The organism is Rhodococcus sp. WS3 (genome assembly GCF_003797085.1).
Lineage (GTDB): Bacteria > Actinomycetota > Actinomycetes > Mycobacteriales > Mycobacteriaceae > Rhodococcus_F > Rhodococcus_F globerula.
In genome coordinates this window covers 335,612-392,173 of sequence record NZ_RKMA01000004.1, presented here as the reverse complement: position 1 = coordinate 392,173, position 56,562 = coordinate 335,612, and the positions used below count along the sequence as shown (strand labels likewise).

Annotated in this window: 50 protein-coding genes and 1 pseudogene (1 of these 51 running past the window's edge); 30 read left to right on the top strand and 21 right to left on the bottom strand. The window is 60.0% G+C overall.

Annotated features, from left to right (window positions below):
* Positions 1-204 (bottom strand): hypothetical protein (locus tag EEB13_RS31830; protein ID WP_222839825.1); only part of this gene is annotated, 204 nt, incomplete at its 3' end.
* A gap of 188 nt (positions 205-392) precedes the next feature.
* On the opposite strand from EEB13_RS31830, the gene EEB13_RS32160 reads away from it, so the two are divergent.
* From EEB13_RS32160 to EEB13_RS29590, 3 genes are read left to right on the top strand one after another with little or no spacing between them, the layout of a single operon-like run.
* Complete coding sequence (locus tag EEB13_RS32160) at positions 393-779, top strand: Ppx/GppA phosphatase family protein (RefSeq protein WP_261984676.1); 387 nt, start codon at positions 393-395, stop codon at positions 777-779.
* The gene (locus EEB13_RS32155) at positions 742-1,239 is read left to right on the top strand and encodes a hypothetical protein (protein ID WP_315985041.1); all 498 of its coding nucleotides are present in this window, start codon (positions 742-744) and stop codon (positions 1,237-1,239) included. Before EEB13_RS32160 ends, EEB13_RS32155 begins: the two co-directional genes overlap by 38 nt.
* 38 nt (positions 1,240-1,277) lie before the next feature.
* Positions 1,278-1,712 carry a hypothetical protein gene (locus tag EEB13_RS29590; RefSeq protein WP_141486895.1) on the top strand — a complete coding sequence of 145 codons (435 nt, stop codon included), beginning with the start codon at positions 1,278-1,280 and terminating at the stop codon, positions 1,710-1,712.
* Positions 1,713-1,734: 22 nt separating this feature from the next.
* Here the strand turns inward: EEB13_RS29590 and EEB13_RS29585 are convergent, their stop codons facing one another.
* From EEB13_RS29585 to EEB13_RS29575, 3 genes are read right to left on the bottom strand one after another with little or no spacing between them, the layout of a single operon-like run.
* Positions 1,735-2,457, bottom strand: a complete 723-nt coding sequence (locus EEB13_RS29585; protein WP_222839824.1) for a metallophosphoesterase — start codon at positions 2,455-2,457, stop codon at positions 1,735-1,737.
* Positions 2,454-2,717 (bottom strand): BON domain-containing protein, encoded by a 264-nt coding sequence (locus tag EEB13_RS32150; RefSeq protein ID WP_141486894.1) that lies wholly within the window; start codon positions 2,715-2,717, stop codon positions 2,454-2,456. Before EEB13_RS32150 ends, EEB13_RS29585 begins: the two co-directional genes overlap by 4 nt.
* 23 nt (positions 2,718-2,740) lie before the next feature.
* Positions 2,741-3,283, bottom strand: coding sequence for a nucleotidyltransferase (locus tag EEB13_RS29575; RefSeq protein ID WP_033233761.1), 543 nt, complete (start codon positions 3,281-3,283; stop codon positions 2,741-2,743).
* Between the two features lie 331 nt (positions 3,284-3,614).
* Between EEB13_RS29575 and EEB13_RS29570 the strand changes: the two genes are divergently transcribed.
* Positions 3,615-3,854 carry a hypothetical protein gene (locus EEB13_RS29570; protein WP_084702548.1) on the top strand — a complete coding sequence of 80 codons (240 nt, stop codon included), beginning with the start codon at positions 3,615-3,617 and terminating at the stop codon, positions 3,852-3,854.
* Positions 3,855-3,884: 30 nt separating this feature from the next.
* On the opposite strand, the gene EEB13_RS29565 is transcribed toward EEB13_RS29570, so the two are convergent.
* Positions 3,885-4,766, bottom strand: a complete 882-nt coding sequence (locus tag EEB13_RS29565; protein WP_141486892.1) for an aldo/keto reductase — start codon at positions 4,764-4,766, stop codon at positions 3,885-3,887.
* Positions 4,767-4,941: 175 nt separating this feature from the next.
* Here EEB13_RS29565 and EEB13_RS29560 point away from each other — a divergent pair, with 175 nt between their 5' ends.
* The gene (locus EEB13_RS29560; protein WP_141486891.1) at positions 4,942-5,853 is read left to right on the top strand and encodes an alpha/beta hydrolase; all 912 of its coding nucleotides are present in this window, start codon (positions 4,942-4,944) and stop codon (positions 5,851-5,853) included.
* A gap of 20 nt (positions 5,854-5,873) precedes the next feature.
* Here EEB13_RS29560 and EEB13_RS29555 read toward each other — a convergent pair whose 3' ends face one another.
* A complete protein-coding gene (locus EEB13_RS29555) occupies positions 5,874-9,170 on the bottom strand; it encodes a protein kinase domain-containing protein (protein WP_141486890.1) in 3,297 nt (1,098 codons plus the stop codon).
* Between the two features lie 139 nt (positions 9,171-9,309).
* The gene (locus EEB13_RS29550) at positions 9,310-9,933 is read right to left on the bottom strand and encodes a LysE family translocator (RefSeq protein WP_033233756.1); all 624 of its coding nucleotides are present in this window, start codon (positions 9,931-9,933) and stop codon (positions 9,310-9,312) included.
* A gap of 102 nt (positions 9,934-10,035) precedes the next feature.
* Here EEB13_RS29550 and EEB13_RS29545 point away from each other — a divergent pair, with 102 nt between their 5' ends.
* Positions 10,036-10,977, top strand: a complete 942-nt coding sequence (locus tag EEB13_RS29545; protein ID WP_141486889.1) for a LysR family transcriptional regulator — start codon at positions 10,036-10,038, stop codon at positions 10,975-10,977.
* A gap of 89 nt (positions 10,978-11,066) precedes the next feature.
* The gene (locus EEB13_RS29540) at positions 11,067-12,605 is read left to right on the top strand and encodes a PucR family transcriptional regulator (protein ID WP_141486888.1); all 1,539 of its coding nucleotides are present in this window, start codon (positions 11,067-11,069) and stop codon (positions 12,603-12,605) included.
* Here the strand turns inward: EEB13_RS29540 and EEB13_RS29535 are convergent.
* Positions 12,546-13,649, bottom strand: a complete 1,104-nt coding sequence (locus EEB13_RS29535; RefSeq protein WP_257013260.1) for a transporter substrate-binding protein — start codon at positions 13,647-13,649, stop codon at positions 12,546-12,548. The genes EEB13_RS29540 and EEB13_RS29535 overlap by 60 nt on opposite strands.
* Before the next feature lie 340 nt (positions 13,650-13,989).
* Here EEB13_RS29535 and EEB13_RS29530 point away from each other — a divergent pair, with 340 nt between their 5' ends.
* The 5 genes from EEB13_RS29530 (at position 13,990) to EEB13_RS29510 (ending at position 21,457) form a co-directional block, all read left to right on the top strand.
* The gene (locus EEB13_RS29530) at positions 13,990-16,041 is read left to right on the top strand and encodes a hydantoinase/oxoprolinase family protein (protein WP_141486887.1); all 2,052 of its coding nucleotides are present in this window, start codon (positions 13,990-13,992) and stop codon (positions 16,039-16,041) included.
* A 43-nt stretch (positions 16,042-16,084) separates the two neighbouring features.
* Positions 16,085-18,097, top strand: a complete 2,013-nt coding sequence (locus tag EEB13_RS29525; protein WP_141486886.1) for a hydantoinase B/oxoprolinase family protein — start codon at positions 16,085-16,087, stop codon at positions 18,095-18,097.
* Between the two features lie 121 nt (positions 18,098-18,218).
* Positions 18,219-19,832 carry a purine-cytosine permease family protein gene (locus tag EEB13_RS29520; protein ID WP_141486885.1) on the top strand — a complete coding sequence of 538 codons (1,614 nt, stop codon included), beginning with the start codon at positions 18,219-18,221 and terminating at the stop codon, positions 19,830-19,832.
* Between the two features lie 141 nt (positions 19,833-19,973).
* Complete coding sequence (locus tag EEB13_RS29515; RefSeq protein WP_045065664.1) at positions 19,974-20,243, top strand: Rho termination factor N-terminal domain-containing protein; 270 nt, start codon at positions 19,974-19,976, stop codon at positions 20,241-20,243.
* A gap of 56 nt (positions 20,244-20,299) precedes the next feature.
* The gene (locus EEB13_RS29510; RefSeq protein WP_141486884.1) at positions 20,300-21,457 is read left to right on the top strand and encodes a glutamate--cysteine ligase; all 1,158 of its coding nucleotides are present in this window, start codon (positions 20,300-20,302) and stop codon (positions 21,455-21,457) included.
* Between the two features lie 2 nt (positions 21,458-21,459).
* On the opposite strand, the gene EEB13_RS29505 is transcribed toward EEB13_RS29510, so the two are convergent.
* Positions 21,460-22,062: a DUF4304 domain-containing protein gene (locus EEB13_RS29505; protein ID WP_141486883.1), complete on the bottom strand. Its 603-nt coding sequence runs from the start codon at positions 22,060-22,062 to the stop codon at positions 21,460-21,462.
* Positions 22,063-22,580: 518 nt separating this feature from the next.
* Between EEB13_RS29505 and EEB13_RS29500 the strand changes: the two genes are divergently transcribed.
* Together EEB13_RS29500 and EEB13_RS29495 are read left to right on the top strand one after the other, a co-directional pair.
* Positions 22,581-26,423, top strand: coding sequence for a GTPase (locus EEB13_RS29500; protein ID WP_141486882.1), 3,843 nt, complete (start codon positions 22,581-22,583; stop codon positions 26,421-26,423).
* A complete protein-coding gene (locus EEB13_RS29495) occupies positions 26,420-28,021 on the top strand; it encodes a GTPase domain-containing protein (RefSeq protein ID WP_141486881.1) in 1,602 nt (533 codons plus the stop codon). The genes EEB13_RS29500 and EEB13_RS29495 overlap by 4 nt, the downstream gene beginning before the upstream one ends.
* A gap of 38 nt (positions 28,022-28,059) precedes the next feature.
* Here the strand turns inward: EEB13_RS29495 and EEB13_RS29490 are convergent, their stop codons facing one another.
* Positions 28,060-29,289: an oxygenase MpaB family protein gene (locus EEB13_RS29490; RefSeq protein WP_141486880.1), complete on the bottom strand. Its 1,230-nt coding sequence runs from the start codon at positions 29,287-29,289 to the stop codon at positions 28,060-28,062.
* A 199-nt stretch (positions 29,290-29,488) separates the two neighbouring features.
* On the opposite strand from EEB13_RS29490, the gene EEB13_RS29485 reads away from it, so the two are divergent.
* A complete protein-coding gene (locus EEB13_RS29485; RefSeq protein WP_033233896.1) occupies positions 29,489-30,103 on the top strand; it encodes a TetR/AcrR family transcriptional regulator in 615 nt (204 codons plus the stop codon).
* Positions 30,104-30,106: 3 nt separating this feature from the next.
* On the opposite strand, the gene EEB13_RS29480 is transcribed toward EEB13_RS29485, so the two are convergent.
* On the bottom strand, positions 30,107-31,171 hold the full coding sequence (locus EEB13_RS29480) for a helix-turn-helix domain-containing protein (RefSeq protein WP_261984675.1): 1,065 nt from the start codon (positions 31,169-31,171) through the stop codon (positions 30,107-30,109).
* Positions 31,172-31,180: 9 nt separating this feature from the next.
* Positions 31,181-32,152, bottom strand: a complete 972-nt coding sequence (locus tag EEB13_RS29475; RefSeq protein ID WP_033233752.1) for an alpha/beta hydrolase — start codon at positions 32,150-32,152, stop codon at positions 31,181-31,183.
* 92 nt (positions 32,153-32,244) lie between these two features.
* Between EEB13_RS29475 and EEB13_RS29470 the strand changes: the two genes are divergently transcribed.
* From EEB13_RS29470 to EEB13_RS29460, 3 genes are all read left to right on the top strand, one after another.
* A complete protein-coding gene (locus EEB13_RS29470) occupies positions 32,245-32,838 on the top strand; it encodes a hypothetical protein (RefSeq protein ID WP_116102464.1) in 594 nt (197 codons plus the stop codon).
* A gap of 159 nt (positions 32,839-32,997) precedes the next feature.
* Complete coding sequence (locus tag EEB13_RS29465; RefSeq protein WP_033233750.1) at positions 32,998-33,426, top strand: YciI family protein; 429 nt, start codon at positions 32,998-33,000, stop codon at positions 33,424-33,426.
* Between the two features lie 3 nt (positions 33,427-33,429).
* Positions 33,430-34,695, top strand: a complete 1,266-nt coding sequence (locus tag EEB13_RS29460; protein ID WP_045065656.1) for an RNA polymerase sigma factor — start codon at positions 33,430-33,432, stop codon at positions 34,693-34,695.
* A 14-nt stretch (positions 34,696-34,709) separates the two neighbouring features.
* Here the strand turns inward: EEB13_RS29460 and EEB13_RS29455 are convergent, their stop codons facing one another.
* Both EEB13_RS29455 and EEB13_RS29450 read right to left on the bottom strand, forming a co-directional pair.
* Positions 34,710-36,023, bottom strand: a complete 1,314-nt coding sequence (locus tag EEB13_RS29455; protein WP_141486907.1) for a YhgE/Pip domain-containing protein — start codon at positions 36,021-36,023, stop codon at positions 34,710-34,712.
* 85 nt (positions 36,024-36,108) lie between these two features.
* Positions 36,109-37,095: an alpha/beta fold hydrolase gene (locus tag EEB13_RS29450; RefSeq protein WP_141486879.1), complete on the bottom strand. Its 987-nt coding sequence runs from the start codon at positions 37,093-37,095 to the stop codon at positions 36,109-36,111.
* 160 nt (positions 37,096-37,255) lie between these two features.
* Between EEB13_RS29450 and EEB13_RS29445 the strand changes: the two genes are divergently transcribed.
* The 6 genes from EEB13_RS29445 (at position 37,256) to EEB13_RS29420 (ending at position 44,102) form a co-directional block, all read left to right on the top strand.
* On the top strand, positions 37,256-38,104 hold the full coding sequence (locus tag EEB13_RS29445) for a fumarylacetoacetate hydrolase family protein (protein ID WP_141486878.1): 849 nt from the start codon (positions 37,256-37,258) through the stop codon (positions 38,102-38,104).
* Between the two features lie 271 nt (positions 38,105-38,375).
* Complete coding sequence (locus EEB13_RS29440; protein WP_141486877.1) at positions 38,376-40,100, top strand: bifunctional 3-(3-hydroxy-phenyl)propionate/3-hydroxycinnamic acid hydroxylase; 1,725 nt, start codon at positions 38,376-38,378, stop codon at positions 40,098-40,100.
* Positions 40,101-40,136: 36 nt separating this feature from the next.
* Positions 40,137-41,003 (top strand): alpha/beta fold hydrolase, encoded by an 867-nt coding sequence (locus tag EEB13_RS29435; RefSeq protein ID WP_116102474.1) that lies wholly within the window; start codon positions 40,137-40,139, stop codon positions 41,001-41,003.
* Positions 41,000-41,944, top strand: a complete 945-nt coding sequence (locus EEB13_RS29430; protein ID WP_141486876.1) for a 3-carboxyethylcatechol 2,3-dioxygenase — start codon at positions 41,000-41,002, stop codon at positions 41,942-41,944. Before EEB13_RS29435 ends, EEB13_RS29430 begins: the two co-directional genes overlap by 4 nt.
* A gap of 50 nt (positions 41,945-41,994) precedes the next feature.
* Positions 41,995-43,356 (top strand): MFS transporter, encoded by a 1,362-nt coding sequence (locus tag EEB13_RS29425; protein ID WP_141486875.1) that lies wholly within the window; start codon positions 41,995-41,997, stop codon positions 43,354-43,356.
* A gap of 47 nt (positions 43,357-43,403) precedes the next feature.
* Complete coding sequence (locus EEB13_RS29420) at positions 43,404-44,102, top strand: IclR family transcriptional regulator (RefSeq protein WP_033233745.1); 699 nt, start codon at positions 43,404-43,406, stop codon at positions 44,100-44,102.
* Here EEB13_RS29420 and EEB13_RS32145 read toward each other — a convergent pair whose 3' ends face one another.
* Positions 44,103-44,450, bottom strand: a complete 348-nt coding sequence (locus EEB13_RS32145) for a hypothetical protein (RefSeq protein WP_261984674.1) — start codon at positions 44,448-44,450, stop codon at positions 44,103-44,105.
* A 61-nt stretch (positions 44,451-44,511) separates the two neighbouring features.
* The gene (locus tag EEB13_RS29410; RefSeq protein WP_141486874.1) at positions 44,512-45,138 is read right to left on the bottom strand and encodes a DUF5701 family protein; all 627 of its coding nucleotides are present in this window, start codon (positions 45,136-45,138) and stop codon (positions 44,512-44,514) included.
* 170 nt (positions 45,139-45,308) lie between these two features.
* On the opposite strand from EEB13_RS29410, the gene EEB13_RS29405 reads away from it, so the two are divergent.
* From EEB13_RS29405 to EEB13_RS29395, 3 genes are read left to right on the top strand one after another with little or no spacing between them, the layout of a single operon-like run.
* Positions 45,309-46,562: a M23 family metallopeptidase gene (locus tag EEB13_RS29405; protein ID WP_141486873.1), complete on the top strand. Its 1,254-nt coding sequence runs from the start codon at positions 45,309-45,311 to the stop codon at positions 46,560-46,562.
* A 1-nt stretch (position 46,563) separates the two neighbouring features.
* Entirely contained in the window at positions 46,564-47,868 is a 1,305-nt protein-coding gene (locus tag EEB13_RS29400; protein WP_141486872.1) for a diacylglycerol/lipid kinase family protein, read from the top strand.
* Between the two features lie 52 nt (positions 47,869-47,920).
* Positions 47,921-48,595, top strand: coding sequence for a YoaK family protein (locus EEB13_RS29395; protein WP_141486871.1), 675 nt, complete (start codon positions 47,921-47,923; stop codon positions 48,593-48,595).
* 340 nt (positions 48,596-48,935) lie between these two features.
* Here the strand turns inward: EEB13_RS29395 and EEB13_RS32140 are convergent, their stop codons facing one another.
* A complete protein-coding gene (locus EEB13_RS32140; protein WP_261984677.1) occupies positions 48,936-49,445 on the bottom strand; it encodes an O-acetyl-ADP-ribose deacetylase in 510 nt (169 codons plus the stop codon).
* Between the two features lie 141 nt (positions 49,446-49,586).
* Positions 49,587-50,414: pseudogene (locus tag EEB13_RS32135) on the bottom strand (ADP-ribosylglycohydrolase family protein); the annotation flags it as partial.
* A gap of 27 nt (positions 50,415-50,441) precedes the next feature.
* On the opposite strand from EEB13_RS32135, the gene EEB13_RS29385 reads away from it, so the two are divergent.
* From EEB13_RS29385 to EEB13_RS29375, 3 genes are read left to right on the top strand one after another with little or no spacing between them, the layout of a single operon-like run.
* Positions 50,442-51,113 (top strand): NUDIX hydrolase, encoded by a 672-nt coding sequence (locus EEB13_RS29385; RefSeq protein WP_141486869.1) that lies wholly within the window; start codon positions 50,442-50,444, stop codon positions 51,111-51,113.
* Between the two features lie 51 nt (positions 51,114-51,164).
* Positions 51,165-52,298, top strand: a complete 1,134-nt coding sequence (locus EEB13_RS29380; RefSeq protein WP_116102483.1) for a dihydrodipicolinate reductase — start codon at positions 51,165-51,167, stop codon at positions 52,296-52,298.
* The gene (locus EEB13_RS29375) at positions 52,279-52,758 is read left to right on the top strand and encodes a carboxymuconolactone decarboxylase family protein (RefSeq protein ID WP_045065637.1); all 480 of its coding nucleotides are present in this window, start codon (positions 52,279-52,281) and stop codon (positions 52,756-52,758) included. Before EEB13_RS29380 ends, EEB13_RS29375 begins: the two co-directional genes overlap by 20 nt.
* A 1-nt stretch (position 52,759) precedes the next feature.
* Here the strand turns inward: EEB13_RS29375 and EEB13_RS29370 are convergent, their stop codons facing one another.
* The 3 genes in view from EEB13_RS29370 to EEB13_RS29360 are tightly spaced (at most 1 nt apart) and all read right to left on the bottom strand, a layout consistent with a single transcriptional unit that may run on beyond the window.
* Positions 52,760-53,536, bottom strand: coding sequence for an SDR family NAD(P)-dependent oxidoreductase (locus EEB13_RS29370; protein ID WP_045065635.1), 777 nt, complete (start codon positions 53,534-53,536; stop codon positions 52,760-52,762).
* 1 nt (position 53,537) lies between these two features.
* Positions 53,538-55,283, bottom strand: a complete 1,746-nt coding sequence (locus EEB13_RS29365; RefSeq protein ID WP_092804749.1) for an N-acyl-D-amino-acid deacylase family protein — start codon at positions 55,281-55,283, stop codon at positions 53,538-53,540.
* Positions 55,280-56,562: the 3' portion of a class I adenylate-forming enzyme family protein gene (locus EEB13_RS29360; RefSeq protein ID WP_141486868.1), read on the bottom strand. It continues 379 nt past the right edge of the window; 1,283 of the gene's 1,662 nt are visible here — the last part of the coding sequence; its start codon lies off the right edge, out of view; its stop codon occupies positions 55,280-55,282. Before EEB13_RS29360 ends, EEB13_RS29365 begins: the two co-directional genes overlap by 4 nt.

Genomic DNA, 56,562 nt, shown 5'->3' with positions numbered 1-56,562 from the left:
GCCCGCAATATCATCGCGGAGCGAGTACTCGGGATGCCGCGTGAGTACTCGGCCGACCGGGATCTCCCGTACAAGGACGTCCGTCGCGGTCGATAACCTGAGCAACAGAGCCTTTCGGGAGTTCGGTTCGGAGCAAGCGGCGACGGCCACCGCGCTGACGTCCGCCGGGCAGATGATGTCGGCAAGGCATTGATAGACCGCCATTCACCGATTGTCCTAGGCCCGACCACGGCATTTTCACCGATGTTCAGGCATCGCTAGGTGTTTCACGGTGTTGGCCGAAGTATTGGTATTTTGCAGGGACCGTGCAGCAGGTACTACTCCTGGATTGCTGAGTCGAAACGGGCTCGGATGTTTGGTTTGGCTCTCGTGTTCGGGGTACTCGTTAACGCATGCGGCTCGGTGTTCTCGATGTCGGATCGAATTATGCGCAGCTTCAGATCGTGGAAGCTACTGCTGGGGCGCCGCCACTGCCGCTGCATGCACTGAAAGCCGCGACAGGTTTGGCTGAGTCGATCGATGCAAGCCAGTGTCTGGACGGCAACGGAATAGAGCGGGTGTGCGACGCGGTGACGCAGTCGCTGGAGGCTGCGCCGCATTACGAGGTTGATCAGATCTATCTCTTTGTCACTGCTGCCATCCGGGATGCGGCGAACCGGGAGGAAGTTCTGGATCGTGTGGCAGCTGAGTGTGGATTACGCCCACAACTCCTGACCGGCTTGCAGGAGGCGCGTTTGACCTATAGAACTGTGTCGGTACGTACGTTCCTCCCTGCGTGAGACAGCGGATCATCCTCTGTGGGAAGGGAAACCGCAGCGGGTTGTCGGTACGTCCAAGACCTTCAAACAATTGGCGCGATTGGCCGGAGCGCCGCCGCAGCGAAAAGGACCGTTTGTGCGACGAACATTGTCGCGCAGGGACCTTCACGGTTTGGTCGCACGGATGGCGACAATGACGACCGATCGTCGCGCCAAACTGCAAGGCGTGGCGCGATCGCGCGCTCACCAGATTCTTGCAGGTGCGATCGTGGCCGATGAGACGCTCTACGCCCTCGATGTCGATTCGATCGATGTGAGCCCATGGGCACTACGCGAAGGTGTCATCCTTCAGCATCTCTCCGCGGTACCCGATCCTCAGAACGATCTTCCACTCCAAGTGCTGTCTCCGGAGGTGCACGTGGACAAGGCGGTAGTCACGTCATTGCCGATCACCGAATCGTCACACGACCGCACTCGTTGACCAGGCGATCACGAATCGCGAATCGAGGAGAAGAAGACATGAACAAGACCATTGCATCCGTCGCGATCGTCGGCGCTGTTGTCTCTGCCGTCGCGTGCGGTAGTGACGATACCGACCAATCCACCGGTGACGGTAATGATTACGCTACGCAGCAAACCACCAGATCGCCGGCGCAGAGAACAGATGAGAGTGAGCCGACGGCGTCACCGACTGATCTGGGAATGATCGATCAAGCAAAACTTGCGTCGTTTGTTGTCGCCTTTCGAGCCGGCTACTCGGAACTGACGCAAGATCGCGACGACAGCAGCATCGAGCTCATCGTTCTCCAGTCCTGCGACGACATTGGGAACGGAGTGGACGAGCAGCAGGTCACGGATGAAATCCGAACGCTCGCTGCACACAACGGCAATGAACCCACTCAGGATCAAGCAGAACGGATCTACGACATGGTCACCCCCGCCTGCCCGGGATGACCTGACTCCCCTCGGTTCGGGGTCAGGAGTCCGCCGTCCCGAGACCGTATACGGCATAGGCTGCTCGGATAACTGGTTGTGCAACATTGCGCACCCTCACCCCGCCAGGGGTTGTGCCACGCTCGGTTCCGGCGTGAGCGTGCCCGTGGAGTGCCAGATCGAGTTGAAACTCGTCGATAGGTTCGCCGAGGAGATACGACCCGAGGAAGGGGTAGATCTCGGGCGGTTCACCGTGCAGGGTGTCGCTGATCGGCGAGTAGTGCAGTAGTGCGACGCGTATATCTGCCTGGAGCGAAGACACCGCTGATCGGAAGCGTTCGGCGACGTCGACGGTATGGCCGGCGAACTCCTTCATTTGTGGTTCTCCGAACACGCTGGCGCATTTACCGGCGAATCCACCACCAAATCCTTTGGTGCCTGCGATCCCCAATGTTTGTCCGGCAATGTCGATGGTGACAGATTCGCCTTCCAGTACAGAAATCCCTTGCGCGGTAAGCGTATCCGTAATGTCTGAGACAGCATTGCTGTGGTAGTCGTGATTTCCGAGCACGGCGATTACCGGGATTCCCAGGTCTGCGAACTCGTCGGCAACAACCTTCGCCTCATCCCGGCCTCCATGTCGGGTGAGATCGCCGGCCAGCAACAAGACGTCCGCGTGGGTGGATACCATGTCGAGTGCAGGCCGCAACTCGCCGTGTGAATCTGCGCCGAGATGCACATCGCCGACCGCGGCGACCCGGATCACTGTAAGTCCTCGTAATCAGATTGTGGTTCAGCGGAACTCACGACATGGATGTCGTTGCAGACGGTAATGTCGGGGGCCAACTCCGTGACTACCGATTCTAGTTCCCGCTTTCGGGCGAGACTGTTCACTTCACCGCTGAGGTAGATCTTCGATCCTCGAATCGTCACCCGCACACCGAGTTCCGATGTTCGTGGATCTTCGGCGAAAGCTCGTCTGATGTGTGCCGCCAGGTATTGCGGAAGTTGCTCTTCTGCCTTCATCCTCCCTGCCTCCATTCGCTTGCCTATTTTGTCGCAGCAATCTCGAGATCGTCGAGGAGCCCAAGAAAGGCCCGCGCATACGGCGAGGCTCGTGTCTGGTCGACAACTTCCGGCCAGTCGACTTGCTCTCGTAAATCGCGCGCGATCTGGAGCATGGGAACGAAGTCGCAACGATGAGCATCGAGGACGTTCAGTTTGTCGATCATCAAGTCCGTCGCGCCGACGACGGGTGCGACAGCGGAGCCGACCCGCATAGACGTTGCCCGGTCCAGGAACTCGTCAGTGATGTCGCGCCCTGAGGCAGAGAAAATAAGGTCGACGAGTACGTCGCTGTCGTACACCTTTGCCAGCCAATCCTCGGGCGGGTTAACCGGTTTCATTCCGGTCTCGCGTAGTGCGTGCAATGCCGGAGTCACGTCCTGCTTGCGCAGGAAGATATCGACATCGTGCCCCGATGGTGGTCCGCCGCGTGCATACACGGCACAACCGCCCGCAACAGCAAATCGAATTTCAGCTCTTGCCAGTGTGTTCACCGCTCGCGTCATAGTCTGCAACAGATCGTCCATGCTGGACCTGTCGTGGGTGGAGACGGGGGGAGGTGGATGCCGGGGTGGTCGTGTCGTCATTTTCAGGAGGTACCCGATCTCCTTCCGGCGAACCGTGTGGGCTCGAGTTCGCCGACGAAATCGACCGACCGGATCGAATGCGTTCTCGGAGTTCTCACCGCGCGGACAGTGGGTCGAAATCGCTCGGTTCCTCGACCGTTGGTGTGAAAGCGATTTGGTCCCAGTGTTACTGGGGGTGAAGCTTCCATAGAGGATACGTCGGACCGAGTCTGGGTACCACGATCAGACATGCCGTCGAGAGCACTGACGGCTTCTGACGAAGGAGACGCTCATGGCTACCTGCGAAACGTGCGGTAACGAGTACGACAAGACGTTTACAGTCACGCGTGGCGAACGCACTGCCACCTTCGACAGCTTCGAATGCGCCGCCCAGGCAATGGCACCACAGTGCGCGCACTGTGGATGCCGCATTCTCGGACATGGAATCGAAGCGGAAGACACGATGTACTGCTGCGCTCATTGTGCTCGTCAAGAAGGTCACAACAAGGCAGCAGACCGCGTAGGTGCCTGAATCGGCACACGCCACTAGGCTAGCGCTAGATCAGGCCTCGGGGATCTCCCGGCCGTAGTTCTCGAGTGTGATGCTGTCGGGATCGGGTCCACCGCGTACGCCGGTGTCGAGGGCATCGATCGCAGCAAGCTGGTCGCTGGTGAGGTCGAAGTCGAAGACGTCGAAGTTCTCGGCGATGCGGGTTGGCTTTGTCGACTTCGGGATAGCGGAGCGACCTTGCTGCAGATGCCACCGCAGCATCACCTGGGCTGCGGACTTACCATGCTGCACAGCAATATCAAGCAAAGTCGGATCGTCGAAGGTGCTCTTCTCGCCGCCACCGTAGGAGGTGATGCCGCCGATCGGCGACCAGGCCTGCGTCACGATGCCGTGCTCGGCGTGGAGGCGCTGCAGTTCCTTCTGCTGGAAGTACGGGTGAAGTTCGATCTGATTCACGGCTGGTACGACGGTTGTCTCGGCCAAGAGTCGGTCGAGGTGTGCGGGCATGAAATTGCTGACTCCGATGGCCCGGACCTTGCCGTCGGCGAGTAGCTTCTCCAGCGCCCGGTAGGCGTCGAGGGTCAGGTCGAAACGGTTGGACAGCGGCTGGTGCAAGATAAGAAGGTCGAGTTGGTCGACGCCGAGCTTGCCCGTCGCCTTGTCGAACGCGTGGAGGGTGGTGTCGAAACCGTAGTCGCTGATCCAGACCTTGGTCTCGATGAACACCTCGTCGGAGTTGACGTCGGAACGCTTGATACCTTCTCCGACCTCACGTTCGTTGAAGTACGCGGCGGCAGTATCGATGTGCCGGTAGCCGGTGCGAAGGGCCGACTCGACGGCGGAAACCGTGACATCCGGTGGGGTTTGGAAAACGCCCAGCCCGATGGCCGGCATTTCCACGCCGTTGTTCAGGGCGATCGTATTTTCAGGCATGTTTTCACCGTAGGGATGTTTTGGCGGAGGTGACAGGTACTGGCGTTAACCCCCAACAGGTTGCCTGGATGTCCGGACGGGCCACTACACAGGTTGTTGAATCATGTTGTTTTCCGCCTAGGGTGTCGCAATCGCGATAGTTTCGTTGAACACGTCGACGGAAAGCGAACATGCCATGACCTCGGATCGGGTTGCGACGGATTTCGACCCCGCATTGAAGCTCGCACGATTCCTGCCACGCACCGTGATCACTCGGCGCACTGCGGGACTCCTCCGTCGACTCACCGGATTAGGAGCCCTGGTGCCGCCAAAAGGTGGGGAAGTTGTCCGCTGCGACGCGAGTGTTTCAGTCCGGGTATTCCGACCCACCGCGCCCGAAATCCCCAGGCCAGGTGTGCTCTTCATCCATGGCGGTGGATATCTCATCGGCAGCGCAGCGATGGGGGATGGAATGTGCCGGAACATCGCCGCGCAATTGGGTGCTGTTGCAGCGTCGGTGGAGTACCGGCTCGCACCGCATCATCCGTATCCTGCCCCCTTGGAGGACTGCTACCGCGCACTGCGGTGGTTGGCGGATCAACCTGACGTCGACGCGAGCCGAATCGCTGTCGTGGGGGAGAGCGCCGGTGGGGGCTTGGCCGCTGCTCTGACTCTGCTGGCCAAAGAACGCGGTGAGGTGCTGCCCGCATTCCAGTTGTTGTCGTATCCCATGCTCGATGACCGGACAACCAAACGAACAGACTTCGACGAGAGCCGATTCAGGGTGTGGAGTCCCCGCAGTAACCGCTACGGATGGAGCGCGTATCTCGGATCGTCGATCACGGATGTGCCGCCGTTGGCCGCGCCCGCACGGTACGAAGATCTCACGGGACTCCCGCCGACGTGGATCGGCGTCGGAACACACGACTTGTTCTACGACGAAGACTTCAACTACGCCAAGCGGCTCATCGACGCCGGCGTTCCGTGCACACTGTTCGAGGTACCAGGTGCCTACCACGGCTTCGATCAGATCGAAGCCCGATCGACCCCGGCGCGTAACTACCGCCGCGAACAGCTGAAGGCTCTAGCTGCCGTCCTCTCCACTTAGGGAATTTGACTGCACGGCACCTACTTCGGTTCTGGGCTATCGCCTTTCGATTCCGCAAACCATGCGGCAACTTGTGTGCGCGAGGTGAAGCCGAGCTTCACCAGTAGATGCTCGACGTGGCCCTGCGCGGTGCGCGGCGAGATCACCAAGCGGGCTGCGATCTCCTTGTTGGTGAGACCGTCAGCCACCAGCGCGGCGACTTCGAGTTCGCGTTTTGTCGGCCTGCTCGACGGGCCGTTAGTGGAACTTCGCGGGCTGGTGCGTTCCTCGCCCAGTGCGTAGTCGACAGCGTCGCGGAACCGAAGGTCGGCGCCTTTGCTACGCGCATTGTTGAAGGCTCGCTCGCCCAGCGCGAGTCTGACTTTGCGTTCACAATCGTCTTGGAAGACGGCCATGCTCGGCACGACAACAGACGAACCTCCGACGGACCTGCTCGCTTTCTCAGCGGCGCCCATCAACATGGCTGCGCGTCGGGCATCCTTGCTGTCGGTCGCGACCCACGACAATGCTTGCAGGCACACGCTGGCGTTCAACCGGTCATTGAGGTTGCGGCCCAATCGCAATGCCTGCTTCAGTAGTCGAGATGCCCGATCGCCATCGCCGTGCTTCCAGGCCGCAACAGCCAGCGTCCACAGGACGTACGTCCGATACACCGTTTCGCCGTGTTCCTCGGTAATGGCAAGTGCGCGTTCGTTGTATTCGATTGCTCGGTCGGTGTCATCCATCAGGTCGAGTGTCATGCCGAGGGTAAGCAAGGCAGTTACCTGGAAGGGCAGGTTCTTCTGTTCGGTGAACAACTGAGCAGCCTTTTCGAGGTGGATACACGACTCGGCAAGATCCTCGTTGAACAAGGCAAGATAGCCCTCTGCATGCTGGAGATAGGCGTTGATCAGCGGGTCGGTCGATTGGCCGGCGAGGACTCGCCCCTCCTTGACGAGTGCTTCTGATGTTTGAATATCTCCCTGGACCCCAGACAAGAGGCTTCCGGCATGAATTGCCCTGGCACGCCCGATGGTTGGCGGGCCCATTCGATATTCGCTGAATCTCCGTAACCATTGACGGCCTTCGGTGATTGCGCCACGAGCGAGCCAATAGGAAAACAGGGCCGTTGTGATCCGAGTGCCGATTTCAGGACTGTCGGACACACAGAACTCCAAAGCCTCCCGCAGATTGGACTTTTCCCGAGCGATAGTGGTGATCAACTCGATCTGCCGAGGGCTGATCCAGTCGGTATCTGCTGCGAGCGCCAGAGCTTCGAACCAATCGCGGTGTCGGCGACGAAGTTCCGTGTACTCATGCTCTCCGGCTTCTTGTGCCTTCTGTCGCCCGTAGTCGCGGATTGTCTCCAGCATCCGGAAACGCACGGTGTTGTCCGACATTTCACGGATCAGTATCGACTTGTCGACCAGAAACGTCACGGCGTCGAGCACGTCCGTCGGTGTCAGCTCTCCGTCGCAAATCTGTTCTGCGGCTTTGAGTTCGAATCCACCGGAGAACACCGACAGTTGCGCCCACACTGCTTGCTCCATCGGAGTGCACAGGTCGTAACTCCAGTCGATGCACATTCGCAATGTCTGTTGCCTTGACGGTGCGTCCCTGCTTCCACTGGTCAACAAGGCGTATCGCTCGGAAAGTCGCTGCAGGATTTGTGTGGGCGACATCGCCCGCAATCGCGCCGCTGCCAACTCGATCGGTAGCGGGAGCCCGTCCAGTTGCCTACAGATCGACGCGATGGCGACTTTATTGTCCTGCGTGAGTTCGAAGCCCGGCACAACTCCGGTGGCGCGATCGACGAACAGTCGCACGGCATCGTTACTCGGCGCGCCCTTCGGTAGGTTGTCGGGATCGGGGACCGGTAGTGGGGGGACAAGGAGAATCGACTCTCCTCCGACTCCGAGTGGTTCGCGGCTCGTCGCCAGAATCTTCAGGTCGGGGCAGGCGCGTAGCAGAAATTCGGATAGCTGCGCCGCTGCAGTAACTACCTGTTCGCAATTGTCGAGTACCAGCAAAAGCTCTCGTTGAGCGAGGAACTCGGCAACCATCTCCCGGACGGGCTTCGCAGACCGGTCTTGTATCCCCAGGGTGCGTGCCACAACACCTGGGAGCAGCGATTGCTCCTGCAGCTCCGCCAACTCCACCAGCCGGACGCCGTCGGCAAAACTGTGTTGTGTCTTGGCGGCGATCCGAAATGCGAGTCGAGTCTTTCCCACACCACCGATTCCGGTCAATGTCACCAGTCGCGCGGTCGTCAGTAGGTTCTTGGCCGTGGCGAGTTCGGTACGGCGGTCGACAAAACTGGTCAGCTCGAGCGGGAGTCCCCCGGTGCGATCCGTTGGCGGAGGAATACTTTTTTCGGGGTACTCGTTTTGCGGATGACCCTGTGCTGTGGGCGATGGGACGGATTGCGTGCGTGCAGGTTCGGAGTACAAGGACATTTCATCGACAGGCAGATCGTGGCGGCGTTGTGCTTCGCGGAGTTGTTGTCCTAGCTCCTGTGACGACAGGCGGGTTCCCGGGTTGGCGGACATGGCTCTTTCGATGAGAGCGCCGACGTCGTCCGGGATGCCGAACTCGCGTGGGTTCGGAACAGGCTCCGACGTAACTCGCAGGAACTGGGCGACCAGTCGTTCACCACTGCGACGTTCGAAAGCAGCGTGTCCGGTCAGTGTGGCGAATAACGTAGAGCCGAGACCATAGACATCCGCTGCGGAACTCGGCGGCCCGCCGGTCACGATTTCGGGCGCAATGAAGGCCGGTGAACCCGTGACAATGCCTGTGCCAGTTTCGAATCCACCGGCAAAATGAGCGATGCCGAAGTCGGACAGCGCCGGTTCACCGTAATCGGTGAGCAGGATGTTTCCGGGCTTGACATCTCGATGCAGGATGCCGAGTCGGTGCGCGGACTCCAAGGCGCCGGCAATCTTCACACCGAGGCGCAGTGCTTCACCTAGTGGGAGCGGTCCGTGCCGTCGGATCAGGGTGTCGAGGGAATCTTGGGCGTAGTACGGCATGACGATGAAGGGCCGTCCGCTACCGGTGACGCTGGTTTGAAAAACATTCACGATGTTGGGATGTCCGGTCAGTCGGCCTGCTGCGCGCTGCTCTCGAAAGAACCGTGCGCGGTTCTCCTCGTCGAGGTCGGTGGTGAGAACCTTTACTGCCACGGTCCGGTCGAGCGACGGCTGCCGACAGCGGTAGACGACGCCGAAACCTCCACGGCCGATCTCGGTAGCGTCCTCGAACCCGGACGCAGACAATTCCGCCGCGACCGAACCTGTCGCGTCGAATTGCGTCGCGAAGGGGTCGACATCGGTCATGGACTACATCGATCCACCTGTGCACGTCGCGTGGAAAATCCGACGAAACTCACCTATCGATGATGGTCCCTGAAAGCCCCCGCTCGCCACCCCCCAAGGCATTTTGTTGGAAATTCAAGTGAGTTGCCACAGCGCAGATTCACGTTGCGGCAACCTTGACGGCAAACGCACTCAGAAGTGCCCCGGTGACGAGGCGCTGGGCTGCCATGACCCGAGGATGATGACGAAGGTACTCGGAGACCGATGACGCAGCGAGAACTATTGCTCCGTTGATCGCCACAGCAACGGTGATTTGAACTAGTCCCAACTGGAGGAATTGACCTAGCACCGGTCCGTTTTCGGGGTGCACGAACTGAGGGACGAGTGCCGCATACATCAGCGCGATCTTGGGATTCAAGATGTTTGTCACCAATCCCATGGCGAACAACCGGAAAGGGGAGTGAGCGTCGAGTTCTCGTGCCTCGAACGGTGAGCGCCCGCCTGGTCGCAGCATGTTCCACGCGAGATATGCCAGGTAGACGGCGCCGACGAGTTTGACGGTCGTATATGCGGCCGGGACCGCCGCGAACAGCGCGGACAGTCCTGCAGCGGATGCACCCAGGTAGAAGACAAATCCCAGAGCGACGCCGCCCAGCGAGACCAATCCCGCGCGCCTGCCTTGTGAGATGGAGCGCGACGCGAGGTAGACCATGTTCGGGCCGGGGGTCAGCACCATTCCCAGCGCGATGAGCCCGATCCCGACTACGGACGCGATGGGCAGCATGTTCTCTCCTCTGTACTCGTTTGTGGACTTCGACTAGTTTCCGGTGTGAGCACTGTCCACGTCCATCGCATATTCGAGAACTATTTCGTGAAGGATTGCTTCATGGATGAACTAGCCACGCTGCGCGCGCTCCAGTCGGTCAAAGAGCATGGGACAGTGACGGCTGCCGCTGCAGTTCTGCGGCTGAGTCCGTCCGCGGTCAGCCAGCAGCTCAAGCGACTCGAAAAGGCGACGGGTCGATCCTTGTTGACGCCCACGGGGCGCAGAGTGGCTCTGACGCCCGAGGCTCATGCGCTCCTCGACGAGGCAGGTCCGGTGTTGAGTCGGTTGGAGGCCATTCTCGGTGTTTCGTCCGGTCGTGAGTCACAAGTTGTGGGCCATGTGCGTGTCGCCGCATTTACGACCGCCATCCGGCACGGTGCGCTGACGGCGATAGCCGAAGTTCAGGATCAACACCCGGAGCTCACCTGTTCACTCGCCGAGATGGACCCAGGCGAGGCGTATCACGCCCTGTCAGCCGGGATGGTAGACATTGCGGTCACACATCATTGGCAAGGGCAGCAGGCGCCGGTGTATCCGGCGATCACAGTGAGTCCCCTTGCCGACAATACTGCCGACGATCTGGTCGACGACGTTGCCGACGTAATTTGCCACCGAGACCATTCACTTGCCCAGTCGCCTGGACTCGAAGACCTCGCGACATACAGTTGGGTGTCCACCGGCGCGGGCACGATTTGTCATTCATGGCTCATCCACATGTTCGCCCTGCATGGTCATCGGCCACGAATCACCGCAGAAATTTCCGACTTCGCGCTGCATGTCCCGTTCGTAGCCGCGGGTCTCGGGCTCGCACTGGTGCCCCGTCTGGGCCGTCCCGAATTGCCTGGCGAAGTTCGTGTTCTCGAGCTCGAAGATCCGCCGGCCCGCAAGATCGGCATCGCGCTGCGTACTCATCAGGTCAACGACAACGCAATATCGGTAGTCGACGCCGCATTGCGATCGCACCTGCAATATCGGGAGGCTGTGTCCAAGGCCACACTGTAATAGGCGCTCGGGTGCTCTCCAGCGGTCGAGAAAACCGATGTGTGGCTTCATAATCGGGCACATGACCTCGACGCTGGGAGGGAGGTACGTTGGCCACGGTAGGCGATCTTGTCGATCGTGCGGGCCTTCGATCCCTCACGCCCGGGGCTGTCGAGAAAGCGCGAGATAACTCCGTCAGCACCTTTTGCGAAATCGACTCGGCGTCGGGCATCGATTTCGAGGCGGGCTGCGTGGTGTACGTCCCCGCGGGGACGTGGCCCTCGCTGTCTGCACCGGAATCGCTTCTCGCCCAGATGCGGTCGGGAGGAGGCGTTGGTGTAGTCGTCGACAACGACGACTTCGATCTCCCTCCGGAATTCGTGACCGAGTGTGTGCGCCAATCGATGCCGGTGTTTCTCCTGCCCAAGGACATGCTCTTCGGTCAACTCAGTGCGACACTCACGTCACAACCCGCTGGAGTGCCGAAACAGGATTCGCACTCGGAGGCAGTGCAGGACCTCCTCGACGAATTCGTCGGGAAGAGTGGTGTCACCGTGTGGGTAGTGATGCAGGGGTGTGTCATCACTGGATCGATCGTGCCCGCCGCGGATTTTCCGATCAAGATTCTTTCCCGCAAACCGACTTCGCTGGAGGGTGCCCCGAGTGATGCAGCGGGACTTCATCTCATGTTGCCCCGGTCCGGCCACGCTCTGGTGCTGGTGAATCCGAACCGCGTGCAGTGGGAAACGCGCCGCGTGGGCAAGCTTGCCGGACAGATCGACGCCCGCCTCCATGCGCTGGAGGTCACCAGGGCGGCACGAGCGCAGTCCGAGAATGCACTGATACGCGAACTGGTTCAGGCAAATGTTGCGTCCGCCGCACTCGATCCGTGGGCACGTTCGTTGGGGCTCGAACCGGGAATCCGTATTCGCGCCGTCTCCGTCGTGGTGCCAGAGGCGACCGAAGGCCGGATCGATACGGTAGTTGCCGGATTGCAGGATCTCGCGCTTCAAGGTGCCGCCGCGTCTGTGTCCGGATCATACGAAGGCAACGCCTACGCGCTTGTCACGATGAGAGGTGCTGTCGAATCCATCGACAGCAGTGAAGGTTTCGATGGACAACTCGATATGCTCGCAAAGCTGTTCGCCCTGCGGCACGAAGGCGCGTTGTCCATAGGTACGAGTTCGTGCGTCCTGCGAAGCAGCGACGATCTGGTTCGGGGCTTGATCAGCGCCCGGCAGATGGCGGATCGTCACGCCCGCTCGTCGGGTCCGGACAGCCCTTCGGTTCCGCTCCCCGCACCGATGGCCGCAACTCTGCTCGCCAGCGACCCCAGATTGGTGAGTGTCCTCGACAACGCTCTGCTGAAGCCCGTGGTCGACTACGACGAGAGCAAGGGTTCACAGTATCTGGAAACGCTCAGAACGTTTCTGGCTTTGGACGGGCAATGGAGCGCCACGGCTGCCGAATTGGGTATCCACATCAACACACTTCGCTACCGACTGAACCGAATTGAACGCCTCACGGGGCGTGGTGTGCACTCCACGGCCGATCGCGCGGATTTCTATATCGCTCTTGCGCTACGGGAGTCATCTCGATACGGGGAGTGGGACACTTCCAGACCACCAGGGTTCGGGGAGCCTGGGTGAGAATTCTTCGATGACGTCGTAGTCACCGTCGGACGCTCGACCGACGTACGACGGGTGCGCACTGTAGTGATTGCTGCGGAAGTAGAACGGCAGTCCCTCGGGGTTTCCGTCGAATCGAACGAAGAGCAGCGCGTCGGAGAGGTCGGCAGGGTCGAGTGATGCGGTCTGTTCGGATGCCAGACTCAGCGCATGAACCGCATTGTAGGCACCCACTTGTGCTGCATGCGTGCGGTGTTGGCCGCGTACGTCGATCAAGGATTGCCGGTACGACGCGTTGATGTGGTTGTCGATTCTGGCGAAGTACGTGCCGGCCATGAAGTGACCGTTGCTGATCTCGGCAGGCATGTGCCCCAGGTCGATCGCCGTTGTCGCGGTGGCCGCGATGGGTAGGGAATCAGACGAGAAACCAGCCTGGTGGAACTGAGTGTAGAAGGCCGTGGTCGAATCGTGTCCGACAAGATTGCAGATGATCACCGAGGGGCGTTTGCGTTTGATGTCGTCAAGGACTGCGCCAAAGGACGTCTCGCCCAGCGGCGCGTACCAATTGCCGATGGTCTCGACGTTCCGTTGCTCGCCGAGCCGCCGAATCGCTTCACCGAGCACCCTGGGATAGATGTAGTCCGAACCGACGATGTAGACGCGTCGTCCGAGGGTGCAGGCAATCCAGCCGAGATAGTCTTCGAGGTATTGGTTCGGTGCTGCGCCGCAATAGAACACGCGCGGATCGGTCTCCTCACCCTCGAAGTACGTGGGGTACATCAGCAACGATTGATTGTCTTCGATCGCCGGGCGCATCGCGACCCGACTGGCTGAGGTGTATCCGCCGACAATGACGTCGACGGACTCTTCGCGGCACAGATGGTTGATGCCATGTCCCGTCATCGCGACTTCCGAGCAATCGTCGAACACGGCGAATGTCAGTTCCTCGCCGAGGATCCCGCCGCTCGCGTTGACCTCGTGAACCGCAACCAGGGCGCCGTCGAGGATGGACTTCTCCATCTCTGCCTGCGCCCCGCTGAGTGAGTACAGCATTCCGATTTTCACTCGTCCGCTCCTTTCTCGCGTGCGGTGCCACGGCGGTGGCGGTCGATCCCACTCTGTCGATCCCACTCTACGGTCTGCTCCCGCACTTCACACGATGGTGTTCGAGGCGGGACGGCAGCGCGTTGCGATTTGATGACCGGACGTTTCATCGGAATGTCGGATACCTCGTCGTAACGTGAATCGCCTTGTCGTTCAGCCAGGTAGACGCATTTTCGGTGTCTTGGACCTGTATCAATCTCCAGTACGTGTGTTCCTCCACCTAGTCGATAGGCCAATTGTCCACTTCGGCGCCGGAGAGTTGTGTTGTCGGCGGACAGTGACCAATCCCGAGGAGGGCAACATGACCGAAGCCATCAGCAAGCCGGCGAAGATTCGCACTGCGGTCGATATCGGTGGAACCTTCACCGATGTGTTCGTCCAGCACGAGGATGGGCGGATCACCACTGCGAAGTACCCGACCCAGACCGACCCGATCGAAGGCGTTCTGGCCGGTATGAGGCAGGCAGGGGTGAACTGGGAGGACGTCGAGTTCTTCTCGCACGGAACCACGATCGCGACCAATGCGCTCATCACTCGCAAGTTTCCCAAGATTGCGCTCGTGACTACCGAGGGTTTCCGCGACGTCATCGAAATTCGTCGCGGTGACCGTGAAAGTTGGGATCCGTACCAGGAAGTCGCTGAACCGTTTGTGCCTCGCAGGCACCGAATGACGGTGCGCGAGCGTATCGGTTACGACGGTACGGTTCTCGAAACCCTCGACGAAGATCAGGCGCGCGACGTCGCGAGAATCCTCGAGCGTCGTGGCGTCGAGACCGTGGCCGTGTGCTTCGTCAACTCCTTCACCAATCCGGATCACGAAAACCGTATGGCGGAGATACTTGCCGAGGAGCTACCGGGTGTCGCGATCACGACCTCGAGTGACGTTCTCCCTGAGATCTTCGAGTACGAGCGGTTTTCCACCACGGTGGCGAATGCGGCGTTGGTGCCGATCATCGGGCCATATGCGCGAACACTGGAGGGGCGCCTCGAGGAGAACGGATACAAGAACGACGTCCTGCTCCTGCACTCCGGCGGCGGTGTGATGACGCCGAAGATGGCGGAGAAGTACGGAGTGCGACTCGCTGCGTCCGGCATTGCCGCTGGTGCCATCGCCAGCCGTCATATTGCGCGAATGTGTGGATACGAGAACTCGATCGGCTTCGACATGGGTGGAACGTCAACCGATGTGTCGCTGACGGATAACGGTGTGCTCGGAACGACGAACATGTGGAGCGTCGAGTTCGGTTACCCGATCTGCTTCCCCAGCATCGAAGTTCTCACCATCGGTGCCGGTGGCGGTTCGATCGCCTGGCTGGACGACGCCGGCTCACTCCGCAACGGACCGCAGTCCGCAGGCTCGGAGCCCGGGCCCGCGTGTTATGGCGCCGCAGGCGATTTCGCGACCAACACAGACGCCAATCTGGTCCTGGGCACAGTCGGCAAGAAGTTGGCAGGCGGAGTCAAGGAACTCGACGAGTCTCTGGCGCGCAACGCAATCGAAAAGGTCGCCTCGCCACTCGGACTGGATGTCGACACGGCCGCACAGTCGATCATCAAGGTGGCCAACGCGAACATGGCCGATGCTGTCCGCCTCATCTCGATTCGCAAGGGGCATGACCCACGAGATTTTGCGTTGGTGGGATTCGGCGGGGCCGGACCACTGCACGCGGCTTACCTGGCCAAGGATCTTGGCATCCCGACAGTGATTATTCCGCCGCACCCGGGAGTGACGTCGGCGATGGGCTGCATGCTCGTGGACATTCAGCACGATCTCACCAAGATGTACCTGGCCGATGCCGCGGAAGCAGATCTCGGGCACCTCGCCAAGTCGTTCCGGGAACTGGAGGCGCAGGGACGCGAACGCCTGACTGCCGAGCACGTCGACGCGGAGGACATGATTTTCGAGTATTACCTCGACATGCGGTATCTGGGGCAGTGGCGCGCCATCGCTGTCCCGGTGAGCGTTCCGCTTGAGAGTCTCGACGAGGTTGTGGCAACGTTCCACGCTACGCACCTCAAGGAACACAACTTTGCGGCCGAGGATGGCGGTGTGGAGATCTACCGAATCCTGGTGCGTGCCATCGGTCTTACTCCGCGAGCTGACGTCAAGCCGGCCGAGCCGATTGATCCCGCCGATTTCACCCCGGTGCCGACCGAATTGCGCCACGTCCTGTTTCCCGACGAGGTGGCTCGACTCGAAACCCCGGTCTACGACCGCGCAGATCTTCCCGCGGGTGCGATTCTGTCCGGTCCGTGCATCGTCGACCAGTTGGATTCGACCACTGTCGTTCCGCCGCGGACCACTGCCCGCGTCGACGTCTGGGGGAATCTCATCCTCGAATACTCCGCATGATCTGCCATCGGCCGCAATCGAATTCATACGAAGGGCAAATGAAATGACTACATCGCTGGATCCGGTAACCTTCGAAGTTCTCAAGAACGCCTTCATCAACACCGTCGACCAAATGGCAGAGCAGATCTTGCGAACCTGCTATTCCTTTGTCATCTACTCGCGTGACTTCTCGTCGGCCATCTGCGATACCGAGGGCAACACCGTTATGCAGGGAACGGGCGACATCGCAGCCCACGTCGGGACGCTCCACTACACGGCAAAGGCCGTAATTCGTCAGTTCGAGGGCGACATCCATCCTGGCGACGTCTTTGTCATCAACGATGTCTACGAGGGCGGAAGCCATTTCAACGACACACGCATCATCCGGCCCATCTATTACCAGGGCGAACTGCTCGGCTACGCGCAGGCCAACGGGCACTGGGCCGACGTCGGCGGTGCTACACCAGGCTCGTTCAACGTCAACGCGCTCGATCATATGGGAGAGGGGTTGCGTATCCCGCCGACGAGGTTGTGGAGCAAGGACCATTTCCTCGAGGACGTGGCCTACCTCATCGCAAAGAACACACGAAACCCGCGCGACATCATCGGCGATATGCAGGCGCAGGCGGAGGCCACACGGGTCGCCGAGCGCGAAATTCAGCGTCTGTGCGACAAATACGGCGTCGAGACGATCAAGACGGCCATGGCTGAGGTCCAGGACTACGTCGAAGATCTGACGCGCGCCAAGATTGCCGCTCTGCCTGACGGTGTCTGGTACACAGAGGACTACATCGATCAGGATCCGGGATTGGGAGAAGGACTCATCCCGGTCACGATGAAGATGACTATCAAGGGCGACACGGTTCACTACGACCTGAGTGACTCCCACGCTTCCATCTCGTCGATGCTCAACGCCGGATTCGGTGGTTCGTTCGCCGGGATCGTTGCGGGTACGAAGATGCAATTCCCGGACATACCACTGAATTCCGGGTTCTATCGTGTGGTGACAGCGGACCTCGGTCCGCTCGGATCAGTGGTCAACGCGGACTGGCCGTCGCCGTGCGCGGGATTCTGTTCCGGGCCGTTCGAGAAGATCATGAGTTCGGTATTCGAGATCTGGTCCGACATTCAGCCGGAACGCGCGATGGCCTGTACCTTCAACCTCGAGTATCTACTCGTGGGCGGACGGGACGAGAGAGAGAACGGCAGCCCCAATTTCATGTGGTACGACTGGATGATGGGCGGATGGGGCGCCCGAAACGGCGCAGACGGCTACAACGCATCGGCTGCGGTGTTCGGAGTCCAGTACGGTACACAGCCTTTCGAGGGACAGGAGCGGCTGGCGCCGGTGCTCACCACATGTCATGATCTGCTTCCTGATTCCGGTGGGCCCGGAAAGTACCGCGGTGGCCTCGGTGCAGAGAAGGGCGGTCGACTGTGGGCGAGTAGCAAGACCGTGATGTCCTACTGCTGTGACCGTGAGCGGTCTGTCACATGGGGATTGTGGGGCGGACTGCCGTCAATTCCACACGGTGTGTGGCTCAACAAGGGAACCGAGAACGAGAGATATCTCGGCTCGATCTTCGCCGCGATTCCCATCAAGTCCGGCGACGAGTTCACCCGCCCTTCGGCCGGCGGCGGTGGGCTGGGCGATCCGCTGCAACGCGAGGTCGATGCGGTACTCGAAGACGTGATCGACGGTTACGTGAGTATCGAACGGGCCGAGAAGGACTACGGCGTGGTGATCAAGGAGGTCGATCCCGAGATCTTCGAGTACGAGATCGACTCGGATGCAACGGAAAAGGCTCGCAATTACATTCGCAATAATCGGCACGCCTGGATGGAACGCGACGCACACGAGGTGTCATCCGAGTACCAGTCCGGTCTGATCAACGAGATGGACTGCGTGCGCCAATACGGAGTGATCCTCGACTGGGGCAGCGGTGAAGTACTGGAGAACACCACCGGCCAGTTCCGCGCGATGCTTCGCCGACGCACGATCGTCCACTGGACCGACGATCCGGCCGTCGAGTACGTCAAGGGCACGTTGTCTGTCTCCGAGGTCGCGGCACTCTGAACTACCCGCTCCATTCTGCTCGGGTGCCCCGACGAGATTCGGGGCACCCGAGTGTGGTTCGTCAAACACCAGTATCCAGATGGCAACGGCGCCAGGGGAACGTCATCGAAAAGGATTGGCCATGTCTATTTCACAGGGCTTGAGTGCAAACGAGGTACCGGCGCTGGTCGTATCGTCCCATGACGATCCGAAGGTTCTGGAACGCGCTGCTGCAGAGGATTATTCACTTCACATTGTTCCGCTTTCGTGGCGAAGCAGCCGTCTGTCGGTGTCGATGGCATGGTTCGGGCTCATGAGCGCGATGTTCTGGGTTGTGGTCGGAAGTACCGTCACACTTGCCGTGGGTACGATCGACACACTGATCGGCATCGCACTCTCCGCCGTGAGCTACGGCGCGATCAATTCGGTGGTCTCACGATACGCAGCCAAGACGGGAACAAGTGTCTCGCTGTTCTCGAGGGCGCTCTTCGGGCGAGCGGGATCTGCTTTTGCGGCTGCTCTGTTCGGTGTCACTATCACGTATTACGTTGTGGCGGAGGGTGCAATCGTTGCCAGTGCGCTGCACGCGTACCTGCCTGCACTTCCGATAGCCCTGTGCGCCCTGATTGTCGTCGTGTATCAGGCGCCGCTGGCTATGCGTGGTGTGAGTACGTGGCTGGACAAGATCAACGGCTTCTTACTTCCGTTGTATCTCGTCGGACTCGTCGGCTCGGTAGTCTGGGCAATCGTTCGATACGGCTACAGCAACGACTGGCTCACCTATGAACCAGAGGGCGCTGCTGACCTCGGTGTTCCGGGATGGTGGTTTGCGTACACGGTGTATATGGGAGTGTGGGTTGTCACCATGATGGCGTGGGACTTCGCTCGCTTCGGACGGCCCGAAGATGCGAAGTTCAACGGACGGATCACTTTTGGCACACCCTTTTACGTCATGACCCTTTTTGTGAATGCGGTTGTCGGCATCTTCCTCGCGCACACGATCGAGATCGAAGGAGCGTTGAGCGAGGAATCGGCGATTCTCGGAATTGTGTCACTGATGGGATTCTGGGGGCTGTTGTGGGTGGTGGTGAGTCAAACTCGGGTGAACTCCGGGAACTTCTACCTGGCGTCCACGAACGTGCAGAACTTCTTCGCCCGAGCATTCAAACTCACTCTGCCACGGGTCTTCTGGCTTGCTGTCGTCGCCGTGGTAGTTTACGTGATGATGCTGACGAACGTCCTGACGTGGATCCTTCAGGCGCTGAGTTATCAAGGCGTCATCATCGTCAGTTGGGTGGCAATTGCGCTCACTCACATTCTTGTTGCCTCCCGCGGGATATTTCCGCACGTTCCGCCCGCCGAGTTTCGCCCGGGACGCGTTCCGTCGGTGAATCCCGCCGGGGTGTTCGCTTGGGGAGCATCATCTTTGGTCGGTATTGTGATGGTTGCCTTCGGCGGCACGTCCGGTACCGTCTGGGCGCCCCCGGTGAGCTGTGTCCTCGCGGCGGCGCTGTACGGGATCGCGCTCCGATTCTCGAAGCCGAGATGGTTCACTCTTGATCGTCCGTTCGATCCGCGCGACGAGGTAGCCGATCCGTGGGAGTCGCGCGTGCAGTGCCATCGATGTGGTGACTCCTACATCGCCTACGAGATGGATCGTGATCCGTCTGCCGGACATCAGGCGATCTGTCTCGCCTGCGCGTCGAATTCACCAAGCTTCCTGCGTGCAGCGGAGGCGGAGGCTTCCGCCAACTGAAAGCTCTGCCCACCGTGCCCTCCCGGCGCGGTGGGCGGTTGCGTTCGCCGGTTTGGCGGAACTGCTTATCGGGTAGGTCCGACATAGTGCAGCGATCCACTCAGGCACAGGCATGCCTCCAGCAGAAGAAGGGACGGCCGGATGGCTCGTAGGGACTCGCAACCGCAACTCAAAGACCAGGATCTCTACGAGAAATTGCGCGAGAAAGGAGATTCCAAGGAGAAGGCGGCGCGGATCTCCAACGCAGCAGCGAATCGTGGTCGTTCGAACGTCGCTAAAACTGGCGGTCGGTCCACTTCGTACGAAGAATGGACCGTGGATGAATTGAAGACGCGAGCAAAGGAACTGGACCTGCATGGGTACTCGAAGATGAAGAAAAGTGAACTGATCGACGAACTTCGCAACCACTGAATTCTGTTCTTTCCGTTGAAGACCCGTGGTTTGTAATTGTCGAAGCCGAGGACCCCATGGCAAAAACGACCGTTCCGCATAAATCTGCCGTCCTAGACACGCCCACTCTGGGCGTGGAGGAGGAATTCCTCCTGTGCGACCCGCTGACCAAACAGCCGAGGTTGCGCAATACCGAAGTTGCGGCAGCAGGAAGAGACCTCGGTGTCGATCTTCAATTGGAGCTCACTCGCTGTCAGGTCGAGACCGCCACATCGATCGGGGGTCATATCCGCGACCTTCGGGATCAACTGCGTGAACTGCGCTTCGCTGCAGCAGACGCTGCCGCACATGACGGATGCCAGCTGCTGGCGGTGGGAACACCGTTCTACGATCCACCACCGAACGAGACCACTGACACCTCGAGATATCAACGAATGGCCGGTGAATTCGGGGCGCTTACTGCGGGAGTGATGTGTGGCTGCCATGTGCATGTCGGTGTGGAGGACCGCAGACAGGCCGTTCGGATCATCAACCATCTGCGTCCGTGGTTGCCGACGCTCTTGGCGTTGACTGCGAACTCACCGATCAGTGCCGGCATCGATACTGGCTATGCCAGTTGGCGTTACATCATGTACGGGCGATGGCCGAGCTGCGGGCCGCCGCCGTACTTCGAGTCCGTGAATCACTACGACGCCGCAATCGCCACGATGCTCGAGGCGGGTGTCATTCTGGACCCCCACATGGTCTATTGGGATGTTCGGGTCTCGGATCATCTTCCTACCGTGGAGATTCGGATCAGTGACATTCCAGCCACAGTCGACGAGACAATCACGTATGCCACGCTGGTACATGCGCTTGTTGTCACCGTGATGAAAGAGATCGCGACGGGCAGCCCGGCCCCGATCATCGATCAGGAGGTATTGCGTGCGGCGTGCTGGCGGGCCGCCCGAGATGGAATTGCCGGTCGAGCTCTCGACATGGATACCGTGCGCCTGGTGCCCACGCGTCAGCTGGTTCGGCGACTGCTGGATTACGTTGCGCCGATGCTGGCCGAGTTCGGCGAGCTCGAGCGGGTTACTGCCTCACTGGAGAAAGTCTTCGAGCAGGGTAACGGGGCAATGGTGCAACGCCGCACGCTGGCACGGTCCGGCATCACCGAGGTGATCGACGAATGCGCTCGTCGCACCGCGGAAGGGTGCGATCGGCAGACGGATATCGCGCTGTCGCCGTCGTAGTGTCAATCGGCACCGACTGTGCGGGCGGACGCTTGTCGAAACAGGTCGTCGAGGCGCTGCCAGCGAGGCTCTGCGCCGAACCGGTAGCGCGCTCGTTGGTATTGCTCATCCGCACCGGCTTTGTCGCCTGTCGCGAACCGGTAGCGAAACACGTCAAAGTCTATATCCGACAATGCAAATCGGACGATATCATCTGGTCCACGAAGCTGGCACATCACCTCCAGCGCGCTCGTGAGTGCGGCGCGCACAATGCCAGCAGTCGCGGGGATAGCGGTCTCTGCGTCGACGGTCACGTGTGGTCCGATGCCGGAGGCGATGTTCTCGATCCGGCGTCGGTACTGGCAGTCCACCTCGGCCGGGCGCTCGTGTTCCGGCTTTCCGATGATTCGATCGAAGCCCGGAGAGTAGACACCACAATTGATGTAGAAACGTATTGATTCGTAACTGTTTCCCGCGGACCGTTGCAGGTTGACGACGTCGACAACGTCGTCTCGCTCCCGTCTGAAGGTCAGTTTCTGCTTCCGGAACCCGTGCTCCTTGAGAAGCGGAACGGCACTCTCTTTGATGAGTGCGGCAAATGACTGCTCGGCCGTTAGCTGCTCCATTCGAACATCATCGCGGACAAGGCGCCTGTACCTCTCGACTGGGTTCAATGAGCCGAACTTCCTTCGGGATGCTTCAGCGACGCTCGACAATTCCTGGGACAAACTCCTCTAGTCGTGTATTCCGCACTCGTCATGTTGTCATCTATACCCCCTCTTACGTCGGTTCGCCTCGATCCCGCTGCACGTTCGTGTGCGCTGGCGTGGTAATAAATGTTCTTCGGGGAGTTTCCAGCAGCCGTTTTCTCGGAGGGCAGCAAAATGTCGGTGGGGAGTTCTATGCTGCACTTTCAATAGCTAGAGTTCAGGTCCGAGGCGGAATTCAGATTCTTGAAGTGCGGGTGAGGGCAAGAATGATTGTTTGGACATTCTCTGATGTCGGTTCGTGCCTAGTCGGAGAATAGTGGCACTCCGCGAATTTGTTGTATCGGCTAGAACCTTGTTGCGGAATCTGTACTTGTGAACGACTCGAAAACTCCCCGCCTTCTGTAACGCAGCCGGGTGGACTGAGAAGGGCGAAGATGGAGAACACTGGAATTGCGCTTCAATACGCAATCGAGCAGGCCGTGGATAGCGGAGAGCGAGAGCTGGATAAACTCGACGCTCTGATTGATTCGCTCGGCGACCAGTTCGCGAAGGCAACGGATGTCGGTTCGACAGGTTCAGTCGAGGCAGGGTTGACGCGTGAACTCGCTGAACTTGCGGATGGTTTCGGTGATGGCCTACGTACCCACCTCGCGGGTCAGCGCAAGGCACTGTCGACGTTCAACGTCGCTTTCTTCGGCCGTACCGGCGCTGGCAAGAGCACGTTGCTCTCTGCGTTCGGTGAGCTCGACGGTGATCACGTGTCGCCCGGCGACAGCGATTGGACTACTGACGTCACGGAAATCGAATGGCACGGATGCCGACTCTGGGACACACCTGGCATCAATGGGTGGGGGCGTACTCAGGCTCGAGTTGATCTCGAGGAGACTGCGCGACGGGCTGTCGAGATAGCCGACGTGGTCCTGCTGTGCTTCGACAGTCAGAGCCAACAGGCATCGGAGTTCACGAAAGTCGCGCAGTGGGTTCGCGCGTATGGGAAACCAGCCATCGCGGTTCTGAACGTGCGTAATCTGCGCTGGCGTCACCCTGCGAAGGTTGTCAGTCAGCCGGCACGCCAGTCATTGTCTCGGGGGGTTCGCGAGCACGTCGACAATATCCGAACTGAGTTGTCCAAGATCGACCTTCCGGGTACTCCAATTGTTGCTATCTCGAGTAGGCGCGCTTTGTTTGCTCGTGCAAGTACTCCGTTCAAAGGCCCTGCTGAGACGAACTTCTTGTCAGATCGCGAAAAGTTCGGTACAGAGTACTTGTCTCGATGGTCGAACTTCGGCGCACTCGAGGAGTTGCTAACCGCATCGATTGTCGAGGGTGGGTCCGATCTGCGCAGAACGTCGCTGCGAGAAGGATTGCGGGGAATGCTCGGTGCAAAGGCTGGCGAACTCGATGAACTGAGGCAAACGATCGACCCACGGATTGAGGCCGCGGAACGTCGGATCGCGCAACTTCTTGATGTGTTGGGTTACATTGAAGGCGACGAACGAAAAGCGTTTCTCGGTGCCGGCAGTCCGGAATTGCTCTCTGCTTTGGAAAAGGCCAGAGGCAAGACGTTCACAGCGAGTCCCGAGGGCTCTCTGGATCGGCAGATGAACCGTCTGATCGCATTCCATCTCTCCGGGCTACGGGAGGATTCCGTTGCCAGATCCAAGAAGTTGGTGGAGGAGGCTTTCGGTGAGGGTAAGCAGGTCGACCAGGATGCCTTTCAAAGAGCAGTCTTCACGATGTCTGATATTCAAGCTGCTGTGGGGAGCATCTGGAAGTCCAAGACATCGTTCCTCCTTCGGGAACTGCAACTCGTCAGTTCTGACGAAGAGCCGGATCTCACAGGCTCGCTGACCGATTCGGCAAATCTGGATGGCTCATCCGGTGGGCTGACATCCAATCTGGCTAGGTCTATGCAACTTGCAGGTATGGTGGCCGGCGGCGCGTCAGGCGTCGTGCTACTACCCGCTGTTGCCAACTTCTGGAATCCGGTGGGCTGGGTAGGCGTAGCTACGTCGGTGGGACTCGGTGCTGTGTCGTCTGTCAGCCGTTTTGCCGGCGACCGTATGGCAGCGAGTACTGAAAAGCGTGGTCTCGCAGCAAAATCCAAAGCCATCAGTGAGTCCTTGGCTGCTGTTCATCAGACCTATGATCGGATTGAGCAGGACCTGCGGGATCAGGGCCGAGCCCTGTCTTGGCAGATGGCCGGGCCGGTCTTGACAGTGCTACTCGACGAGTCGCTGTCCTTGCATTCTGGCAAGAAAGCTGTGGACGAGCTGACTGCGAACCTCCGCGAACTTTCGATGTCATTGCCGGAAGCGATTGATGTGAAGACGGTGATGGCGCGGGCGCAAGATCGTGTTCTCGCCGAACGGTCGGCGACGATACGAACCGATAGCGGCTCCGGGGCACCTGAAACGGGAGGATCGAGCTTCGCTCGCAAGGTTTGGCTAGGGGAAGACTGGTTCGAACACGACAACGGAGACGTCGACGAGGGCATCTCGGAAGGATCGCGTCTACCAGTGTTCGTCGAGCAGGAAAACACTGATCTGGTTGGCCTACGGCAGGCGTTGTCACGCGCGTGGGAGGTGGCATCGAATGACTCCCTTGTCGCGTTGATTCGAGATCTCGAGCACGCGGTCGATCCTGCTGCACAGCGCGGGCGCTCCTCTTCAGATCAGGCTGGCATCAAACCGACAGTCGTAGTGCTTGGAGACTACAGTTCCGGAAAGTCCAGTCTGATCAAACGACTGCTCGTGGAGATGAGCGGTACGGTTCCCGAGGATCTGTATGTACGAGGCAGCGCAACAACAAGTTCGGTTCAGAGCTATGACCTCGGACATGTGGAATTGCTTGATACTCCAGGGTTTCAAAGTGGCAATCGCGACCACGACGCTCTAGCTCTGGCCGCCGCCGCGGATGCCTCGCTCATTCTTGTTGTGCTGCATGTCAATCTGCTTATCGGGGATATGACGCTACTCCAAGAGATCGTGGACGGAACACGACACACAGTGGCAAAGAACAGCCGAACGATCTATCTGATCAATCGATCCGACGAGTTGGGCGTCGATCCCACCGCCGCGCCCGAAGACTTTCTCTTGCTGAAGCGTCGAAAGGAAGCGGAGCTCGTCAGGGCTTTGTCTTCGCGTGGTATCGAAGTAAACCCAAACCATGTACACACGCTCTCGGGTGACCCGTTCGGAGAGGTCGGCGCGCGTACGGATGTCAGTCGCGCAGACTACTCCCACCACCGCGATTGGGATGGCGTTGCGCCACTCGTTCGGATGCTTGATTCGTTCTCGACCAAGTTGGGGCGATCCGGTGTGGCTGGCGCACAACTTGATACGGCATTGAATGCAATGCTCAATGAACGGGGCAAAATTGAACAGAAGCTCATCGACCTCGAGTCCGAAACTACGGCTCGAGCTTCTGTGCAGCAGTCGATCAAGAATAGTGTGCAGGATTCCGTACTTTTGGAAGCGTCCTTGTGGGAGCGCGTGCGTCGCATTGTCGCCCCGCATGCGAACGGGGCGAGGGAGAAGGTGCGTGCGGCAGGACCGGACGACTTCGACACAATTGGTGCCGCCGTGGAATCGTGGAAGTCGGACGCCGAACTCAACTCCGATATCGAACGTTTCCATCGCGAAGCACAGAAAGAGATCGAAGACTGGTTCCGTGTACACGCGTCGACGATTGGCCGTGAGTTGGAATCTGCCGAGTTTGCGGTTGAGGGGTTGATCATCGAAGTTGACGCTGTCGGGAAGCAGTCGCCGACGCTGGATGGAACCGCCTTGCTTGCACAAGCTGCGAAGGGCGGCGCGAACTTGGCTAAGGCATTGGGGAATCGAGATGCGATCTATGCAATCGGCAAAGGCGTGGGAGTCAAGTTCAAGCCTTGGGGAGCAGTAAAAGCGGCGGGCAAGGTAGCCAAGGCAGCACCAGTCCTCGCTGCAGTCGGGGTGGCGATGGACCTCAATTCGATGATCCAAGGTGAAGTTGCCCAGTCAGGTCGAGAGAAGAAGCGTACTGAGTTGGACGCCGCGATTGCTCGGTCGGCAGATGCCCATATCGACTTGATCCTGAACGGGTCAAATGAAGATGGATTGCTGTCCGTCCTTCTCGGATGTACGCACGCGCTGGCAGCCTACGAAGAGTTGCTCGAGGCTGAGCAGACAGCCGCGAACGATGAGATGAGTGCTTTGGCTGCATCGTGTGCGGAGTTCGAACTGTTGCTTGTCCGAGCCGGTAATTTGCGCGAACATGAACGGAGTGACAAATGAATGACATCGATATCCTGAAGGTCAGAACATGGCTGGACAACGTGCAAGGGCCGCGCGCAGATAGCTACGCTGAACGCTGGCACGACTTTGCGTCGACGGCTAATCCTGTGATCACCGTGTTCGGTTCTTATGACACGGGGAAAAGCTCCTTGATTCGCCGGCTCTTGGTGGATAGCGGCGTGCAAGTTCCAGAGTGGTTGACGATCAGTGCTCGGCACGAAACTTTCGGCGTGAACGGTGTGGAACTCGCTGGCTGCCTGTTGCGTGATACGCCAGGGCTGGCGATCGGCGCAGACGATGCCCGCGGCGCACTGAATACGGAACTTGCGAGAGAGGCGATTAGTACCACTGATATCGCGATCGTCACCCTCACACCACAATTGGCCACCGGTGAATTCGATTTGCTTCGCGAGGTAGTGGCGGGCGGGTGGAGCGCGGCAAATCTGTGGTTCGTCATCTCCAGATTTGACGAAGCTGGTATCGATCCAGACGATGACCTCGACGGATATCAGCGATTGGCGTCGAGAAAAAGGGCGGAACTTGGCAGCTCGCTGAAACTTTCGTCGGAATATCCGATGCATGTGGTGTCGCAGGATTTTGCTCAGATGGCGGGAGCGGCAAGAGATGTCGATTCAGATGTCTGGGACGATTCGCGTGACTGGGACGGTATGGATGGGCTGGCGACGGCGATCAAGACTGTTGCGTCGGGTGACATCGTTGCGCTGCGGGCTTCAACTGAGCAGCGGTACTGGCGCCAGGCGCTAATGCGCACACTGGCCGACTTGAAAATCCAGCGTGCCGAATCCGGACCGCTCATTGAACAAGCCGATGCGGCGTCAGCTCGCCTTGAGCAGTGGGCGAGTTCGCTCCATGACGTCGATCGTGATGCCAAGGCGGACCTACGTGGAGTGGTGGGTAAAGCTGTCCGGCAGGTCTTTGCCGCTGGAGAGCAAGACTCGGCAGTCGTTGCCGAAGACTTGCAGTCGGCACTCAATGATTGGTACAGGAAACACACGCGAGAACTTGATCGTCTGCTTCAGGATGTGGCGAGAACTGATGAGCGGCAGCGCAAAGAGCCCTCATGGGCGAACTTGGAGGCGCTCGCGTCTGAAGTTGCGGCGGCTGCCGAGCCGGCAGTGGACGGACATCCCGACGCGTTAGCCCCATATGTCAGCAAATTCGGACCATTGCTGATCGGCGGTCTGCGCGACTTCGAGCGCAGTCAAAGAGGGGCATCTTCGAAAAAGGCCGCAGGCCGAGCTGCGGCGATTGTGAAGACTGGCGGTGACGTCGGCTCACTCGCCAAGGGAGTCGCCCTAGCTTCCGCGTTGTTGCCGCTCGCTGTCGAGATCGTCAATTCGATCGACGGTGCGCGGTCGAATAAGGCACTGGCAGTTCAGGAACAAGCGAACAGGGCTCGCGAGGAAAAATTTACTACGGAAGCAAACGCGCTTGCGCTCGCTTCGTGGGCTGCAGTTCTTGCCGGAGCCAAGGCTGAAATCGACGCCGCCGCCGTTCACGCTGAACTGTCCGATGCGCTGCGTGATTCCGCCAAGAAGTTGGCCGCCGCAATTGAGGAGGCGGAAAATCTGCTGTAACAGGCTTCTCGAACTGCTCGGTCGGCGAAAATCAACTCTCAGCGGTAATTCGGGTTGTTGAACTCGGGAATCTCGATGCTGATCGGTCGAAGTTCGGACATGTAGAGCAGAACGAACTGTCGGAGTAGTTCGTCGAAGGTCCAGTAGGCATGTGGTGCAAGGGGTACGGGAAGGAGCCCTTCCCGTACCTTCACGAATGGACCCCATGCCGTTTCCAGGAGGGTGCTCCACACGGGTTCGCGCGGAATATTGAGCCAGTTGGCTATTTCGTTGCCCAGCATGAAGCGAGTCAACGCGCCGAGGATGGGCCGAGTGAGAAGTGTGAAATCGAGGCCCGCACCCAGATCGAGAAGAATGTCGGCGAGCTTGATTCCCTCGGGGGTGGGAGCCAAGATCGGGTCCAGCACTTGTGTGGCTTGAGATTCCGCGTCGTTCCACGTCGCGGGAATGTACTGATCCTCGATACCGAGAAGATGAGCGCTCAGTTGCCACGAATGCAGAAATCCGTCGGACTCGTCGGTGGGGACTTTCACGTTCCACGCGTTCAGGTTTCGCATGGCGGTAGTCGGCAAACTGTGCCAGGTGACCATCATGTCGTGCTGACTGATCGGAACGTCCTCCGGCGCCATGTGCGTCCAGTGCGGAGATTGAGGCAGCAGGTGCCGCACCGCGGCATGCACCAGTCTGGTCTTGACGGAGGTGACAATCATCTCGCCGTCAGCCTGAAATGCGTTGCGAGAACCGATGTCGTATCCCAACTTTGCGGTTTTCGAGATGCGGTTCTTCATGTTCGCTCCGCCTTTGGAGTAATACACTGCCAAGGCCTCTTTGGGGATGACAGTGCTCATCATTCCGCTGGCGAAGCCATAGAGAACACCGAGGTAGAGACCTCGTTTCTCATTGAATCGCACGGCTGCCGCGAGCTTGTTCTGATCGGTCCACGACGGTAGCTGCCGCGCTTGTTCCATGAATTCGCGGAGGTCGGACGGAAGTCCCGTTGGCAGCGGCTGGCCGTTCTTCTTCCAGGTGCGCAAGAGTTCGTTGACCTTTGGAACGTCACCTCGGTCGAGGAGAGATGCCACGAGCGGGTCCGCTTGGGTGTCCCATGTTTGTCTCGGATCTGCACCGCTCCCGGTTCCTGGCACCGAACCCGCTGGTGACCAGTGCCACGGCTGCGCACTGGCTGGTGCTGCGAGCGCGCTGAGTGCGCCGAGTGCGCCGAGTGTGCCGCCAACTCTCAACACATTGCGCCTACTGAGATCGTCCATGTCGTTACTCCCGGTTAGTCCGATGAAGCAATGAAACAAATCATGTATCTCCGTATCATTGGTAGCATAGCGTGATGGGCGCCACAAGTGTTTTGTCTGATTTTCCACCTGCGCACCCTCGTGGCAAGAAGGAGTGCATGTGACCCGCAAGGATCCCAATTCGTCTGCCTTGGAATCGATTACGTCCCTCGGGAGTGTGATGGCAGGCGAAGCTCCAGGCAAGGAAGATCGCTCTCGTATCCGGCTACTCGATGCGGCCCACGAACAGTTCTGCAAAGTGGGAATTCAGCGCACGTCGATGGAGGACGTGGCCCGCTCCGCTAACCTGTCCCGAATCACCGTCTACCGGAAATTTGCCACCAAGGATTCGCTCGTCGAACAGGTTGTTCTCCGGGAGTTCCGCACATACTTCGAACAATTTCTCGTTGATATCGAACTCGCGGAGACGGTGGATGATCGAATAGTTCTGGGGTTCGTGAGCTCGCTGCGTGCGATTTCCAACAATGCACTGATCTCGGCGCTCATCGACGCCGGCCCGCACGTACATGGATCGATCGTCGGCGATAACGGACGAACGCTCGCAATGGTGCGGCAGTTCGTTGCTTCGCAACTCCGCAGGGAACAGGGCGCGGGCACTATCGCGGACGAGGTGGATGTTGATCTCGTGGCCGAGATGTTCGTCCGAGTGACGGCTTCCTTTCTGATGATTCCCAGCGAGGCCGTCAACCTTCATGACGATGCGCAGATGGAGGCACTAGCACGGCAATTCCTCGTGCCGATGATCAAAACGCAGTGTTCTGAAGAGGGCCATTAACATCTACATGGCGTCGAGCACCATCATCATTGCTGTTGCACGAGCACGATTTTCGATGGTGTCGACATGGAATCCGATGTGGTGGGAAAGCTTCGCCAAGCGGTGAGCGACGCTACTGTGGTGAAGGTGCAGGCAGTCGGCCGCGGCTCTCAGTGTGCCGGATCGCAGGTACATTCTCAGTGTTTCCAGCAGTTCGGTCCCGTCCTTGGTTTCGCGAAACTCTCTGGCGCGAACCAGGTCCGGAATTCGGGTGTGATCGATCTTTGTGCCCGGTGTCAGGAGGTTGAGAGCGCCGAGATCGTCCGCGTTCACAATCGGTGTGGTGGCCGATGATTGGCTGCGGGCGAATCGCGCCGTGCCGATGAGTGTGTGTATTTCGGAAGCGGCAGCAGCCAAAGATATTCCGGCGCGGACAGGCATCACTTTTGCGATTTCGGAGAATTCTGCCAACGAGATGAATGAACCCGTCACAAGATTCAGGTATTCGCCGTCCACTTCGATTCCAGTAGCTCGACCCGGCGTCGAATCCTTCGAGAATTGTAGGCGCGCAATTTCATTGGTTGTGGACACGATGACACGCACTGAAGCGGCAGGGGTGAGGCCGAGTCCCGCGCAAGACGTCAATACTGCTAGCTCGTCCATCGGGAAGAGCAGATTGTGAGTGTGTTCGGCTTCGGTCAGCAAGCGTCGGGGCCGCAAGATGATCGCGGCGGTCAGTGCCATCCGGTCGACGAGCATCTCGTCGAGCGGCAAGTTCGCACCGGGCCGCTCGATCCATACCGTGCCGAGAACCTCGTCGTCGACGGTGATGTCTCTGATGATGCTTGGCGTGAGCTGGGGTTCTGGTGACCAACGGCCGTGAGGGTCACAACGGCGTAGATTCTTCTTGCTTCGGCCGTGTTCGGCGATCTCGATACCCGCAACACAGTCCGCCAACTGGGCGCTTGCGCGGAGAAGCGATGCTGTGTCGGCACCGTGCCGCACGAGGGCATCGAAGTAGTCGATGACGCGTACCAGGCCTGCCGAGTTTGCATCGAGCTCGGCAAGCCGGTACATCAAACCTTGCATCTTGCAAAGCTACGAGACTGGTGACAACGCGCGCAAGCCTCGCTGCAGTGCGCTGAACGCCTCGGCGCTGCTTCGTTTGGTTACCTCTGCAGTTGTGACGAGACCAGAACCGTGAAAGGTGCCGGGAAAGGAGTGGAGTTCGACGCTGACACCCGCCTGGAGTAGGCGAAGGGCGTACTCGATTCCTTCGTCACGGAGTGGGTCGAGCTCCATAGTGCACAGGTAGGTCGGGGGCAATCCTCGGAGATCGGTGGCGCGGGCCGGAGCGGCGTAGATCGAGACGTTCGGATCTTCGGGCCCCGAATACGATTCGCCGAGGTAGTACTGCCACGAAAGGATCGCGTTTGGGCGGTTCCACAGCGGAGTGTCGACGAAGTTTGTCATCGACACCGTTGTCAGCCGGTCGTCGAGTTCTGGGATCTCGAGAAGTTGAAATGCGACGGGCACAACGCCTTCATCTCGGGCTTTCAGCACTGTTCCGGCGGCAAGTCCACCGCCGGCGCTCTGGCCACCGACGGCGATGCGGCTGGGATCGATTCCCAGTTCTTCGGCGTGTGCGTGGATGTAGGCGAGCGCGGCGTAGCAGTCGTTCACGGGGCCGGGGAAGGGGGTTTCCGGGGCGAGTCGGTACTCGACATTGGCGACGGCAAATCCGAGTTCTCGCGCAACCTCAACGCAAAATGGATCAGTGGATTCGGCTGTGCCGATGGCGAATCCGCCGCCGTGGATCCAGAGAAGTACGGGGATCGGACCTGTGGCGGCAGCCGGAGTGAAGAAGCGAATGGCGACCTCGGGATCGTCGTCGATTCCGGGAGCAGATAGTTCGCGAAGCGTGACTCCGTCGAACGACAGGTCAGCCAACATGGTGCCAATTAGGGACTCGAAGTTTGCCCGTGCAGCGGGTAGGTCGGCGAAGGTGACCTTTGGGAGCATAGTGACCGCTGCGGCGAGTTCGGGGTCGAGAGTGGGGAATGATGTCATGCACCCATCATCGAGTGCGGTGTGTCTCACGTCACCAGCGGCTTGTAGGGAATTGTCGGACCTTCATCCGACGCCCGTCGGATCATCCTAGGATGACGCTGGTGGGCACACTACATCTCGTGGTCGATTCGAGCGATTCGGAAGTCGGGGCCAGGATCGGTGGACGCCCGCCCCAGGTTTTTGACGGACAGCCGATTCTGCAGACGCACGAGTATCTTCTGACGCTTGCGGCACATACGGCGCCGTGGCTCGGTGACCGAGAGCTTTCGGTATTCGTCCGTCGCGGCTTCTCCATCGGCGACGACGACCTCGAATACCCGGGCATCGGGGTTCGGGCAGTATTGCATCCGCCGTCCGCTCGTAGTGCGGCATCAGCCGGAAGACATAGTGGGTTGGGGAGCGCCGCCTTGATTCAAGTTCCCGCAGACGACGAGGTGATGCCGTTGGTACTGATCGCGCCGCAACCGGTACTCATACAAAATGAACCGTCCTATGCCGATGCCGTCGAGGCGGACGGGCATCGCTTCCTGTTCCAGATCAATGAAGAGGGGTGGCCGGTGGTTGCCGAGCCGCAATCCGAGTTCGTGGAGGAATACCTGTTTGGCTACGGCTCAGTGTATTTCTACGGGAGCGCTGACGCGACCGGGCTCGCCAATGAAGTCGTGCCGGGATTTCTCGACTTCTGAGCTGCCCGACGACCCTTCTGCCGATACCGTGGGCAACGTATTCGACCGGCGGACTTGTCCTTCGAAAATTAGTTTCGGAAGTTTGTCGATCGGCGTCTTTGCCGTTCGACGTGTAGACAGAGGGACCGAATGAGCGGTCCACAAACGAAGGAGATTCCCATGAAGTACATGCTGATCATGCGGTCCACCGACGAAGCCATCGAAGCGTCGAAGGACATGGATTTCGACGAAATTATCGCCGCGATGGGCCAGTACAACGAGTCCCTGATCAAGGCGGGAGTCCTCCTCGCAGGTGAGGGCCTGGCGATGGAGGAGGGATTCATCGTCGATTTCGAATCCGATCCGCCGCTCGTGTCCGACGGTCCGTACGGCGAGACCAAGGAGCTGTTCTCGGGCTTCTGGATCCTTCAGACCTCCACCAAGGACGAGGCCCTGGAGTGGGCCAAGCGCTGCCCCCTTGGACCGGGCAGCAAGCTCGAGGTTCGCCGCGTTTCGGAGATGGAAGATTTCGACCAGAGCAACGAGTACATCCAGAAGGAAGCCGGCTGGCGTGAAGAGTTGGGTACTGATCGCCCTGTCTCGAGCTGAGTCGTGACTGATGATGCGGTGAGGAACGCCGTCGATGCGGTGTGGCGCATTGACGGCGCGAAGATCGTCGCCGCACTCACTCGTACTGTCGGCGATTTGGATCTTGCCGAAGATGTTGCGGGGCAGGCACTGCTCGAAGCGATCGAGCAGTGGCCTGCCACGGGCATTCCCCGCAATCCGGCAGCATGGCTGACCTCCGTCGCCACGCGGCGCGCCATCGACGGGTGGCGTCGACGAGAACGCCTCGACGAGCGATACGCGCACTTTGCGCGTGAGCTCGAGAACGATGCGAATCGGTTCGACGAAGACGGTTGGGATCCGGATCGCATCGACGATGATGTTCTTCGGTTGATTTTCATGGCCTGTCATCCGGTCTTGAATCGAAAAGCTCAGGTGGCATTGACTCTTCGCGTGGTCGGAGGCTTGACGACGGAGGAAATCGCAAAGGCGTTTCTCGTGCCGACCGCAACGATGCAGCAGCGGATAGTTCGTGCGAAGAAGACCCTGACGGCGGCCAAGGTGGTCTTCGAAGTGCCTCCGCGGGATGAGTTCCCGAGTCGGTTGAGCGCTGTTCTCGGCGTGCTGTATCTGATTTTCAACGAGGGCTATGCCGCCAGTTCGGGAACCGAATGGATGCGGACCGACCTCAGCAGTGAAGCATTGCGGCTGACGAGAATTCTTGCGGAACTTGTTCCGCGGGAACCGGAAGCGCACGGTCTCGTGGCGTTGATGGAGCTGTCGGCGTCACGATTTGGCGCACGCACCACCGCCGACGGTGAACCGATATTGCTGTCGGATCAGGATCGGGCGCGGTGGGATCGGACCCAGATCACCCGCGGTCTGGTTGCTTTGGCAAGGGCGGACGACGTCGGGCGTGGTCGAGGGCCTTACGGACTGCAGGCCGGGATTGCCGAATGTCATGCACGAGCAGCAACTTTCGAAGAAACGGACTGGAAGAAGATCGTGCTGTTGTACGAGGCGCTGCAACAGCTTGCCCCATCGCCGGTCGTGGATCTCAACCATGCTGCAGCGGTATCGATGGCATACGGTCCGGCGCCTGCTCTCGAGTTCGTCGACAAGCTTGTTGCTTCCGGTGAACTTGCCGGATATCACCTGCTGCCCAGTGTTCGGGGTGAGTTGCTCGGCAGGCTCGGGCGAACCGAGGAGGCTCGTACCGAACTGCTCGAGGCCGCTCGTTTGGCCGGAAACGAACGTGAGAAGGCGGTGCTCATCGCCAAGGCGGACGCACTTCGTGACCGGCAAACCTGAGCGCGGGAACTGCTTCAGGCTGTTTTTGCGCGATGGGTTCGTTCGTAGCCTTTCCGATCGTAGAGGCGTGTGACAACAAATCCGAGCACCAGTCCGATTGCCAGGCCGAGCAACGTCATCCAGATTGCGTGGGTCAGGCCGGCGTCGCCGTGGGCGCCGAAGAACAGGATTGCGCGGGTGCCCATGTAGATCTGGTGCATCGGTTCGAACTGCGCAAGCCAGGAGTAGAGGCCGGGGCTTGCTTCGAGCGGAATCGTGCCACCGGACGATGGCAGGGCGAGGATGACAAAGACGAACAGGTTGATCAGCATGCCGAGCGAGCCGAACGCCGCCATCACCGACATGGCGGTGACTCCGACCGCGATGATCACGAGGGTGCCGTATGCCCACAAGGCAAAGCCTTGTGTGACAGGCATTCCGAGGGTGCGGCTGATCAACTGGAACAGTCCGGACACCACACCGGACAGCACGATCATGAAGCCCCATTTTATGAGAAGTGTTTGAAATCTATTGATCCCGACTACGTCGTTCTGTACGAACAGGGGACCGAACTCGGTGGGTGCGTAGCCGAGCATTCCGTCTACCAGGGAATTGACGACTGTCGCTCCGGTGAATCCGGCGAGGACCAGCAGTAGGGCGAAATAGAAAGCGACAAGACCGAATCCTGTACCGTCGGGAAGCGGATCATGCGCGACCGTAAGAACATTCACCGGATTTTCGAGGAGAAGTCGACTGGCGCCGGACAGCTGCATTCCGGTACCACCTGCCTGCAATTGTTGTGTGACAAGCGTGGTGAGTTGCTCACCCATGTTCTTGTTGACCGGCTCCAGGGCAGTTGTCCCGATCGACTGCACCAGCGACGCGGAGATGGAACCGGCTCGTGGATTGGTGTAGATGGTGATGATCGGTTGTTGCACCTCTGTGGCGGCGACGCTTCCCTGCGCCAGAGCTATTGTCTGCTGGGTGAAGTCGCGGGGGATGACGATGGAGCCGTAAAGCGTCCCGGAGCTGAGTCGTGATTGCGATTCGATGAGACTGAGCTGCTGTAAGTCGATTTTCTCGGGATCGATCCCGTTTTCGAGCGCGGCGGCGATGTCGTTTCCGAAGTTCTCGACTGCAGCGGGATCGCTTCCGGGCAAGGTACCGCCGACATCTTCGTTCACCAGAGCGATCGGGAACTCGTCCAGATGCTTCTTGGGGTCGAGGATTCCGCCCATGTACAGCGCAGCGAGCGCCGACATCAGCAACAGCACAACGATCACCGGTGCCAGCCAGAATCGCGGTGTGTGCAGAACTGAACGGGCGGATGGCTTGTCGTGTGTGCTCATCGTCAGTCGACCGGCTTTCTCGTGCGCGGACAGTGTGTGACTGAGCGTAGAGGCAAAGGTGTGGTGCTGCCGTCCTTGACGTTCTTCAGGAAAACCACTGATCCGGATTTGTTCGAGCAGCATCAACAACTTCGTCGATTGCATCGGTCGTGAGCCCAGGCTGCTCGGTGTGGACGTAATGGCTGGCATCGGTGTCCAGATCGAGGTGTGCGTGTAGCCGTTCGGCCAGAGCCTGCTGTCCGGCAATGTGGGCGGCGAATATCGTCGGACCGAAATCGACAGGTATCCCTGGTGGCAATTCACCTGCAGCCGAGAGTGGTTCGAGGTCGAAGGGTTGATCGGAGACAAGGATGCCAACCGGCATCGGAGGGGGATCGCCTGCGTCGCGTAGTGATTGGAAGCTGGGTTCCAAATTGCTCTTCTCCTGGTTGTACGGTTCGAGATCAGGAGAGTAATTGCTGTTGAGCGTGAGCCACCACTGCTGCTCTTGTGGAGTCAGGCCGTCGTAGAGAAGTTCGGTGAGGGTATCCACGAGGACCAGGCCGTCGACATCGGTCGGATAGGTGTCGGCATAGAGCCGAGCGATCAAGCCACCCCAGGAGTGGGCGACCAGGACGTAGGGGCCGGGAACGTCGGCCGCACTCAGCAAAGCGTGAAGGTCGCGCATTCCGTCTTCGGCGGTGGTGGGCTGGGGGACAGGAGTGGAGCGGCTTGCGTCTACTTGCTCGCCGGTGATGGTGACAGTTCCGGGGCGGTCGTAAGCGCACACCCGGGTCGTCTCGGCCACGCCGTCGAAAACTGCAGTTTCGGTCGGATTCGGATCTGCGACGGTTTTCCAGACATCTGCGCGATCGGTTCGACCGGACACGAACACGACCGTGGGCGATCCGGTCCCCTTGCAGGTCAAATACATGCTGCGGCCGTCACCGATGTCCACCAGTCCGGCGAAGTCGCCATTGCTTGGGGAAGCAGTGGTCGAGCTGACTTTGGGACTCGTCGAATTCGAACAACCACCCAAAATCAGTGCGGTGCAGGCGGCAAGTGACGCCACGGCTCGTGAGTTGAGGTTCATGATCTTGCTCCTCGGGATTGGCAGTGTGCCCAACGTCCGGGGTACCCGCGTTGTGCGCCGCCTAAAGGCCGACTGTCGGGAGCTGTGCTTGAGATCGCCGTTAGGTTCGGGAAATGTGCGCCTCGGCGTTTGTCACTATTCTTTCGAAAGGTAGTTCTCTATGCGTATTTACAACTTATCGGGCCGGGCCTGTCTTGGAATGGACGCCGGTGCTGTTGATATCGAGATTGCCAGCAACGGGACCTTCTCCTCGGACGTGCAAAGTCTTTACTCGCGGTGGGATGAGTTCGTGCGGTGGGCGAGTGAGTTCGAGGGCGCTCCTGGAGTGAAGATCGACAACTCGGCGTTGGGAAGCCCGGTGCCGTTGCCGCCACAGATCTTTGCGATCGGCTTGAACTACCGGGACCATGCAGTGGAGTCCGGCCTGGAGATCCCCGAGATACCGGTGGTATTCGGGAAGTTTCCGGCGTCGGTGACCGGTCCACGCGGCAAGATTCTGTTGCCGGAGGGCGCTGTCGATTTCGAGACCGAACTTGTCGCGGTGATCGGCAGGCGGGCGGAGAACGTGAGTGCCGCGGATGCATGGGGTCATGTAGCAGGACTGACCGTGGGCCAGGATCTGTCCGAACGGCACACACAATGGCGAGGTACCGCGCCGCAGCAGTTCGGTCTGGCGAAGTCGTTCCCAGGTTTCAGTCCGATGGGGCCGGTCTTGGTCTCACCCGATGAATTCGAGAATCCGAATGATCTCGAGCTGGGATGCTCGACCAACGGCACCTTGATGCAGAAGAGTCGCACCAGCGACATGATCTTCACGATTCCGGAAGTTATCGAGTACCTGTCCCGCATCGTGCCTCTTCTGCCGGGCGACGCGATCTTCACCGGTACGCCGGCAGGTGTCGGCTTCAGCCGCAACCCGAAGGTGCTGCTCGGAGCGGGTGACACGCTGACGACATACGTGGAAGGTATCGGCGAGATGCGGCATACCTTCGATCTCAGGGTCGTCTAGAGGCTTCAGATCTGCGCAATGGCCGCGCCGGAGGTGAACAACCTCCGGCGCGGCCATTTTGTGTCTCGGGCACATGGAGAAGGCCGGAAAACCATGCTCTAGCTGCAGTTTTGATGCCGCGCCATTCTGTCTGAGCGATCCCATCGGGCACCAAATGCGGCCCCGGTCACAAAAGCTCATTGACGTACCCCGCTTCGTGGTTTCTAATAGACGCATCGTGCATATAGTGCGCTAAGGCACGCGATAGTTGCATTAGCGCAGATAGGAAGCCATGAAAACCACTCAGGACACCGAAGTACTCATCGTCGGCGCCGGTCCCGCCGGCCTGATGTTGGCGAACATCCTCGGCATGTACGGCAAGCAGGTCACCGTGCTCGAGGCCATGGATACGCTGATCGACTACCCGCGTGGTGTGGGACTCGACGACGAGTCGTTCCGCACCATTCAGACGGTGGGCCTGGTGGATGCGATCCGTCCGCACACAAATCCGCAGCACATCATGCGTCTGGTCAACGGTGCCGGAAAGGTCATGCTGGTCAACAACCCGCAGACCGTGGAATTCGGCTGGGAACGTAAGCACGGCTTCATCCAGCCAGAAGCCGACAAGGCGCTGTATGAGGGACTGTCCCGGTTCGGGAACGTTCAGGTGCTGTTCGGTCATCGCGTCGAGAACGTCGAAGAAGACGGCCAGTCGGTTACCGCTATCGCGTTGGTTTCTCGCCCCGACGGAACCATCGAAGAACGGCGATTCAGTGCGCAGTACCTGGTGGGGTGTGAAGGTGGCAAGTCTCCGACCCGCAAGCGTCTCGGTGTCAGCTTCGAGGGTGAATCACCTTCTACACGTTGGCTTGTCGTGGACGTCAACAACGATCCGCTGGGAACCCCCAACGTGTTCCTGGGTGCCGATCCGAAGCGTCCGTACGTGTCCATCGGTCTACCCCACGCGGTTCGGCGCTGGGAATTCATGCTGCACGACGACGAAACCGAAGAGCAGGTCACGGACCCCGACTACGTGAATGCTCTTCTGGCAGATCATGTTCCCAACCCGGCGGAACTCGATTTCATTCGACGACGCGTCTTCACCCATCACGGCCGCGTCGCTTCCGACTTCCGCAAGGGCCGCCAATTGATCGCGGGCGACGCCGCGCACCTGATGCCGGTGTGGATGGGTCAGGGCTGGAATTCGGGTATGCGCGACGCAACCAACCTTGGGTGGAAGTTGGCCGCCGTACTTTCCGGTCAGGCGGACGACGCACTGCTCGATACCTATACGTCGGAGCGCAAGGATCACGCCCAGGCAATGGTGGATCTGTCGCTGACGTTCGGACGGCTCATCAAGATCACCAATCCGGTCGGTGCTGTACTCCGCGACGCTGCGTCGTCGGTACTCAATCTCTTCCCTCAGGTCAAGAGCTACTTCGCGGACATGCGCTTCAAGCCGATGCCGCGCTACACCAGGGGAGTGCTGGCCGACCCGAACACTCGGGAATCGGGAAGTGCAGCAGCGAAACTCACGAGCAAGCTCATCCCGGTGCTGACCGCCAACGTCAAGAACTCACCGGTTGGCGTCCAGTTCCCGCAGCCGCGTGTGAACTCGCGGGATGCGTCGGACCAACTGCTCGACGACGCGATCGGCAACTGGTGGTCGGTAATCGTGTGGGGCAACAGCCCCAAGGACGTGCTCCCACAGGATTCGCTCGACAAGTTGTCTCTACTCGGTGCCCGCCTTGTTGCGGTAGTTCCGGAGACCCAGCGCGAATGGGCTCAGAAGCACATGGATCCGGACGTTATGGTCCTCGGCGATCACACCGGCCGACTCAAGAAGTGGTTCGACGACCGTCCCACTCCCTTGGTCTTCCTTCGCCCCGACCGTTTTGTTGCCGGCGCCTGCCTGACGCAGCATGCCCCGGAGACGTTGGACGCGATCCTGGCCGCAATGAAGTTCACGCCGGTCGGCGCTGTCGCGGACGCGGTCGCAGTGCCGGTCGCGCTCTAACCATCCGCCACACACACTTACGAGAAAGCCAGATATATGACTACAACCGGGATTCCCGCGTACATCACCGACGATTTCTTCGGCCTCGAAGACAAGTGGATCGAGACCGCAGACGGCGAACTCACCCACTACCACGAACTGGGCGAAGGTACCCCGATCCTGTTCCTGCACGGTTCGGGCACCGGCGTCACCGCCGCCGCCAACTGGTGGCTCAATCTTCCGGTTCTCAGCGAGCAGGGGCGTTGCATCGCAATCGATTCCATCGGCTACGGGCAGAGCGTTGTTGCTCCGAACACCGAGTACGGCATCAAGGAATGGGTTCGCCACGCGGTGCGCGTTCTCGATGCCCTCGGCATCGAGAAGACGTGGATTGTCGGAAACTCCCTCGGTGGTTGGCTTGCATTCCAGTTTGCTATCGATTTCCCGGAACGCCTTCTGGGGATCGTGTCGATGGGCACGGGCGGCGCAAAGTTGACGGGCGCGCTGGCCGGTCACTCCAACCCGAACCTGACCGAAGCGGGGATTCGCAAGACCCTCGAACTCTTTGTTGTCGACAAGTCGCTTGTCACTGACGAATTGGTGTCCCTGCGCTACCAATCCGCGCTCAACGATACGGCCTCGGATCGCCTCGCCGAGGTGGTCGCAGCCCGAGACCGTGACCGCACCGAACTACCGCTCGATTTCGATGTGCTCTCCCGCTTGGATGTTCCGGTTCTGCTGATCCACGGTGTCCAGGACGTGGTGATCCCCGTCTCGCGTACGTGGGAGTTACTCAACGTCATCCCGAATGCCGATGTGCATATCTTCAGCCAGTGTGGCCACTGGTCACAGGTCGAGCGGGCAGAAGAGTTCAATACCGTTATCACGCAGTATCTTTCCGCTCGGGGTGTGAGCCGGTCATGAAGCAGGCTTTGCTGTGCATGTCGCACAGCCCACTGTTGCACCACCTCGACCCGCCGGCCGATGTCAAAGCATCGGTGGAAGCAGCGTTCGACCAGGCCCGCGCATTTGTTCACAATTTTGATCCCGATGTGATCGTGAACTTCGGACCCGATCACTACAACGGATTCTTCTACGATCTGATGCCGCCGTTCTGCATCGGCTACAAGGCAAAGGGCAGTGGCGATTACGACTCGTTTGCCGGTGAACTGAACGTGCCGGAAGCTATGGCCGAGGACTTGGCGCAGTTCGTGATGGATCAGGGGCTCGACATTGCGATTTCACGTCAGATGGAGGTCGATCACGGTGCGGTGCAACCGATGGAGATCATCTACGGAGACGTAGCGTCCAAACCGCTGATCCCGGTCTTCGTCAATTCGGTTGCCAGGCCGTTCGTGAAGGTTGCCCGCGTGCGTAAGTTCGGCGAGGCCGTCGGCGCGTATTTCAAGAATTCCGACAAGAAGGTGCTGTTCATCGGTTCCGGTGGGCTGTCACATGATCCGCCGGTTCCGCAGATCGCCACCGCCAACGAGGCTCAGCGCAAGATGCTGACCGACGGCCGGAATCCGACGCCGCAGGCGCGTGCGGCCAGGCAACAGCGAGTCATCGACACGGCCGTCAAGTTCGCGGCGGACGAGGCCGACATCATGGATCTGAATCCGGAGTGGGACAGAGGATTTCTCGACGTGTGCGCGTCCGGGCGGATCGAGGATTTCGATCGCTACACCGCAGACGACATGGATGCGGTAGCCGGGCACTCCTCGCATGAGGTGCGCAACTGGGTGGCTGCCTACTCTGCCCTACGGGCCTGCGGTGAATACGAGATCGCCTACGAGTTCTACCGGCCGATCAAGGAATACATCTCCGGCTTTGCCGTCACGACCGCGATTCTGCGGGATATCTGATTCTTGCTACTCGGGGGAAGCCCCCTCCCATCTTATGAAAGTAGACCTCGATGGATGTTCGTGAAGCGATTCGGACGCAACCGATGCGCCGATATCAGATTTCGACAATCGCGATCTGTCTGATCCTCAGCATGATCGACGGTTTCGAGATCCTGGTCATGGCGTTCGTAGCGCCTCACCTCGGAAAGTCCTGGGACATCAGCTCCGTCGAGATCGGCTACCTGCTCAGTGCCGGCATCATCGGCACGGCTCTCGGTGCAATTTTCATCTCCCCATTGGCGGACAAGATAGGTAGGCGCCGGCTTGCGATCTGGTGCCTGGTCGGCATCACTGTCGGAATGGCGTTGTCTGCCTGTGCTGTCAACGTTCCCCAGCTCATCGCGTTCCGTGCGTTTGCGGGCCTGGGAATCGGTGGGCTGGTCGCGAACCTGAATGTTCTTGTATCGGAGTTCAGTTCGGACAGGCGTCGTGGCACCGCATTGGGAATCTATGGTGTCGGCTACCCGCTCGGTGGAGCCGTGGGTGGCGCGATTTCCGGCGTCCTGATTTCCGTGTTCGACTGGCGGTCGGCGTTCATCTTCGGCACGATCATCACCGCAATCATGCTGGTTGTCGTGATCAAGACCCTGCCGGAATCCATCGAGTTCCTCATCGAGAAGCGGCCGGTCGGGGCACTGGAGCGGTACAACGAGATCGCGGATCGGCTCGGCTACGAGCAGTCGTCGGAACTGCCCGTTCCGATTCGAAAGACCGAACGTGTTGTGCGGGACGGCCTTTTCAAGGGAATCATGCTGCGTCGCACGGTTTTCCTCTGGCTCGGGTACTCATGCTTGATCGCGTCGTTCTACTTCGCCAATACCTGGACGCCGAAGTTGCTGTCCGATGCAACGGGGGATTCGAACATGGGCGTCACTGCCGGTGTGCTCGTCAACGTCGGTGGTGTCATCGGATCGATCATTTTTGCGGGCCTGTCGATCGTGTTGCGGCCGAGAGTTGTGACAGTTCTCTTGATGTTCGGTGGAGTATTTGCGTTCATCGGTTACGCCTCCGGATTCCACATCGTCGCCCTGGCTTTGACGCTCGCGGTACTGGTCGGCATTTTTGCCAATGGCGGCATCACCGGTTTCTACGCGATCAGCCCGCCCATCTACCCGGCGGCAGCCCGGGGCACCGGTGTGGGCTGGATGATCGGGTGCGGTCGCACGGTCTCGATTATCGCTCCGATTCTGACCGGCTACCTGCTCGATGGTGGCTGGACTCCGAAGAGCGTCTACATGATGTTCGGTGGGGTGTTGGTGATCGCCGGAATCGCGACGTTGCTTCTCGACGCGACCTACCGCGGCCGCAGTGAGAATCCGGAGACTCCGGAGGCGAGACGGGAAGAGGACCTGGCCGCCGCAGCCACTGCTTGAGGATGTGCCGATCCGGCGTCAAGCCCCGAGAGAATAGAGTCAAGGGCGTGGCTTCAGAATCGAATGGGTCGTCCGGCAAACAACCGGGCTCGCAAACGCTGGCGAGGGGATTGCAGGCCCTCGAATTGGTTGCCACCACTCCCGATGGAATGACAATTCAGGAAGTTGCCGATGCCCTGGGTGTTCACCGGACCATTGCGTCGCGGTTGCTCACCACTGTGGCTGACTTCCGCCTCATCAAGCGCGGTGCGGACGGCAAGTACCGGGCCGGGGGTGGATTGGCAGCGCTCGCTCGGGACTTGTACGCCGGCCTTCGGGACGAGGCGACACCGTTGTTGCGTCGGCTCGCGAATTCCTTGGGCGCGAGTGTTGCGCTGTTTGTCGCGGAGGGCTCCGAAGCTGTGGCCGTCGCCGTTGTCGAGCCGAAGAATGCTCGGTACTGGGTGTCGTTCCGTGAGGGTGGTCGCCACCCTATCGACCGCGGCGCCGCAGGCTATGCGTTGTTGGCCGGGCAGCCGCCCGTCCCCGGGGAATCGAGTCGAGTCACCGATGCCCGCCGGGACGGCTACGTCGTCAGTTACGGCGAAGTCGAGCCGGGATACTGGGGTCTCGGCGTGCCGTTGACACAGCCGGCCAATGAGCCGGCCGGTTGCCTGACGTTGATTACCGCGTCCGAGGATCTGGCCCGCGGCGCAGTGCGCGAACTGATGGAGGCTGCTGAAAAGATCAGCGGCACAACACACTAGCTACAAGTGCGGCAGTATTCCCACGAAGAACGATGCGCTCAGGGCAAGCCCGATGATGCCGGTGATCAGGCCGACGACGGCATCTCCCGGCAGCGTGCTACTCGGATCCCGGCCAAGGCGGCGCAAGGTGAACACTCCCATGACGATGGCGCCCGCACCGAGCACGATGCCGACGCCGAAAGCCCAGAACACGAGTACCGACAGGGCGCCGAGCATCTCCGATCTTTCGCCCCATCGCGCAGTGCGTTGCGCCGGCGTCGGTGGTGGCCACTGCAGCGATGCGGACGACATGGCTGTCCCGAACCGGTGGGTGCGATTGCGAAGAGACTGGTCACTGAGAAACATCATGTACTCCACTGGACTGGGTAGGCGAGCAGTCGGTACTGCTGTCTACCCGGTCTCCGTGGATCTATGCGTTGATCGGCACTCGCGTATTTGCCGACGCAAATCCCAACCAGGTGTGACGGTTGCCCGCCCAGCACCAGCCGACTTTGGGGGCGTTTCGATTGTCCTTACCGTCGCGCCCGGTTCCGTTGCTGATCCACAGGGCGGGGGTACGCGTATCCAGTGCGCCGTTGGGTTTGCGCAAGCGTGAGCCGATGGTCATGAAGCAGTGACCACGTTCGAGAACGTCCGGGCATTGGAGCAGCCAGTGGATACCCTCGGTGAGCGTCAGTGGCGTGCGCCCGGCTTCGAGGATTGCGGGTAGCGCTTCGTCCGGACTCCAGTTGGACATTGCGTCGCCTCGGTCGAGGTCCTCGAGTAGATACAGGGGATTGTCCGGGGGCACTGCGTGCTCGGTGGGAGTGAACTGATCTACATCGGTCATGTCGGTGACAACAAAGCCGTGTTTGCCCTGGCGTTCGAGAAGGTGGGCCAACGATGAAGCGGGAGCGTACTTTTCGTGGATGGTGAGCAGAGAGTTCTCGGCGCGGGACGTTGCTGCTGCACGTATCGCAGTGGGGGAGATCCCGGCGATGTCGCCGATACCGAGAGCTATGAGTCGTTCAGCCTGCTGATCTAGAGGTGGGAGCACGGTCCCCGATGGTAGCGAATCTTGCGTCACCTCGAGAAAATGCCGTCAAGACGAATAAATGAAGTCCTAGTGGGTATGCATAAATGCGCTTATCCAAGGATTGAATTCGATACGGTAAATATCGAGCGCATTTATCGCAACCGGGCTGGTTCAGGTCTAACATTCCTGAAATGGCAAGTCCGAGTGGAAAGAACAGCATTGCATTAGTTTTTCTTGCCGCGGCGATGGTTGTCTCGTGCTCCACGACGCAGAATTCACAGACGACTCCTTCGGATTCTTCGCTCACTTCTGCTCCCGGCTCCAACTCAGCCGAACCAGTGCTCACCCCGTTGACTGCCGCTACCCTTGCCGCTCCGATTCCGGTAACCGCCACTGACGGAGAGGTACACCTCGCGTACGAGCTGTTCCTCACGAATACCCTCGCGCAGCCGCTTACCTTGCGGAGTATCGAGCCGGTGTCGAACGGAGTTCCGTTGCAGAGTTCGATTTCCGACGGGCTTCTGCCGTGGATCAGGGTATTCGGCGCTACGAGGCCGACGGAGACTCTGGGCCCCGGTCAATCGGGCTTGGCCTGGATAGACGTGACGGTACCGTCCAGCTCAGAGGTTCCCGAGGTTGTCGAACATCGAATTTCGGTGGCGGTGGCCACCCCGAATCCGCCGCTTCTCCCGGCAGAGATGACGGAGATCGTGGCTCGGACCACGGTATCGACACAGTCTGCGGTAGTGATCGATCCGCCGCTGAACGGTGAGAACTGGTTGAACGGAAACGGTTGTTGTGGTCTAACAGCTCACCGTGGTGCCGTCAGTCCCCTCAACGGACAGCTTTTTGCTCCGGAGCGATTTGCCATCGACTACGTTCAACTGACGTCCGAGGGAAAGATGTTCAATGGAGATCGGACGTCCGTCAACAGTTATCCCTACTACGGCAGCGATGTTTTTGCCGTAGCGGAGGGCAAGATTGTTTCGATGGTGAATGACCTTCCGGAACAGACTCCTGGCGCTGATCCCGTCGGGCTCACGCTCGATCAATTCGGTGGTAATCATGTTGTTCAGGATCTCGGAAACGGTCGATATGCCTTCTACGCTCACCTGCAGAGAGGAAGTATCCCGCTCGAGGTCGGTGACAAGCTGACGGCGGGTCAATCGTTGGGCAAGTTGGGTAACTCCGGTAACACCGACGCCCCGCATCTGCATTTCCACATCATGGACGGACCGAATCCTCTGGCGTCGAACGGACTTCCGTTCGAGATACGTTCTTTCGATCTGACAAACCGAATCGTGAACCAGGACAACCTCGATTCGGTCACGGATTCCGGTGCCGCGGCGCAGTTCGCAACGGGCGTGGACACCGGTCGGCGCAGCAATCAGATGCCGCTCACGCTTGATGTCATGACATACGACGTAGTTGAACAGGGGAGCTGACATGGCAACGAGCAAGCAACGATGGTTGGCCAGGGCGGCAGTGGTCGCGGCATTCGCAGCAGTGGTGGTTCTGCTGGTCTTTGCCGGCTTGAAGACGCTGATGTTGTTGATCATGGGCGTCGGAGCTGTGGTGGTGAGTGTGGTTGCCGCGTACTGGTTTCTCACCAGTCGCGGGTTTGTACGCTGGTTCGCTCTGGCAATCGGGGTGTTGACGCCGATAGTGGTGCTCGTCTTTCTGATCCGGGCGAATCTGCTTGCAGTGGTGTTGGTGACGATCGGTTTGTTGATTGTGGCCGCGTTGTGCGCTCGGGCCGCTCTGCAAGACGATGAGTCGGGTTCTCCTGTCCCGGAACATCCTTCGAGCCCTGCAGATCGGCCCTTCTTCGTGATGAACCCAAATTCGGGCGGCGGGAAGGTCGGAAAATTCGGTTTGATCGACAAGGCTCGAGAATTGGGTGCCGAGGTATACGTTCTCGACCCCGCCCACCCGGTTGACGTGGCAGACGTGGCGCGCAATGCCGTCGACAACGGGGCTGATCTACTCGGTGTCGCGGGAGGCGACGGAACACAGGCCTTGGTGGCGGCGGTCGCCGCCGAACATGGGTTGCCCTATCTGGTGATCAGCGCAGGTACACGCAATCATTTTGCCGCAGATCTCGGTTTGGATCTCCAAGATCCGTCGCGATGCCTTGACGCTTTGAATGACGGCGTCGACATCTACGTCGATCTCGGGACTGTGGGTGATCGACCGTTTGTGAACAACGCGTCGTTCGGCGCGTATGCCGAAGTGGTGCAGAATCCGTCGTATCGCGATGCCAAGACCAGTACGGTCGTGCGGATGCTCCCGGATGTCCTGGCGGAGCAGCAGGGCGCAAAATTTGTCGTGCACGTTCAGGACCGCGTCATCGAGTCACCACAAGCGGTGTTGGTCAGCAACGGCCCGTACGAGACGGATGACCTTGCCGGACTCGGGCAACGGCCGCGGCTGGACCTGGGAACACTCGGCGTTGTCGCGCTGTCGGTCAACAGCCCGCGGCAGGCCCTCGGGTTGCTTCGCCGCGCACATCGGCGGGGACTGACGCAAGCCACGGCATTAGAGGTGATCGTCGACGCCGATCGGCCGGAGATTCCTGTCGGCGTCGATGGTGAAGCATTGGTCTTCCCGGTCCCCGTGCGATGCGAGGTCCGGCCCGCTGCGCTTCGGGTTCGGGTTCCACGCAACCGTCCGGGGGTGACGCGTCCGCGGCGGAAAGTAGATCTGGTGAGATTGCGTCAACTGGCAGGATTCACAGCGCTCGACGCCTAACCTGTCCGGTTGCGACTGCATGGTTCATGGTCGACTGTGACAGGCTTTTCGGGTGACGGGATACAGCAGATCACTCATCGGTTTGGCGATAGCGCTTGCCGGGCTGGCCGGATACGTCGACGCGATCGGCTTCATCGTTCTCAGCGGACAGTTCGTATCGTTCATGAGCGGCAATATGACTCAGATGAGCGTCTCGATCGCCGACGGATTGTGGGCCGCCGCCCGAGTGCCCGCGGCCGTGATTGTGCTCTTTCTGCTCGGTATCGCGCTCGGCACGGTGATCACGTATGTCACGGAACGCTATTCGGTTCGGACACGCAAGGTTACCGTGCTATCGGTGGTGACCGCATTGTTGGTACTGGGGGCGATACTGGGTAGCTTCGGCATCATTCCCGGTGCGGTCACCGCTATGGCTTTGTCCATGGGCGCGGTCAATTCGGTGTTCCAGCGTGACGGCGAGGTAACCATCGGCGTCACTTACATGACGGGTGCCCTGGTGAAAATGGGCCAACGTTTGACGGGCGCATTCCTGGGCGGCCCGCGGTGGGCATGGCTGCAACACTTCGGAATGTGTGCGGGTCTGATCGGCGGTGCAGTCCTGGGAGCGCTTGCACATCGGTGGATCGGCACTCACGCCCTCTGGCCGGCAGCGGGAACTGCTGCCGCCCTGACGGCTGTGGCATGGCGCGTGACGCCCCTACGCGGAAACAGATCCTCGGTTTCCTGACACTCCGACGCGCAGTGCCCCACACGCTTCGAACATCGCATCTCTTCCGGTGTGGCCAACGCCGACGGTGTTGACGTTGTGAATTGCCCAGGTTTGATGTGATTCGGAGCGTGATCGCGGGTTTCAGGTGAGTGACAACACATTGCACGTAACCCTAAGTTACATATACTTGTTTTCAGAAAAGTGTTTCCGCTCGAGTCCGAACGAGGTGCGCATCATGGGTGTCGTAGTCATATCGCTGCTCGTCGCCGCTGTGCTGACAGCACTGGCCACCAGTGACGGTGCGGGTCTGGACTTCGGGAGTCGGCAGTTGAACCGCCGGATGAGGGTTCGCTAGCCGCTACTCGAGTGCTCGCCGCAGTACATCCGCCGACGGCTTGTCGTAGGCAACGAGAATGACGTTGTCCACAGCGGTATGCGCTGAGTGAATTGCCGTAACTGCCTGTTTTGCAGCGTCTTCCTTGGGCCAGCCGTAGACGCCCGAAGAGATCAGCGGGAAGGCGACGGTCTGGGCGCCAAGGGAATCGGCCACGGCGAGGCTTTGCGTGTACGCCGATCGTAGCTGCGCCGACCGATCCTGCGAACGTGAGTATCGCGGGCCGACGGTGTGGATCACGTTGCGTGCTTTCATCTTTCCTGCTGTGGTGGCTACGGCTGAGCCCACCGGCAAGCCGTCGGGCAGGCTGGAGGCGCGCAGAGCTTTGCATTCTTCGAGGATTTCCGGACCGCCGGCGCGGTGAATGGCGCCGTCGACGCCCCCACCGCCGAGGAGAGCGGTGTTGGCGGCGTTGACTATTACGTCGACGTCCAGGGTGGTGATGTCACCTTCGACGACGGAGATGGTGGGCATTGCTTCTCCTGTGGTGTTGAGTGCAAGACGAATCAAGTCGGTGGAGGTATACCCCGGCCACCCGTGCATGATGCGGCGCCACCGCTCCGGTATCGCCGATGCTCCCCAGCGGGCGCCGAGTAGGCCGCCGGCGATTGCGGCAGTCGTGTCGGTGTCGCCGCCGGCTCGGACCGCGGCTTCGAGCGCGTGCTGCAGATGTTCGGTGTTGCTGCTGTCGGTGGAAGTTATTGCCCACCATGCCGTCTGGAGTGCGTGAACCACCCAGCCGTTCTTGGAGAAGTCTCGCGGGCTGCCATTTTCAGCCTGGTCGAGCAGTGGTCCCCAATAATCGACCACCTCCTGATCGGCGCCGGTCAGGTAGTCGCGGACACCGTCGAAGTTTCCGTGGATCACCGCGTGGCGGATGGCATGGGTCCATATCTGACAGGCTTGGCCGGCCTGTGGATCGTCATGCGTGAGTGCGCCGATCTTCCACGCGGCATCGACAGCACCTCTGGGGTCGTCAAGGTAAGCCAGCGCAACTGGCGCGGTGCGCATAAGCGAACCGTTGCCGCCCTTGAGTCCGCTGACCGCCTTCGCACGAGTCGCCATATCCGCTGCGTTGGGAGAGTGGGCGGACAGTACGGCCCGGGTCTGATTGCCGATATCTTCGGGTTTCGAGTCGTACCACCGAATGAACTGCGCTGCAACGGCATCCAGGCCCTCGGTGCTGGCAAGATCGATCCCGGTTGCGGCGACTTCGGCGATGGCTACGGCCATCGAGGTATCGTCCGTCCACTCACCCGGCGCCCACTTGAACGGACCGCCGCCGATCATGTCGATGACAACCTCGGCCTTCGGATACGTGAACTCGTATCCGGCGCCCAGTGCGTCGCCAGCTGCCGTGCCGAGCAGTACCCCCGCCGCTCGATCGGTCTGTAGTGCGTTCAGCCTCACGTCAACCCCTTTGCTCAACTTTGCGCTAAACATAGATCATGATTGAGCTAATATGCAAGAGTGAATGAATGGACAGACGCGAGCGGCAAATCGTTAACCGACTATCCGCGGCCGTCGGTCGCCGTCGACGTCGCCGTTCTGACCTATTCGGACGCTGCCCTCAAAGTGCTTGTAGTCGAGCATCGGCTGGGCAAGTTCGCTTTGCCCGGCACCTTTCTCCATGAGCGCGAATTACTCACTGCCGCAGCAGATCGGGCCTTGCACTCCAAAGCGGGAATGGTAGATGCGGAGTTCCATCAACTGGCAATTCTCGACAACCCGAATCGCGACGACAGGGGATGGGTCTTATCGGTTGCGCACGCTGCCGCGCTGCCGGAAAGTGACATGCCGGTCCACGCGATCCTCCTCGATGCCTACGGAGCCCTGGACCTGGCTTTCGACCACACCGAGATAGTCGGATTGGCAGTTGCCGACCTCCGGAGCCGGTTTGCCGAAGCCGTCGACCCGGCCGGTCTCCTCGGCGACACTTTCACCGTCCCCCAACTGCGGCAACTCTACGAGGTGGTGTTCGATCGTGAATTGCAGAAGGACAGCTTCCGGCGTCATGTTGTCGACGCGCTGGTCAGTACCGGGGAATACGTGAGGGCTACTACGGGCAGGCCGGCCGAGATGTATCGGCGCAGCCCCGGCGCGACTCTCCCGCCGCAAGCCTTGGTTTTCCTCACCGGGTAGATTCGCGCATTCGGCCGTGACAACTACCCCGGAATGGGTACTGTCCGAATTATGGATGACCGCGACATCGAGGCGAAGATCCGGACGGTTGTGTGGGGGACGGGAAACGTCGGCCGTGCCTCGATTCGGGCCGTCGCCGCCAATCCGGCGCTCGAACTCTGCGCAGTCGTAGTCGCAAATCCCGACAAGGTCGGCCGAGATGCGGGAGACCTCGCGCAACTCGGCTACCGGTTGGGTGTGGTTGCCACCGATGATGCCGATGCCGTTCTTGCCACTGTTCCCGACGCCGTTGTCTACGCAGCTTCGGGTGAGATCCGGCCGGACGATGCCACCGCGGACATCATGCGCGCGCTACACGGCGGCGCTGTCGTGGTGACGCCCTCGGTCTACGCCCTGTACGACCACCGTTCGGCGCCGCCCGAAGTGCGGGATCCCGTCCTGGCCGCAGCCAAGGCCGGCGGCGGCGCGCTGTTCGTCTCCGGCGTCGATCCTGGGTGGGGAAACGACATTCTGCCGGTGATGATCACGGGCCTGTCCGGAACTATCGACCAGATTCGGTGTCAGGAGATTTTCGACTACACGACGTACGACCAGCCGGATTCGGTGCGCTACCTCGTCGGTATGGGTCAGCCGATGGAGTACGAGCCGCCCATGGTTGCGTCGGGTGTCCCAACGATGGTGTGGGGAGGACAGATTCGGCTCATCGCACGTGCGTTGGGCGTCGAACTCGACGGCATCAGTGAGACCCTGCTGCGCCGGGCTCTCGACGAGACGGTGACCACCGAGCACATGGGTGATTTTTCCGCCGGAACCCAGGGCGGTTTGCGATTCGAAGTTCAGGGAATTGTCGACGGCAAACCGTTGATCGTCATCGAACACGTCACCCGGATTCACCCGTCGTGTGCTCCTGACTGGCCGTCTCCTCCAGGCGGTGGGGACGGGGTGCACAAAGTCATCATCGAAGGCCGCCCACGAATTGAGATCAACGTCGAGGCCACCGACGAGGGTGGAAATCGCGCGGCCGGTGGAAATGCCACTGCTGTAGGGCGTCTCGTCAATGCGATCCCGTGGTTGCGCGCCGCGCAGCCAGGCTTGTACGACGCGCTCGACGTCCCACTCACCCCAGGCGTCGGCAAACTCGGCGCCGATACCTGGAGGACCGAATATGAACATCGACATCCCTGAGGGCAAGAATCCGATCGGCTACGTGTGGGGTGAGATGGTTCCGGGCATCGGTCCCGCCGCAGCCGCGTTCTCCCAAAAGGTGTATTCCGACACCACTCTCGGTCTGCGAGAGTTCGAGGCCGCTCGGCTGCGTATCGCTCAGATCAACGGTTGTATCTTCTGCCAGGACTGGCGAACCGAACGTGACGGTGCAACTGTCGAATCTGATTTTGCGCAGTCCGTCACCGACTGGCGAACCACCGATGCTTTTGACGACAGGACACGGCTGGCCGCCGAATACGCCGAACGGTACGCACTCGATCATCACGGACTGGACGACGAGTTCTGGGAACGCATGACTGCCCACTACTCTCAGGCCGAAATCGTGGAACTGAGTATGTGCCTCGGATCGTGGTTGGCCTTCGGCCGGCTCAACCACGTCCTCGGCCTCGACACGCAGTGCGTGCTGCCCGGCAACTGATTCAGTTACCGAGTTTTGTCAGATCCGGGTAGTTCGACACTTCCCAACCGCCGTCGACCACCAGTGATGTTCCGGTGATGTAGGTGGCGTCGTCGCTCGCGAGATACAGGCAGGGAGCGGCAATCTCTTCGGGAGTTGCCGCTCGGGCCATGGGGATTCGATCCAGGAACATGTCACGCGCGGGTTCGTAACCCATCACCGGCGCGACCAGTGGGGTGTCGACCAGACCGGGGAGAACTGCGTTGACACGGATTCCCGACGCCGCGAGTTCGATCGCGGCATTCTTGCTGAACATCTCGACACCGGCTTTGCCGGTGGCGTATGCACTTCCGTACGGGCTCGGAATATGGGCGTTGAGTGAGGAGACATTGACGATCGCTCCACCCCTTCCGTGCTCACGGATATGGCGCGCTTCGTGTTTGGTGCAGAGGAACACACCCTTCTGCACCAAATCGATGGTGAAGTCCCAATCCGCTTCGTCGAGGTCGACGATCTGTCCCACCCTCGACGCTCCGGCAACGTTGAATGCGATGTCGATCCCACCGAATTCCGCTGCCGCAGCGGCAATGGCCTCGGCGACATCGGACTCCTTGGTCACATCGGCCGGTGCGGCGAGGAAGGAACCGTCGTGTTGGGCCGCGATCTCCTTCAGCGCGCCCTCGGAGATATCGATGCCTGCGACGCGCGCACCTTCGCTGATGAGGCGCAGTGCAATCGCCGCGCCGATCCCCGAGGCTGCGCCGGTGACGACCGCGGTCTTGCCGGCAAATCTGGACATGTTAATGGGCACCTGCTTTCAAGAATTTTCCGGTTCGGCGGTTGCCGAGGACCGGTGCTGCTTCACCCTCGCCGAATACGTACTCGCCGCCGACGAATACGGCGGTTACGGTCTCGTCGTTACGATTAACCATGCGAGAGAGGTTGTCGTACTCCACAACCGGACTCTCGGCGTAAGCCTCGAGCGAATCGTCGAGATGAGCGGGATCGATAACGACAAGGTCGGCGCGGTCACCCAATCGAAGGTGCCCCGCATCGACGTCGTACCACTCGGCAAGTTCGCCGGTGAGACGATGTACTGCTGCCTCGACCGTCATGAAGGGCCGGCCGATCTTCTGGGCGTCGTACACGCGGCGAAGTAGTCGTAGGCCGAAGTTGTAGAACGCCATATTGCGCAAATGTGCTCCGGCGTCCGAGAATCCGAGTTGTACGCCGTTGTCCTGAGCGAACTTGTCCAGTATCTCGGGGCGGTGGTTGGAAATGGTTGTGCGCCAACGAACCTTGGTTCCGTGCTCGAGCACCAGATCCAGGAACGCGTCGACCGGGTGGATGCTGCCACGCTCGACGCCGACCTGGCCGAAGGTCTTGCCTACCAGGGAATCGTCTGGGCAGGAAACGATTTCGGCGTCGAAGAAGTCTCGGTGCCACACCTTGACGCCGAACTTCTGGTCGTAGTCCTTGCGGAATTGTCGACGGTATTCCTCGCTCTGCATCAGAACGTTGCGTTCCATCTCGTCGGTCAGATGCAGTGCCGCAGCCCCGGATCCGAACTCCTCGAAGACAACGAGATCGATTCCGTCGGCATACACCTCGAAGGGCACAGGCAGATGCTGCCAGCGCAGGTCACCGCCGAGTCGATTGACCAGATGCGCCAGCGGTCCGAGAATTGCCACGGCAAACTTGTTCGACTTGATGTCTGCTGCCGAGAGCATGCTCGTCTTGAGTCGCTTACGCCACAGACCCACACTGGTGAACGCCATGGCACCGGTGCTCACTGGATTGGTGGGGTCTGGTCCGGCCTGAAATACCCGTCCCCGGCGGCGCAGGATCGCGTTGAGTCGGCGTCGTTCCTTCGTGGTGGCATACGTCGACGGCAGGGTGCGTGAGCGGCAGGTTTCGCCGTCAAGTTTGTCGAACAGCAGTTGCTGGCCGGACATTCCGACGAAGCCGGCGTCAAGTGCCTCGGTCAAATGTGCTTCCATCGATGCGAGTTCGGCATCACTGGGATGCACGTCCTTCCGCGTTGCACGGTCCAACCCCATTTCGGCAGCTCGCATGTCGGAGTGTCCGATGAAGGCTGCGACATTGGGGCCCAACGGAAGTGACTCGAGTGCGGCGATGTACTCGCGCGCGGAGTTCCAGGTCTTGGCCCTCGTGAGTGCTTCGACGACGTGTTTGCGTGGGATTGCTTCGACGCGTCCGAAGAGATCGCCTGCATCGGACGGGCTGGCGTGAATGGTAGACAGGGAACACGATCCGACAAAGATCGACGTGACCCCGTGCCGCAGGGATTCGCTCAGCGCCGGCCCTTCCAGGATCTCGACGTCGTAGTGCGTGTGAATGTCGACGATTCCCGGGATCACCCACTTTCGCCGGGCGTCGATGACCCGGGGACAATCGGTTTCGTCGAGGGGGTCGAGCGAGATAGCGGTGACTCGCCCGTCCCGGATTCCCAGGTTGCGGATTGCCGGTTTGGCTCCGGTGCCGTCGAACCACAATCCGTTGTTGATCACGGCGTCGTAGGTCATGCGATAACCACCTTTGCGCGTATGGTTTTTCCGGTTGCGTTGCGGGGCAGAGGAGTTGTGCTCAGTTGCCACTTCACCGGCACCTTGAAGTAAGCGAGTCGTTCGGCGACATAGCTGCGTAGTTCCTCTTCCGTCGCGGCGCCTTCGTCACGCAGAACGACGACGGCAGCAACTTCCTGGCCCAGGTCTGCAGAATCAAAGCCGATCACGGCGCATTCGAGCACAGCCGGATGCTCGTCGAGGCACTGTTCGATCTCGAGGGGATAGATGTTTTCGCCGCCGCGCAGGATCAGGTCGGATCTGCGCCCGGTGAGTCGAAGGCGACCGTCTTCGAGAACTCCGAAGTCGCCGGTCCTGAGCCAGCGGTCGGGGGCGATGGCAGCCGCAGTGGCCGCCTCGTCGTTCCAATATCCCAACATCACATAGGGACTACGCGCACAGATTTCACCTTCCTCGCCATCTGGGACCGCAACACCGAAGGGGTCGCGAACCTCCACGCTCACACCGATGATCGGGCGGCCGAGAGTTCCGGGAAATGCAGCAAGTTCCGGGGGCGTCGCAACCGAAATTCCGGTCGAGGATTCGGTGAGTCCGTAACTATCCACCAGAGCGTGCTGCGCAAAAGGCAGTTGTGCCCGTAGGCGTTCCTGCAAGGCCGGAGACGACGGCGCTGAAGCTAATGCAAATGCGCTCAGTGACGTCAGGTCGTACTTCTCGAGATTGCCGTGTTCGAGCAGACGGCTTGCCATGGTGGGGACGACAGCCCAGTTGGTGACTTTCTCGCGCTGGACGAGCGAGAGGACTTCGTCGACGTCGAAGGCGCCCTGATGAATGACCACGGCGCCGCCCGTGGCCAGTCGAGGGACCGCCAGATTGTGCAGGCTTGCGATGTGGAACAGCGGCGCGGTCAGCAGATAACGCAAGTCGCTCGGTCGTCCGTCGGTGGGTTGCCCGGTGAAGGCCGCAGCGAGGCGATCGCTGTAGCGGTGGTAATCGATGACTGCCAACACGTTTCGGTGGGTGTGAACGGCTCCCTTGGGGCGCCCGCTGGTTCCACTCGTGTACAGGATGACGGCCGGATCGTCCTCGTCGACCGTGGTACGGGGAAGCGGTGATCCGGAGAACTTCTCGATCAGGGCCGGCAAATCCTCTTCCGTGGTGAGCACCGGAATATCGGTGCCCAACCCGGAAAGAATGTGCGCGCGCTTGGCATCGGCGATCACCACGGTAGGTGTGGTGTGTTCGATGCCGTACTTCACCTCACGTGCCACCCACCACG

Coding starts and splice junctions, on each gene's coding strand:
- EEB13_RS29560 (WP_141486891.1), top strand. CDS start 4,942: ATGACCTCGGATCGGGTTGCGACGGATTTCGACCCCGCATTGAAGCTC.
- EEB13_RS29435 (WP_116102474.1), top strand. CDS start 40,137: ATGACTACAACCGGGATTCCCGCGTACATCACCGACGATTTCTTCGGC.
- EEB13_RS29575 (WP_033233761.1), bottom strand. CDS start 3,283: ATGGACGATCTGTTGCAGACTATGACGCGAGCGGTGAACACACTGGCA.
- EEB13_RS29520 (WP_141486885.1), top strand. CDS start 18,219: ATGTCTATTTCACAGGGCTTGAGTGCAAACGAGGTACCGGCGCTGGTC.
- EEB13_RS32145 (WP_261984674.1), bottom strand. CDS start 44,450: ATGATGTTTCTCAGTGACCAGTCTCTTCGCAATCGCACCCACCGGTTC.
- EEB13_RS29510 (WP_141486884.1), top strand. CDS start 20,300: ATGGCAAAAACGACCGTTCCGCATAAATCTGCCGTCCTAGACACGCCC.
- EEB13_RS29525 (WP_141486886.1), top strand. CDS start 16,085: ATGACTACATCGCTGGATCCGGTAACCTTCGAAGTTCTCAAGAACGCC.
- EEB13_RS29475 (WP_033233752.1), bottom strand. CDS start 32,152: ATGACATCATTCCCCACTCTCGACCCCGAACTCGCCGCAGCGGTCACT.
- EEB13_RS29565 (WP_141486892.1), bottom strand. CDS start 4,766: ATGCCTGAAAATACGATCGCCCTGAACAACGGCGTGGAAATGCCGGCC.
- EEB13_RS29455 (WP_141486907.1), bottom strand. CDS start 36,023: ATGAGCACACACGACAAGCCATCCGCCCGTTCAGTTCTGCACACACCG.
- EEB13_RS29545 (WP_141486889.1), top strand. CDS start 10,036: ATGGATGAACTAGCCACGCTGCGCGCGCTCCAGTCGGTCAAAGAGCAT.
- EEB13_RS29500 (WP_141486882.1), top strand. CDS start 22,581: ATGGAGAACACTGGAATTGCGCTTCAATACGCAATCGAGCAGGCCGTG.
- EEB13_RS29440 (WP_141486877.1), top strand. CDS start 38,376: ATGAAAACCACTCAGGACACCGAAGTACTCATCGTCGGCGCCGGTCCC.
- EEB13_RS29370 (WP_045065635.1), bottom strand. CDS start 53,536: ATGTCCAGATTTGCCGGCAAGACCGCGGTCGTCACCGGCGCAGCCTCG.
- EEB13_RS29430 (WP_141486876.1), top strand. CDS start 41,000: ATGAAGCAGGCTTTGCTGTGCATGTCGCACAGCCCACTGTTGCACCAC.
- EEB13_RS29365 (WP_092804749.1), bottom strand. CDS start 55,283: ATGACCTACGACGCCGTGATCAACAACGGATTGTGGTTCGACGGCACC.
- EEB13_RS32160 (WP_261984676.1), top strand. CDS start 393: ATGCGGCTCGGTGTTCTCGATGTCGGATCGAATTATGCGCAGCTTCAG.
- EEB13_RS32150 (WP_141486894.1), bottom strand. CDS start 2,717: ATGAAGGCAGAAGAGCAACTTCCGCAATACCTGGCGGCACACATCAGA.
- EEB13_RS29485 (WP_033233896.1), top strand. CDS start 29,489: ATGGCAGGCGAAGCTCCAGGCAAGGAAGATCGCTCTCGTATCCGGCTA.
- EEB13_RS29445 (WP_141486878.1), top strand. CDS start 37,256: ATGCGTATTTACAACTTATCGGGCCGGGCCTGTCTTGGAATGGACGCC.
- EEB13_RS29465 (WP_033233750.1), top strand. CDS start 32,998: ATGAAGTACATGCTGATCATGCGGTCCACCGACGAAGCCATCGAAGCG.
- EEB13_RS29480 (WP_261984675.1), bottom strand. CDS start 31,171: ATGCAAGGTTTGATGTACCGGCTTGCCGAGCTCGATGCAAACTCGGCA.
- EEB13_RS29400 (WP_141486872.1), top strand. CDS start 46,564: ATGGCAACGAGCAAGCAACGATGGTTGGCCAGGGCGGCAGTGGTCGCG.
- EEB13_RS29570 (WP_084702548.1), top strand. CDS start 3,615: ATGGCTACCTGCGAAACGTGCGGTAACGAGTACGACAAGACGTTTACA.
- EEB13_RS29495 (WP_141486881.1), top strand. CDS start 26,420: ATGAATGACATCGATATCCTGAAGGTCAGAACATGGCTGGACAACGTG.
- EEB13_RS29530 (WP_141486887.1), top strand. CDS start 13,990: ATGACCGAAGCCATCAGCAAGCCGGCGAAGATTCGCACTGCGGTCGAT.
- EEB13_RS29470 (WP_116102464.1), top strand. CDS start 32,245: ATGACGCTGGTGGGCACACTACATCTCGTGGTCGATTCGAGCGATTCG.
- EEB13_RS29555 (WP_141486890.1), bottom strand. CDS start 9,170: ATGACCGATGTCGACCCCTTCGCGACGCAATTCGACGCGACAGGTTCG.
- EEB13_RS29375 (WP_045065637.1), top strand. CDS start 52,279: ATGAACATCGACATCCCTGAGGGCAAGAATCCGATCGGCTACGTGTGG.
- EEB13_RS29425 (WP_141486875.1), top strand. CDS start 41,995: ATGGATGTTCGTGAAGCGATTCGGACGCAACCGATGCGCCGATATCAG.
- EEB13_RS29490 (WP_141486880.1), bottom strand. CDS start 29,289: ATGGACGATCTCAGTAGGCGCAATGTGTTGAGAGTTGGCGGCACACTC.
- EEB13_RS29515 (WP_045065664.1), top strand. CDS start 19,974: ATGGCTCGTAGGGACTCGCAACCGCAACTCAAAGACCAGGATCTCTAC.
- EEB13_RS29590 (WP_141486895.1), top strand. CDS start 1,278: ATGAACAAGACCATTGCATCCGTCGCGATCGTCGGCGCTGTTGTCTCT.
- EEB13_RS29550 (WP_033233756.1), bottom strand. CDS start 9,933: ATGCTGCCCATCGCGTCCGTAGTCGGGATCGGGCTCATCGCGCTGGGA.
- EEB13_RS29505 (WP_141486883.1), bottom strand. CDS start 22,062: ATGGAGCAGCTAACGGCCGAGCAGTCATTTGCCGCACTCATCAAAGAG.
- EEB13_RS29450 (WP_141486879.1), bottom strand. CDS start 37,095: ATGAACCTCAACTCACGAGCCGTGGCGTCACTTGCCGCCTGCACCGCA.
- EEB13_RS29380 (WP_116102483.1), top strand. CDS start 51,165: ATGGATGACCGCGACATCGAGGCGAAGATCCGGACGGTTGTGTGGGGG.
- EEB13_RS29405 (WP_141486873.1), top strand. CDS start 45,309: ATGGCAAGTCCGAGTGGAAAGAACAGCATTGCATTAGTTTTTCTTGCC.
- EEB13_RS32140 (WP_261984677.1), bottom strand. CDS start 49,445: ATGCCCACCATCTCCGTCGTCGAAGGTGACATCACCACCCTGGACGTC.